At 70.1% G+C, this 57,462-nt stretch carries 50 protein-coding genes, 1 tRNA gene and 1 pseudogene (2 of these 52 running past the window's edge); 22 read left to right on the plus strand and 30 right to left on the minus strand.

The genetic code is table 11. From position 1 onward, the window contains the following. From topA to bldG, 7 genes are all read right to left on the minus strand, one after another. Positions 1–78 carry the 5' end (the start) of a type I DNA topoisomerase gene (gene topA, locus ACIQRL_RS07485; protein ID WP_401328395.1) on the minus strand. The gene continues 2,721 nt to the left of window position 1, outside the view, so only the first 78 of its 2,799 coding nucleotides appear in the window; the start codon lies at positions 76–78; its stop codon lies beyond the left edge, outside the window. A 248-nt stretch (positions 79–326) separates the two neighbouring features. Further along, a complete protein-coding gene (locus ACIQRL_RS07490) occupies positions 327–524 on the minus strand; it encodes a hypothetical protein (protein WP_401328398.1) in 198 nt (65 codons plus the stop codon). Between the two features lie 1,119 nt (positions 525–1,643). After that, entirely contained in the window at positions 1,644–3,173 is a 1,530-nt protein-coding gene (locus ACIQRL_RS07495) for a methyltransferase (RefSeq protein WP_401328400.1), read from the minus strand. A 222-nt stretch (positions 3,174–3,395) separates the two neighbouring features. Then, a complete protein-coding gene (locus ACIQRL_RS07500) occupies positions 3,396–3,989 on the minus strand; it encodes a small secreted protein (RefSeq protein WP_401328402.1) in 594 nt (197 codons plus the stop codon). Positions 3,990–4,219: 230 nt separating this feature from the next. Beyond that, positions 4,220–6,628, minus strand: coding sequence for a sodium-translocating pyrophosphatase (locus ACIQRL_RS07505; protein WP_401328405.1), 2,409 nt, complete (start codon positions 6,626–6,628; stop codon positions 4,220–4,222). A gap of 313 nt (positions 6,629–6,941) precedes the next feature. After that, positions 6,942–7,379: an ATP-binding protein gene (locus ACIQRL_RS07510; protein ID WP_401328408.1), complete on the minus strand. Its 438-nt coding sequence runs from the start codon at positions 7,377–7,379 to the stop codon at positions 6,942–6,944. Between the two features lie 117 nt (positions 7,380–7,496). Continuing rightward, positions 7,497–7,850 carry an anti-sigma factor antagonist BldG gene (gene bldG / locus ACIQRL_RS07515; protein ID WP_028799135.1) on the minus strand — a complete coding sequence of 118 codons (354 nt, stop codon included), beginning with the start codon at positions 7,848–7,850 and terminating at the stop codon, positions 7,497–7,499. Positions 7,851–7,930: 80 nt separating this feature from the next. Between bldG and ACIQRL_RS07520 the strand changes: the two genes are divergently transcribed. Further along, complete coding sequence (locus tag ACIQRL_RS07520; RefSeq protein ID WP_401328410.1) at positions 7,931–10,384, plus strand: DEAD/DEAH box helicase; 2,454 nt, start codon at positions 7,931–7,933, stop codon at positions 10,382–10,384. A 193-nt stretch (positions 10,385–10,577) separates the two neighbouring features. Here the strand turns inward: ACIQRL_RS07520 and ACIQRL_RS07525 are convergent, their stop codons facing one another. The 7 genes from ACIQRL_RS07525 to ssd form a co-directional block, all read right to left on the minus strand. After that, the gene (locus ACIQRL_RS07525) at positions 10,578–11,336 is read right to left on the minus strand and encodes an Rv3654c family TadE-like protein (RefSeq protein ID WP_401328413.1); all 759 of its coding nucleotides are present in this window, start codon (positions 11,334–11,336) and stop codon (positions 10,578–10,580) included. Next, the gene (locus ACIQRL_RS07530; protein ID WP_401328415.1) at positions 11,333–11,719 is read right to left on the minus strand and encodes a TadE family type IV pilus minor pilin; all 387 of its coding nucleotides are present in this window, start codon (positions 11,717–11,719) and stop codon (positions 11,333–11,335) included. The genes ACIQRL_RS07525 and ACIQRL_RS07530 overlap by 4 nt, the downstream gene beginning before the upstream one ends. Before the next feature lie 22 nt (positions 11,720–11,741). Continuing rightward, complete coding sequence (locus ACIQRL_RS07535; protein WP_401329522.1) at positions 11,742–11,915, minus strand: DUF4244 domain-containing protein; 174 nt, start codon at positions 11,913–11,915, stop codon at positions 11,742–11,744. A gap of 161 nt (positions 11,916–12,076) precedes the next feature. Further along, positions 12,077–12,874 carry a type II secretion system F family protein gene (locus ACIQRL_RS07540; RefSeq protein WP_401328418.1) on the minus strand — a complete coding sequence of 266 codons (798 nt, stop codon included), beginning with the start codon at positions 12,872–12,874 and terminating at the stop codon, positions 12,077–12,079. Next, a complete protein-coding gene (locus ACIQRL_RS07545) occupies positions 12,871–13,743 on the minus strand; it encodes a type II secretion system F family protein (protein ID WP_401328421.1) in 873 nt (290 codons plus the stop codon). The genes ACIQRL_RS07540 and ACIQRL_RS07545 overlap by 4 nt, the downstream gene beginning before the upstream one ends. After that, the gene (locus ACIQRL_RS07550; RefSeq protein ID WP_401329524.1) at positions 13,730–15,073 is read right to left on the minus strand and encodes a TadA family conjugal transfer-associated ATPase; all 1,344 of its coding nucleotides are present in this window, start codon (positions 15,071–15,073) and stop codon (positions 13,730–13,732) included. Before ACIQRL_RS07550 ends, ACIQRL_RS07545 begins: the two co-directional genes overlap by 14 nt. 251 nt (positions 15,074–15,324) lie before the next feature. Then, entirely contained in the window at positions 15,325–16,419 is a 1,095-nt protein-coding gene (ssd, locus tag ACIQRL_RS07555) for a septum site-determining protein Ssd (protein WP_401328423.1), read from the minus strand. Between the two features lie 573 nt (positions 16,420–16,992). Between ssd and ACIQRL_RS07560 the strand changes: the two genes are divergently transcribed. Then, a complete protein-coding gene (locus ACIQRL_RS07560; protein WP_401328425.1) occupies positions 16,993–17,826 on the plus strand; it encodes an HAD family hydrolase in 834 nt (277 codons plus the stop codon). Positions 17,827–18,194: 368 nt separating this feature from the next. Here ACIQRL_RS07560 and ACIQRL_RS07565 read toward each other — a convergent pair whose 3' ends face one another. Continuing rightward, on the minus strand, positions 18,195–19,019 hold the full coding sequence (locus ACIQRL_RS07565; RefSeq protein ID WP_401328428.1) for an oxidoreductase: 825 nt from the start codon (positions 19,017–19,019) through the stop codon (positions 18,195–18,197). 101 nt (positions 19,020–19,120) lie between these two features. On the opposite strand from ACIQRL_RS07565, the gene ACIQRL_RS07570 reads away from it, so the two are divergent. Further along, positions 19,121–20,101 (plus strand): ATP-binding protein, encoded by a 981-nt coding sequence (locus ACIQRL_RS07570; protein WP_401328430.1) that lies wholly within the window; start codon positions 19,121–19,123, stop codon positions 20,099–20,101. Between the two features lie 59 nt (positions 20,102–20,160). Here ACIQRL_RS07570 and ACIQRL_RS07575 read toward each other — a convergent pair whose 3' ends face one another. Next, positions 20,161–21,435, minus strand: a complete 1,275-nt coding sequence (locus ACIQRL_RS07575) for a hypothetical protein (protein ID WP_401328432.1) — start codon at positions 21,433–21,435, stop codon at positions 20,161–20,163. Positions 21,436–21,771: 336 nt separating this feature from the next. Here ACIQRL_RS07575 and ACIQRL_RS07580 point away from each other — a divergent pair, with 336 nt between their 5' ends. From ACIQRL_RS07580 to ACIQRL_RS07605, 6 genes are all read left to right on the plus strand, one after another. After that, complete coding sequence (locus ACIQRL_RS07580; RefSeq protein WP_401328434.1) at positions 21,772–24,159, plus strand: SulP family inorganic anion transporter; 2,388 nt, start codon at positions 21,772–21,774, stop codon at positions 24,157–24,159. A gap of 545 nt (positions 24,160–24,704) precedes the next feature. Continuing rightward, on the plus strand, positions 24,705–26,705 hold the full coding sequence (gene acs / locus ACIQRL_RS07585) for an acetate--CoA ligase (protein WP_401328437.1): 2,001 nt from the start codon (positions 24,705–24,707) through the stop codon (positions 26,703–26,705). Positions 26,706–27,005: 300 nt separating this feature from the next. Then, the gene (gene nhaA / locus ACIQRL_RS07590) at positions 27,006–28,403 is read left to right on the plus strand and encodes a Na+/H+ antiporter NhaA (RefSeq protein ID WP_401328439.1); all 1,398 of its coding nucleotides are present in this window, start codon (positions 27,006–27,008) and stop codon (positions 28,401–28,403) included. A gap of 43 nt (positions 28,404–28,446) precedes the next feature. Further along, complete coding sequence (locus tag ACIQRL_RS07595; protein ID WP_401328442.1) at positions 28,447–28,923, plus strand: phage holin family protein; 477 nt, start codon at positions 28,447–28,449, stop codon at positions 28,921–28,923. Next, a complete protein-coding gene (locus ACIQRL_RS07600) occupies positions 28,920–29,870 on the plus strand; it encodes an alpha/beta fold hydrolase (RefSeq protein WP_401328443.1) in 951 nt (316 codons plus the stop codon). Before ACIQRL_RS07595 ends, ACIQRL_RS07600 begins: the two co-directional genes overlap by 4 nt. Positions 29,871–30,054: 184 nt before the next feature. Further along, positions 30,055–30,234, plus strand: a complete 180-nt coding sequence (locus ACIQRL_RS07605; RefSeq protein WP_401328446.1) for a hypothetical protein — start codon at positions 30,055–30,057, stop codon at positions 30,232–30,234. 15 nt (positions 30,235–30,249) lie between these two features. Here the strand turns inward: ACIQRL_RS07605 and ACIQRL_RS07610 are convergent, their stop codons facing one another. The 3 genes from ACIQRL_RS07610 to nth are packed head-to-tail and all read right to left on the minus strand — an operon-like array spanning position 30,250 to position 33,326. Continuing rightward, the gene (locus ACIQRL_RS07610; RefSeq protein ID WP_401328449.1) at positions 30,250–31,449 is read right to left on the minus strand and encodes a MarP family serine protease; all 1,200 of its coding nucleotides are present in this window, start codon (positions 31,447–31,449) and stop codon (positions 30,250–30,252) included. A gap of 13 nt (positions 31,450–31,462) precedes the next feature. Further along, positions 31,463–32,176, minus strand: a complete 714-nt coding sequence (locus tag ACIQRL_RS07615) for an NUDIX hydrolase (protein ID WP_401328452.1) — start codon at positions 32,174–32,176, stop codon at positions 31,463–31,465. Positions 32,177–32,228: 52 nt separating this feature from the next. Beyond that, on the minus strand, positions 32,229–33,326 hold the full coding sequence (nth, locus tag ACIQRL_RS07620; protein ID WP_401329527.1) for an endonuclease III: 1,098 nt from the start codon (positions 33,324–33,326) through the stop codon (positions 32,229–32,231). A 342-nt stretch (positions 33,327–33,668) separates the two neighbouring features. Between nth and ACIQRL_RS07625 the strand changes: the two genes are divergently transcribed. Together ACIQRL_RS07625 and ACIQRL_RS07630 are read left to right on the plus strand one after the other, a co-directional pair. Continuing rightward, positions 33,669–34,343, plus strand: coding sequence for a Crp/Fnr family transcriptional regulator (locus tag ACIQRL_RS07625; RefSeq protein ID WP_006382668.1), 675 nt, complete (start codon positions 33,669–33,671; stop codon positions 34,341–34,343). 143 nt (positions 34,344–34,486) lie between these two features. Beyond that, entirely contained in the window at positions 34,487–35,305 is an 819-nt protein-coding gene (locus tag ACIQRL_RS07630; RefSeq protein WP_401328456.1) for a nucleotidyltransferase, read from the plus strand. 48 nt (positions 35,306–35,353) lie between these two features. On the opposite strand, the gene ACIQRL_RS07635 is transcribed toward ACIQRL_RS07630, so the two are convergent. The 4 genes from ACIQRL_RS07635 to ACIQRL_RS07650 all read right to left on the minus strand — a co-directional run bounded on the left by ACIQRL_RS07635 (position 35,354) and on the right by ACIQRL_RS07650 (position 37,911). Next, complete coding sequence (locus ACIQRL_RS07635; protein ID WP_401328459.1) at positions 35,354–36,184, minus strand: MBL fold metallo-hydrolase; 831 nt, start codon at positions 36,182–36,184, stop codon at positions 35,354–35,356. Continuing rightward, entirely contained in the window at positions 36,181–37,050 is an 870-nt protein-coding gene (locus ACIQRL_RS07640; protein ID WP_401328461.1) for an NUDIX hydrolase, read from the minus strand. The genes ACIQRL_RS07635 and ACIQRL_RS07640 overlap by 4 nt, the downstream gene beginning before the upstream one ends. 232 nt (positions 37,051–37,282) lie before the next feature. After that, entirely contained in the window at positions 37,283–37,753 is a 471-nt protein-coding gene (locus tag ACIQRL_RS07645; protein WP_401328464.1) for a RidA family protein, read from the minus strand. Continuing rightward, on the minus strand, positions 37,750–37,911 hold the full coding sequence (locus ACIQRL_RS07650; RefSeq protein ID WP_261704751.1) for a DUF4177 domain-containing protein: 162 nt from the start codon (positions 37,909–37,911) through the stop codon (positions 37,750–37,752). Before ACIQRL_RS07650 ends, ACIQRL_RS07645 begins: the two co-directional genes overlap by 4 nt. Before the next feature lie 126 nt (positions 37,912–38,037). Between ACIQRL_RS07650 and ACIQRL_RS07655 the strand changes: the two genes are divergently transcribed. Together ACIQRL_RS07655 and ACIQRL_RS07660 are read left to right on the plus strand one after the other, a co-directional pair. Then, positions 38,038–39,015, plus strand: a complete 978-nt coding sequence (locus tag ACIQRL_RS07655; protein ID WP_401328467.1) for an ArsA family ATPase — start codon at positions 38,038–38,040, stop codon at positions 39,013–39,015. Next, positions 39,012–40,400 carry an ArsA family ATPase gene (locus tag ACIQRL_RS07660; RefSeq protein WP_401328469.1) on the plus strand — a complete coding sequence of 463 codons (1,389 nt, stop codon included), beginning with the start codon at positions 39,012–39,014 and terminating at the stop codon, positions 40,398–40,400. Before ACIQRL_RS07655 ends, ACIQRL_RS07660 begins: the two co-directional genes overlap by 4 nt. Before the next feature lie 132 nt (positions 40,401–40,532). Here the strand turns inward: ACIQRL_RS07660 and wblA are convergent, their stop codons facing one another. Next, on the minus strand, positions 40,533–40,871 hold the full coding sequence (gene wblA / locus ACIQRL_RS07665; protein WP_028799159.1) for a transcriptional regulator WblA: 339 nt from the start codon (positions 40,869–40,871) through the stop codon (positions 40,533–40,535). A 405-nt stretch (positions 40,872–41,276) separates the two neighbouring features. Between wblA and ACIQRL_RS07670 the strand changes: the two genes are divergently transcribed. Then, positions 41,277–43,550: a transglycosylase domain-containing protein gene (locus ACIQRL_RS07670; RefSeq protein ID WP_401328471.1), complete on the plus strand. Its 2,274-nt coding sequence runs from the start codon at positions 41,277–41,279 to the stop codon at positions 43,548–43,550. 182 nt (positions 43,551–43,732) lie between these two features. Here ACIQRL_RS07670 and ACIQRL_RS07675 read toward each other — a convergent pair whose 3' ends face one another. Both ACIQRL_RS07675 and ACIQRL_RS07680 read right to left on the minus strand, forming a co-directional pair. Then, positions 43,733–43,876: a hypothetical protein gene (locus ACIQRL_RS07675; protein ID WP_401328473.1), complete on the minus strand. Its 144-nt coding sequence runs from the start codon at positions 43,874–43,876 to the stop codon at positions 43,733–43,735. A 62-nt stretch (positions 43,877–43,938) separates the two neighbouring features. Further along, positions 43,939–44,403 (minus strand): GatB/YqeY domain-containing protein, encoded by a 465-nt coding sequence (locus tag ACIQRL_RS07680; RefSeq protein WP_401328476.1) that lies wholly within the window; start codon positions 44,401–44,403, stop codon positions 43,939–43,941. A gap of 236 nt (positions 44,404–44,639) precedes the next feature. Between ACIQRL_RS07680 and ACIQRL_RS07685 the strand changes: the two genes are divergently transcribed. The 4 genes from ACIQRL_RS07685 (at position 44,640) to ACIQRL_RS07700 (ending at position 47,359) form a co-directional block, all read left to right on the plus strand. Continuing rightward, positions 44,640–45,566 carry a metallophosphoesterase gene (locus ACIQRL_RS07685; protein WP_401328478.1) on the plus strand — a complete coding sequence of 309 codons (927 nt, stop codon included), beginning with the start codon at positions 44,640–44,642 and terminating at the stop codon, positions 45,564–45,566. A 201-nt stretch (positions 45,567–45,767) separates the two neighbouring features. Then, entirely contained in the window at positions 45,768–46,568 is an 801-nt protein-coding gene (locus tag ACIQRL_RS07690) for a Pr6Pr family membrane protein (protein WP_401328481.1), read from the plus strand. 28 nt (positions 46,569–46,596) lie between these two features. Continuing rightward, positions 46,597–46,670, plus strand: a tRNA-Pro gene (locus ACIQRL_RS07695). Positions 46,671–47,044: 374 nt separating this feature from the next. After that, on the plus strand, positions 47,045–47,359 hold the full coding sequence (locus ACIQRL_RS07700; protein ID WP_401328483.1) for a DUF6980 family protein: 315 nt from the start codon (positions 47,045–47,047) through the stop codon (positions 47,357–47,359). Between the two features lie 829 nt (positions 47,360–48,188). Here ACIQRL_RS07700 and ACIQRL_RS07705 read toward each other — a convergent pair. Continuing rightward, positions 48,189–48,296: pseudogene (locus ACIQRL_RS07705) on the minus strand (IS5/IS1182 family transposase); the annotation flags it as partial. Between the two features lie 299 nt (positions 48,297–48,595). Here ACIQRL_RS07705 and ACIQRL_RS07710 point away from each other — a divergent pair. Then, complete coding sequence (locus ACIQRL_RS07710) at positions 48,596–48,922, plus strand: hypothetical protein (RefSeq protein WP_401328485.1); 327 nt, start codon at positions 48,596–48,598, stop codon at positions 48,920–48,922. Between the two features lie 115 nt (positions 48,923–49,037). On the opposite strand, the gene ACIQRL_RS07715 is transcribed toward ACIQRL_RS07710, so the two are convergent. Next, the gene (locus tag ACIQRL_RS07715) at positions 49,038–49,787 is read right to left on the minus strand and encodes a hypothetical protein (RefSeq protein ID WP_401328488.1); all 750 of its coding nucleotides are present in this window, start codon (positions 49,785–49,787) and stop codon (positions 49,038–49,040) included. Between the two features lie 369 nt (positions 49,788–50,156). Between ACIQRL_RS07715 and ACIQRL_RS07720 the strand changes: the two genes are divergently transcribed. Continuing rightward, a complete protein-coding gene (locus ACIQRL_RS07720; RefSeq protein ID WP_401328490.1) occupies positions 50,157–50,414 on the plus strand; it encodes a CPCC family cysteine-rich protein in 258 nt (85 codons plus the stop codon). A gap of 273 nt (positions 50,415–50,687) precedes the next feature. Here the strand turns inward: ACIQRL_RS07720 and ACIQRL_RS07725 are convergent, their stop codons facing one another. Then, positions 50,688–52,682 (minus strand): YncE family protein, encoded by a 1,995-nt coding sequence (locus ACIQRL_RS07725; protein WP_401328493.1) that lies wholly within the window; start codon positions 52,680–52,682, stop codon positions 50,688–50,690. A 493-nt stretch (positions 52,683–53,175) separates the two neighbouring features. Here ACIQRL_RS07725 and ACIQRL_RS07730 point away from each other — a divergent pair, with 493 nt between their 5' ends. Next, the gene (locus ACIQRL_RS07730) at positions 53,176–55,152 is read left to right on the plus strand and encodes an NAD-binding protein (RefSeq protein WP_401329530.1); all 1,977 of its coding nucleotides are present in this window, start codon (positions 53,176–53,178) and stop codon (positions 55,150–55,152) included. A gap of 101 nt (positions 55,153–55,253) precedes the next feature. Here ACIQRL_RS07730 and ACIQRL_RS07735 read toward each other — a convergent pair whose 3' ends face one another. After that, a complete protein-coding gene (locus ACIQRL_RS07735; RefSeq protein ID WP_401328496.1) occupies positions 55,254–57,083 on the minus strand; it encodes a prolyl oligopeptidase family serine peptidase in 1,830 nt (609 codons plus the stop codon). A 128-nt stretch (positions 57,084–57,211) separates the two neighbouring features. On the opposite strand from ACIQRL_RS07735, the gene ACIQRL_RS07740 reads away from it, so the two are divergent. Further along, positions 57,212–57,462 carry the 5' portion of a nuclear transport factor 2 family protein gene (locus ACIQRL_RS07740; protein WP_401328499.1) on the plus strand. Its footprint extends 124 nt past the window's final position, so 251 of the gene's 375 nt are visible here — the first part of the coding sequence; its start codon is at positions 57,212–57,214; the stop codon falls past the right edge of the window.

Here is a 57,462-nt window from a genome sequence, read left to right on the forward strand (position 1 = left end):
GATCGTCTTCGCCTTGGCAGGCGACTCGACGATGACGAGTCGGCGGCCGCCGTGTGCGGTGTCGCTGGTCGGGGACAACTTCGCTCTTCTCTCCGGTCGACGCGGAATCTCCCCGGGGCTTGATTCCCGAGGGGTCGGGTCATGCTGACGCTGCGGAGTGTGACGGTACATCCCGCCCCCGTGTCAAACGGGAAAAGCCCGCAACGGCCACTCGAACGGTAACCCGACTACCGCCATTCCTGCCGCCCGGAGTGTCGACCAGCTCTTTCGGGCCTATCCGGAGGGTAACTTCCCAGTTACCGAAGTCGTTGTGCTCACGCGCGGTGTCACACGCGCGTGAAGCACCACATTCCGAGCGCCAGCGCCCCGCTTCCGGCGACGCTCGCGAGGGTCGCCGATGCGACGCGGTTCACACCGTGGGCGACCGGTTCCCCCTGCCGCACCCGCACCACCGTCCAGGCCAGGATTCCGCCTCCGAACAGGGCGAACACCACCCCCGCGAAGATCGCCGGTCCGCTTTCCATGGCTCTTTCCTTCCGCCTGGGGTTCTCAGGCTCGGGAGGCTGACACGCCCCGGCAGCGGCTGCACGAACCCACGGTGAACGCCGGGCGACCGGCGTCCCATGGGGCGCCCACACCACATCTGACACCGTCCTCCACCCGGCCGTCCGCTTCTCATCGGCGTGGCGAGCGGCGCGCCGACTGTGGCGAATCCGTCGCTCCCGTCCCCTCGTGGCCCGGCCGGCCGGGCCACGACGTCGCCTCCGCTCCCGGTCCCCCGGTCCACTTCGAACCGCCCGGCGCGGCGATTTCCCCGCCACCGATCTGCTCCTTCTCGTCGCTTTCCGCAGCCGCTTTCCCACGGCCCGAGCCGATCTCCCTCTCCATATCCGTATCCGTCCGCCCGCGCCGCGGCGGCAATAGCGAAGGGGCCGGACCGGAAGGTTCACCGCGCGGCGAGCCTGGGACGGGAGGCGGAAGACGCCGGGGATCCCGACGGCGACGAAGTCGGTGCTATGGCGATTGGCGCTTGCGGAGGAGGGGCGATTGGGGTTGGGGTGGGGTTGCGGCTGAGGTTGCGGCGCGAAGGAGGCTGCGGCTGGGGAGAAAGCTCCGGCTGCTGCGGGGGCCGTTCGATGACTGGGGCGGTGCAGTGTCGGTGTCGGTGTCGGTGAGCCACGGTTAGCCAGGCTCCGGCTGACGCGCGGCGCCGGAGTCGGCGAGCTGAGTGGCCTGCGCGACCGGGATGGCCGGAAGCGTTCGCCGTCCATCGAATGTTGGCCGGATTCCCTTCCCGGTGATCATGCCTATCCGGTGTCCGGCGGAGGGCGGTGGCGGAGCGAGCCGATCTCCCCGGCGTGATCGAACGCTGGAACCTCGCCCGGCGGACGCCCGCACCCCGAACACGGCACAGCGACACCCGCCCGCCCCGCCTCGAACCGCTCCTGGCGAGTGACGCCTTCGGGAGGAGCTACCCGACGGAATCGGGCCTGCGGGCCCACGGGACCGCAGGACCGCAGGACCGCACAGCCGGAGGGTCAGTCAGAGACGGGGCTCCGCAGGGCCCGCGGAGCAGTCGGCCTCGCCCCACCCCGGCGCAAGCCACGCCAAGCCAGCCTCACCCCGCCCCCGGCACCACCCGGCTACTCGACCGGCTCCAGGAATCCCTGCTCGACCAGCAGGCGGATCTGGGCGGGCGTCCGGTCGCGCAACAAGACCTGGTCCTCGCCGACCAGTTGGGCGATGGCGTCGAGAATCCGCCCCGCGCTCAGCGTGCCGTCGCACACGCCGGCGAAGCCCGCGCCGACCGTGTCCACCTTGGTGGCCCGGCGCATTCCGCGGTGCTGACGCAGCACCACATGCTCCGGGTCCTCGGCGCCGGGCAGTCCGACCTGCTCCTGCACGACCTCGGCCACGAGTCTGAAATGACCGGCGAGCAGACCCGCGTCGTCGTGCCGCCGCAGATAGTCGACCCGGTCGAAGTGCTCGCGCACGGCCTCGCCGAGCGGCTGCTCGACGGAGTGCGGCCACTCCTCGACCGTGATCGAGGGCTCGGCCGCCGCCGACCTGCGCAGCGTGATCCATCCGAAGCCGATGGCCTTCACCTTGCGTGCCTCGAACTCGTCGAGCCACGCGTCGTACCGCGCCTGGTAGTCCGCCGGGTCGGCACGGTGGTCACCCGCGTCGCGCAGCCACAACTCCGCGTACTGCGTGACGTCCTGAACCTCCCGCTGCACGATCCACGCGTCGCAGCCGCGCGGCACCCAGGAACGCAGCCGGTCCTGCCAGTCCTCGCCTTCCACGTGCTGCCAGTTGGCCAGGAACTGGGCGTACCCCCCTTCGTTCAGCCGTTCCCCCGACTCCTGAACGAGCGTGCGGCACAGATCGTCCCCGCCCATTCCGCCGTCGCGGTACGTCAGCCGGGCGCCCGGCGAGATCACGAAGGGCGGGTTCGAGACGATCAGGTCGTACGTCTCGTCGGCGTGGACCGGCTCGAAGAGGGAGCCCTGGCGCAGGTCGGCGGCCGGAGCTCCGGAGAGCGCGAGAGTGAGCGCGGCGATGTGCAGCGCACGGGGGTTGAGGTCGGTCGCCGTCACGCGCGTGGCGTGCTGCGCGACGTGCAGGGCCTGGATTCCGGAGCCCGTACCGAGGTCGAGCGCGGAGTCGACGGGGGTACGCACGGTGATGCCGGCCAACGTCGTGGACGCTCCTCCCACACCGAGGACGACACCTTCCTCCCGGCTGCCGATGCCGCCCGCGCCGCCGACGGCGCATCCGAGGTCGGACACGATGAACCAGTCCTCACCCCCGGGCCCGCCATAGGGCCGGATGTCGACGCTCGCCGCGACCTCGTCCCCGCCGGTCCGGGTCAGCCAGCCGCATTCCAGGGCGTCCTCGACGGGCAGCACGTCCGCCACGCGCGCGTGCGGCACGGGCTGCTGCAGCAGGAACAGCCGTACGAGCGTCTCCAGCGGTGTGTCCCCACGGGTCGCCCGCAGGGCGGGCACGGTCTCGCTGCGTGCCAGCGCCGCGTACGCGGGGGCGCCGAGCAGGTCGAGGAGTCCGTCCGCGGTGAAGGAGGCGTCGAGCAGGGCGCTCCGCAGCCGGGCGGCGATGTCGGCACGATCGGACGAGGGCAACGGTGACAGGCTGGTGTGACTCACGCCTCCCATTGTGTCCGCTATCGCCCACCGGCACGCACACCTGTGGACAACCATCACCTGTGACCGTCGCCTGGGGACAGCGCATCACCGACGGCCGTCACCCGCGCACAGGACATGCCGAGAGCCCGGCGCACACGAGCGCCGGGCTCTCCTTCGGTCGAACGGGCGATCGATGCCCTGAGAGGTCCTGTGAAGACTCGGCTCCGGGCCGTCGCCGAGGGCCTCGGAGACTCAGCCCGTGGTCGCCGCGGACGAGGACGCCGACTTGCAGCTCTCCTGCTGCGCCATCGCCTTGCCCACGTCGCCCTCCTCCAACTGCCTCAAGGCGTCGTTCCCGCTCTGGCTCAGTTTGGCGAGTTGGGTCGCGATGCCCTTCAGGCCGTCGGCGAACTTGGCCTGGTCCTTGGTGTCGAGCTTGTCGACCTGGTTCTTCAGGGCGGCGTACGACGTGGAGATGCCGTTGAGCTCCTTGACCGCGTTGGTCTGCTTGGTCTGGCCGCCGTCGACGTCCGGCGGTCCCGCGTTGTCGACGGCGGTGCCGATCGCCTTGTAGGCGTCGGACATGTCCTGGAAGGCCTGTGCGTCGGTCGACTGAACGGCATCCGGCGTGCTGTTGTCCGAGGTCTGCTTCTGGATCGCGGCGTTCGCGTCCTCGATCTTCTGCGCCTGCGGCTTCACCGCGTCACAGACCTGCTTGGCCCAGGAGTTCAACTTGTCGTTGCCGTTGCTGCCGCTGCTGCCACATCCCGACAGCGCGAGCACCAGTACCGCACCGCCGGACAGTACGGCCGCGAGCTTCTTGTTCACCGGTTTGGTCCCTTCCATGGCTCTCGGCCCCGGAACATACACGCCATGTGGGCGACACCCATATGCCGGATGTCCACTAAGACACTCATTGAAGCCATTTGCACCAAGCGAGAGAAGGCTCACGGCGGCGGTGTGAACGCACACAGGGCGGGCGCACAGCACGTCAACACGCGCTGTCCACCCGCCCGTTGGCCCATCCCCTGACCAGGCACGAAAGTCCGTACCCCATCAGGCGCAGAACCTGTGAGCTAGGAAACCACCGCCGGATCGGCCGACTTGGCGACCCCTTCGTCGTTGTCTTCCTCGTCACCCATGACGATCCCGCGCCGCTTGGAGATGTACACGGCACTCACGATCACCAGGAGCGCGAGAATGGCGATGAACACCCGTACGCCGACACTCTTGTCGTTGCCGTACGAGAATTTGACGATCGCCGGAGCGACCAGCAGCGACACCAGGTTCATGACCTTCAGCAGCGGGTTGATCGCGGGGCCCGCCGTGTCCTTGAAGGGGTCACCGACCGTGTCACCGATCACCGTCGCGGCGTGGGCCTCACTGCCCTTGCCGCCGTGGTGGCCGTCCTCGACCAGTTTCTTGGCGTTGTCCCACGCGCCACCGGAGTTGGCGAGGAAGACCGCCATCAGCGTGCCGGTGCCGATCGCGCCCGCGAGGAACGAGCCGAGCGCGCCGACGCCGAGCGTGAAACCGATCGCGATCGGCGTGAGCACCGCGAGCAGCCCTGGTGTGGCCAGTTCGCGCAGCGCGTCCTTGGTGCAGATGTCGACGACGCGCCCGTACTCGGGCTTCTCGGTGTAGTCCATGATCCCGGGGTGTTCGCGGAACTGCCGCCGCACCTCGTAGACCACCGCCCCGGCGGACCGCGACACCGCGTTGATCGCCAGCCCCGAGAAGAGGAAGACGACCGCGGCGCCCGCGATGAGACCCACCAGGTTGTTGGGCTGCGAGATGTCCATCATCAGGTTCAGCGGCGCGCCGGGACCCGAGACCTTCTCGCCCACGTCGCTCGCGGCCGTGGTGATCGCGTCACGGTACGAGCCGAAGAGGGCCGAGGCCGCGAGGACCGCGGTGGCGATGGCGATGCCCTTGGTGATGGCCTTGGTGGTGTTGCCGACGGCGTCCAGGTCGGTGAGCACCTGCGCGCCCGCGCCCTCGACGTCGCCGGACATCTCGGCGATGCCCTGCGCGTTGTCGGAGACGGGGCCGAAGGTGTCCATCGCGACGATGACACCGACCGTGGTGAGCAGGCCCGTTCCGGCGAGCGCCACCGCGAACAGCGCCAGCAGGATCGACGTACCGCCCAGCAGGAACGCCCCGTACACGCCGAGGCCGATCAACAGGGCGGTGTAGACGGCCGATTCGAGACCGATGGAGATACCGGCGAGGATGACGGTGGCCGCGCCGGTCAGCGAACTCTTGCCGATGTCCCGGACGGGACGGCGGCTGGTCTCGGTGAAGTAGCCGGTCAACTGCTGGATGAGCGCGGCCAGCACGATGCCGATCGCGACGGCGACGACCGCGAGAATTCTCGGATCACCGCCCTTGGCCTTGATCGCCGCGTCCGTGACACCGTCCAGCTCTCCGTAGGTTCCCGGAAGGTAGATGTAGACGGCCAGGGCGACCAGCACGAGCGAGATCACCGCGGAGATGAAGAACCCGCGGTTGATCGCGGACATGCCGCTGCGGTCGGTGCGCCGGGGCGCCACCGCGAAGATGCCGATCATCGCGGTGAGGACGCCGATCGCGGGCACGATCAGCGGGAACGCGAGTCCGGCGTCGCCGAACGCCACCTTGCCGAGGATCAGCGCGGCGACGAGCGTGACGGCGTACGACTCGAAGAGGTCGGCGGCCATGCCGGCGCAGTCGCCGACGTTGTCGCCCACGTTGTCGGCGATGGTCGCGGCATTGCGCGGATCGTCCTCCGGAATGCCCTGCTCGACCTTGCCGACCAGGTCGGCTCCGACATCGGCGGCCTTGGTGAAGATGCCGCCGCCGACACGCATGAACATGGCGATCAGTGCCGCGCCGAGACCGAAGCCCTCCAGAACCTTCGGCGCGTTGGCGGCGTACACGAGCACCACACAGGAGGCGCCCAGCAGACCGAGCCCCACCGTGAACATGCCGACGACGCCACCGGTGCGGAAAGCGATCTTCATGGCTTTGTGCGAGACGGCGGTGAGATCCCTTTCGGGCTCACCCTCCGCCGGGGTCGCTTCCCGTGCCGCGGCGGCCACGCGGACATTGCTCCGTACGGCGAGCCACATACCGACGTAGCCGGTGGTCGCCGAGAACGCCGCGCCGATCAAGAAGAAGATCGACCGTCCGGCGCGCTGATTCCAGTCGTCCGCGGGCAGCAGCATGAGCAGGAAGAACACCACGACGGCGAATACGCCGAGCGTGCGCATCTGACGTCCCAGGTAGGCATTCGCGCCCTCCTGGATCGCCGTCGCGATCTTCTTCATGCTGTCGGTGCCCTCGCCGGCCGCGAGAACCTGGCGCACCAGGATCCCGGCGACCACGAGCGCCGCCAAGGCGACGACCGCGATGACCATCACGATGAGACGGTTGCCGTCCGTCAGAACTGCGGCTGCGAAGGTTGTGGGGTGGTCAAACTGATGAGGGGTAGAAAGCCCCGCCATTCGTCCTCCTTGACGCTTGGGCTGAGCTCAAGATGTGGACGGATTCTAGGTACCGGAACCTGATCAAAACAGTGCGCGGTAAGCGGAATTAGCCGTCACTTGCTCTTCAGCGAATGATCGACAGGCGTCCATGGACCCAAATGCAGTAATGCCCCAGAAGCGTTGACGCGTGATCCAATGATCGCGCAATTGATCGTGAATCAATTCACGAAACGCCGTGCACGATCACCATATGGACGAGTGCAAGATCCCGGACATGCCGAAGGGCCCCACCGAGTAGGGCCCTTCGGGGCAGAAAAAAGAGGGGCGGTTGTCAGGGAAGAGCCACGGCCGGCGGCGTAGTGGGCCAGCTCATCCTGATCAGTCCGCCGTGCTCTCCGGCGATGACTTCCACGTCGTCGACGAGGCCGCTGATGACCGCGAGGCCCATCTCGTCCTCCTCGGTCTCCGCGTCCGAGCCACGCGAGGCGGCGCCGGACGCCGCCCCTCCGGGCACCGAACCCGGCACCTCGTCACCGACCTCGATGGAGAACTGCTTCTCCTCCTCGATCAGCGTCACCTGCACCGGCGCCGTGATGCCGCTGCTCTGGTGCAGCCCGACGGCACGAGTACAGGCCTCGCCTACGGCGAGTCTGACCTCGTCGAGGACGGCCTCGTCCACTCCGGCCCTGCGCGCCACCGCTGCCGCCACCAGTCGGGCGGTCCTGACGTGCTCGGGCAGCGCGCTGAAGCGGAGTTCAACGGTGGCCATGCATCCCCCTCCGAACTACGGGCGTGCTGTACTACGGGCGTGCTACCAGGGGACCGGGCCGTGGGCCCGGACCCCCACTGCTGCGAAGCCCGGGCCCACGACCCGGGAGACCGGTGGTCAGTCGGTCGCGTTGACCGCCTCCTCCACCGAGGTGTGGATCGGGAACACCTTGGTGAGACCAGTAATACGGAAGATCTTCAGAATGCGCTCCTGGTTGCAGACCAGACGCAGCGAGCCCTCATGGGCCCGGACGCGCTTCAGGCCGCCCACCAGCACGCCGAGACCGGTGGAGTCGAGGAAGTCCACGCCCTCCATGTCGACGACGAGGTGGAAGCTGCCGTCGTTCACCAGCTCGACCAGCTGCTCCCGCAGCTTGGGCGCGGTATATACATCGATTTCGCCGCCGACCTCGACGACCGTACGGTCGCCATTAGGGCCGGACACATTGCGAGTCGACAGGGACAGGTCCACGGATCCTCCAGCACCTTGCTATCGAGCGGTCGCCCCATGGGACACCTCGGCAGAGCCCCCGGGACGGTTCGCCAGCCGCGATGGCATTCAATCACTTACCGGCAGGCGTGCACGACGCCTTGGGCCCATTGTCCGTCACGCCAGTGACACACTCGATGCCGATGGCCAAGAATCACCGATCCGATCGATCCTCGGCGGACACCGCTTCCCGCCCTTCGCCGAGCACCGTCCTGGACCGGCTCGCCTCGGGGCCGAGCCGGGCTTCGCGCATCACTCATACGGAGCACTTGCCCCCGCGAGCGGGTCGCCATGCCGTCTGGCCCGACCGGATCCGTTCGGAGGTCATCGCCGCGGTGCAGGCGGCGGGCATCGAACACCCCTGGGCCCACCAGGTACGCGTCGCCGAGCACGCCCTGGACGGCGAGTCGGTGATCGTGGCTACCGGCACCGCCTCCGGCAAGTCCCTGGCGTACCTCGCCCCGGTCCTGACGGCCCTCCTGGAGGGCTCCGAGGCCCCGAACGGCCGGGGTGCCACCGCCCTCTACCTGGCCCCCACCAAGGCCCTTGCAGCCGACCAGCGCCGGGCGGTGAAGGAACTTTCACAACCACTGGGCAATGCCGTACGCCCAGCCGTGTACGACGGTGACACGCCCTTCGAGGAACGCGAATGGGTGCGCCAGTACGCCAACTACGTCCTGACCAACCCCGACATGCTGCACCGCGGGATATTGCCCTCCCACCCCCGCTGGTCCTCCTTCCTGCGCTCCCTGCGCTATGTCGTGATCGACGAGTGCCACACCTACCGCGGCGTCTTCGGCTCCCACGTCGCCCAGGTGCTGCGCCGTCTGCGCCGCCTCTGTGCCCGCTACGGCGCCTCTCCCGTCTTCCTGCTGGCCTCCGCGACCGCCGCCGAGCCCTCGCTCGCGGCACGCCGCCTGACGGGCCTCCCGGTCGTCGAGGTAACCGACGACGCCTCCCCACGAGGGGAACTTGTGTTCGCCCTGTGGGAGCCCCCGCTCACCGAACTTCACGGCGAGAAAGGTGCACCCGTTCGGCGTACCGCCACCGCCGAGACGGCCGACCTGCTGACCGACCTCACCGTCCAGGGCATGCGCTCGATCGCCTTCGTACGGTCCCGGCGTGGCGCCGAACTGATCGCGGTGATCGCCCAGGAACGCCTGGCCGAGATCGACCGCTCACTGGCCCGGCGCGTCGCCGCCTATCGCGGCGGCTACCTCCCCGAGGAACGCCGTGCCCTGGAGAGCGCGCTGCACTCCGGCGAGCTCCTCGGCCTCGCCGCCACCACCGCCCTCGAACTCGGCGTCGACATCTCCGGCCTCGACGCCGTCGTCATCTCCGGCTACCCGGGCACCCGCGCCTCCCTATGGCAGCAGGCGGGCCGCGCGGGCCGCTCCGGGGAGGGCGCGCTGGCGATCCTGGTCGCCCGCGACGACCCACTGGACACCTTCCTCGTCCATCACCCCGAGGCCCTGTTCGACCAACCGGTGGAATCCACGGTCCTCGACCCCGACAACCCCTACGTCCTGGCCCCGCACCTGTGCGCCGCCGCCTCCGAGATCCCGCTCACGGACGACGACCTGGAGCTCTTCGGACCCGCCACCGCCGGTCTGCTGCCGCAGCTGGAGGCCGCGAAGCTGCTGCGCCGCCGGGCAACGGCCTGGCACTGGACGCGCCGGGAGCGCGCTGTCGACCTGACCGACATTCGCGGGGGTGGCGGGAGTCCGGTGCAGGTCGTCGAGGCCGGGACCGGGCGCCTGCTCGGCACGGTGGACGAGGGCGCCGCGCACACCGCCGTCCACGAGGGCGCGGTCCATCTGCACCAGGGCCGTACGTACCTGGTGCGCAAGCTGGACCTGGAGGACTCCGTCGCCCTGGTCGAGGAGGCAAGCCCGCCGTATTCGACGGTCGCCCGCGACACCACGTCCATCGCCGTCCTCGAGACCGACGTCGAAGTCCCCTGGGGCGCCGGCCGGTTGTGCTACGGCTCCGTCGAAGTGACCAACCAGGTCGTCTCCTTTCTGCGTCGACGTGTCATCACCGGCGAGGTGCTCGGCGAGACGAAACTCGACCTCCCTCCTCGTACGCTCCGTACACGTGCCGTCTGGTGGACGGTCACCGAGGACCAGCTGGACGCGGCCCGGATCAACCCGGAGATCCTCGGCGGCGCGCTGCACGCCGCCGAACACGCGTCGATCGGCATGCTGCCGCTCTTCGCCACCTGCGACCGCTGGGACATCGGCGGCGTCTCGGTCCCCCTCCACCCGGACACGCTCCTGCCCACGGTCTTCGTGTACGACGGCCACCCGGGCGGCGCGGGATTCGCCGAGCGCGCCTTCCACACGGCCCGCGCCTGGCTCACGGCCACCCGCCAGGCCATCGCCTCCTGCGAGTGCGACGCCGGCTGCCCCTCCTGCATCCAGTCCCCCAAATGCGGCAACGGGAACGACCCACTGCACAAGCGAGGCGCCGTACGCCTGCTCACCGAACTGCTGCGGGCGGCACCCGAGCAGTGAGGGCCGGACGAGTGAAAGCCAGGCGCGTGAGGGGCAAACGAGTGAGACACGAGCACGCAGGGGCCGAACGGGTGAACGTCGGGTGCGTGACGGCGGCGGGAGCCGTTGGCCGGGATCGTCTGGCGAACGTCCTGGCCGTCCGCGTCGGGTGAGAGCCGGCGGCAAAAGGCCGACGGGCGAGAGCTGAGGAGCCTCAGGGCCTGTCGATCCCGCAGGCCCTGGAGGCCCGTAGCGCCTGCGGGCCTATGGACCTGCCGCACCTGTCGGACCTACCGGACTGCGGGCCTCGGAGGGCCCGTGGGCGGCCCCACGGGCCCTGTACGACCCGTCTGCCCTGTACGCCCCACCGCCCTATAGGACCCGCCTGCCCCGTAGGGCCCGCCTGCCCCGTAGGGCCCGCCTGCCTTGTAGGACCCGTAGTACCTGCAGGCTCAGGATCTGGGGGTCCTGCTGGCAACGTAGACCCCGTGGGACCTGTAGGACCCGTAGGGCCTAGAGGTCCTGCAGGACCTGGAGGACCAGTGAGCCCTGCCTGCCCCTGAGAGCCCGGAGGTCCCGCCCTCGATCTGACCTCCGCGATGAGCGGTCCGGATCCGGACGCCGCCGTCACGTCCGAGATCTGGCCCTCGACCGCGCACCGCACGAGCCGCGCGCTCTGCGCTCGGGCCACGCGGTCCGCGCGGGCACAGGCCGCCGCGCCGCCGTCGCTCCAGTGATCCGCCGCGGCGAGGGCCGCCAAGTCCGCCGCCCCTGCCGCGCGGTGCCGCACCACGACCGCCTGTCCCATCGCCAGCACCGCGCCGAAGACGGCACACAGCACAGCGATCGCGCCCACCGTCCAGACGGTGGCCGATCCTCTGTCGGCGGGCACGCGCCACCGTGCCCGTCGGCGACTCACAACGAACGACCACTCCCGTCGCCGGCTCCGTCGGCGGCTCCAATTCCTGCTCATGTTCCATCCACCCCCACCGCCGTCTCCCCCACCGTCTCCTCCGCCAGCGCCACCGCCTCGTCGGTCAGTTCAAGGGAAAGGGCGGCGGGACCCGGCGTCCTCGCTCCGACCGTCACCCTGACCAGGTCGGCCTCGCGGCTCACGGTGACCCTCGCGCCGGGCGGGGCCGCCAGGCGGGTCGTCGCCAGGACCGTTTCCGGCGAGTCCTGGCGCGCCGCCGACCGGGCGCCCGCCCTCGCCGCGTCCACGCACTGGATCTGCGCGGACGCGGCGAGCAGGGCCCAGACCAGCGCCATACCGACGAGGACCAGCGAGGGCAGCACTACGGCGGCCTCAGCGGTGACGAATCCGCCGTCCCGACGCCGGACCGGACCGGCCTTCAACAAGGCTGCCCTCGGGCCCCGTTCACATCTGGACATTGAGCGCCCGTCCCACGATGCCCTGCAGTTCCTCACCGACCTGCCCGCTCGTCACCACCTTGTAGAGCGCGGCCGCGAACGCCACCGCGGCGATGACACCCACCGCGTACTCGGACGTGACCATTCCCGCGTCCCTCCGCGCCGCGACCGACGCGAGCATCCAGGCCCGCGTCCGCACACGCCGCTGCCTCCGCCCCTCCCATTGCCCTCGTCCTCGTCCGAGACCTCGTAGCGTCCTGCGCATTTCGACCTCCGTGAAGTTCAGCCCTGTCGGCCATTTCGTCGTACTTGTCGTTCACAGCTCGTCGTTGCCGCCGTCTGTCACCCACCACCTCCCCGCAGCAACCCGCCGGCCAGCCCGATCACCACGGGCAGCACGCCGATCGCGAGGAAGGCGGGCAGAAAACACAGCCCCACGGGGGCGGTGACCATGACGGCCGCCCGGCGTGCCCGTGCCGTCGCGGTGCGCCCCCACTCGGCGCGGGCCTCCGCCGCGAGCCGACCGACCGGCACAGCCGCCGGTACGCCCGACTCGCCCGACCGCTGCAGCAGTCGCGCCAACCCCTGGGCGCCCGGTATCGACGCCAACTTCCGCCACGCGACGCCCGGTTCACCCCCGAGCCGCACCTCCGCCGCCCCCCGGGCCAGCCGCTCGCCCACCGGTCCGCCCAGCGCCTCGCCGACGGCCTGGGCAGCGGCCACAGGGCTCGCCCCCGCCGCGATGCAGGCCGCCACCAAGTCGGCTGCGAGCGGTAGTTGACGGGCTGCCAGCGGCACGTCGTAGTCCTCCGGAGGCGTCTGGTTCCGTCGCTGCCGCCAGCGCAAGACCCCGAACCCGGCCGCCAGCCCCGCCAGGACCCCGGCGAGACCGCCGACCAGGACCCAGCCGGCGCACACCACGCCCAGCAAGGGCAGCCACCGTCGGCCGTGGCTCCGCACCTCGTCGCTCCGTACCGCATACCGCCGCGGCGCTGACACCGGCTCCAGGAGCAGCAACTCGGCCAGTCGCCCGCGCACTCTCCTCGCGCGCCGCACCGCCCCGAACCAGCGGGCCGGCGAGCCGACCAGGAGCACTCCGCACACAAGTACCCCCAGCCTGTGGACAACTTCCGCGCTCATGCCGCCTCCGCCCCTCGTACGATCCGCAGCGCCCACCACAGCCCCACGCCCTCCAGCACCCCGCCGACGAGCAGACAGCCCAGCCCCGGGCCGGTGTGCAACAGCACGTGCAGCGGGTCCGCGCCGAGCGCGGTGCCGAGCAGAAGACCGAGGACCGGCAGGCCCGCGAGCATCGAGGCCGTCGACCGCGACCCGGCCAACTGGGCACGCATGTCCGCTCTTTGATCGCGCTCGGCTCGCAGCGCGGCCTCCAGCCGGTCCAGGCCCGCCGCGAGTCCCGCACCCCGGTCCACGGCCACGCGCCAGCACGCGGCGAGTCCCACCAGTCCATCGGCGCCCGGCTGCCGTGCCGCCTCGGTGAGCGCGCCCGGCACATCCCCGCCGAACCTCGCCGCGGCCAGCACCACCGGCTGTGCGTCACCGAGTCCGTCCGAGTCGCGTGCCGCTCCGAGCAGCGCCTCGCCGGGCTGACGTCCGGCCCGCACCTCACCGGCGAGGGCGCCGCACAGGGCGATCACCGCGTCGCCGCGTCGTTCCCGCTCGCGCCGAGCCTCTCCCGCCCGTCGCACCCGCCCCAGGAGAGGCATTCCGACAGCACCGAGGAGAAGCGGCAGCACCGAGGTGCCCAGCACCGCGATCACCGATCCCGCCACCAGCGACCAGGCTTCGGGCCGCAGCCGCCCACGCAGCCGTCGGCAGTCGACCAGGATCCGCTCCCACAGGGGCGGCCCGGTCGCCGCCCCACCACCCGCGAGCAGCACCCTCGCTCTGCGTACCCCCGAGCCGCCCCGGCCGATCAGCCAGGCCGCGATCCCGGCACACGCCACGGCCGCTGCCGCGGGCGCGTCCGCCGTCTCACCGATCCCCATCCCGCTCTCCGTTCGCGTCCCGATGTCCGGCCCCTGCCGCGGTTCCGGCGTCCGATCCGTCTGACGGACTCATCGCACTCCGCCTGCCCGGAGCAACTCCCGTTGCGCCGAGCCCGATCGGCCCGTGACGCCCCTGGCTCCCGTCCCTGAGCAGCTCCCGCAGCCGCTCCCACCCCCGCTCGTACGCGAAGGCCTCCTCGCCCCACCGCAGCGCCGGCACCGTCACCACCAGCCCCGACGGGTCGCGTTCCAGCACATGCACCTCCGCGATCCGGCGCCGCCCCGCCCGGTCCCGTACGAGATGCAGGACCACGGACAGTGCCGCCGCCAGTTGGCTGTGCAGGGCGGCCCGGTCGAGGCCGGCCGCGGTGCCCAGCGCCTCCAGCCGGGCCGGGACCTGCGCCGCCGCGTTGGCATGGAGAGTTCCCGAGCCGCCCTCATGTCCTGTGTTGAGGGCGGCCAGCAGCGAGACGACCTCCGGCCCGCGCACCTCGCCGACCACCAATCGGTCCGGTCTCATCCGCAGGGCCTGCCGGACGAGATCCTGGAGCGAGACGAGGCCGACGCCCTCCTGGTTGGCGGGCCGCCCCTCCAGTCGCACCACGTGCGGATGGTCGGGCCGCAGCTCCGCCGAGTCCTCGGCGAGCACGATCCGCTCCCCGGGGCCGACCAGCCCCAGCAACGCGCTCAGCAAGGTCGTCTTGCCGGAACCCGTGCCTCCGCTGATGAGGAAGGACAACCGGGCGTCCAGCAGCGCTCGGAGCACCCGGTCCCCGCCGGGCGGCACCGTCCCCGCCGCCACCAGTTCGTCGAGGGTGAACGCGCGCGGCCGTACGACGCGCAGAGAGAGGCAGGTGGAGCCGACGGCGACCGGTGGCAGCACGGCGTGCAGCCGGGTTCCGTCCGGCAGTCTGGCGTCCACCCAGGGCCGGGCGTCGTCGAGCCTTCTGCCGGCCACCGCCGCGAGGCGCTGCGCGAGACGCCGTACGGCCGCCACGTCCGGAAAAGACACGGAGGTCAGCTCCAGGCCACCGCCGCGGTCCACCCAGACCCGGTCGGGCGCCGACACCAGCACGTCGGTGACCGACGGGTCGGCGAGCAGCGGTTCCAGCGGTCCGCTGCCGACCAGCTCGGAGCGCAACCTCTCGGCCGCGCCGAGGACTTCGGCGTCCCCGAGCACCCGGCCCTGTTCACGCAGCGCCTGGGCCACGCGCGCGGGAGTCGGCTCGGATCCGCTCTCGGCCAGCCATTGCCGTACACCGTCCAGCAGCCCCGCGCGTCCGTCCGGACCGCCGCCGGTCCCGTCCCACGCCTCCGTACCCCCGGGCAGGAAGCCGGGTCCGCCCCTCGTTTCCGTCCGCCCGGAGGGGTAGTGCCGGGGCCCGCCCCGCGCGTCCGCACGGCCGGACGGGTCCAGCCCGGGTCCGTCCCGCGCACCCGTCCGTGCGGACGAATGGCGTCCGGCGCCGTCCCATGTGTCCTTTCGTGCGGGCGGGCGGCCCTCGCGGGTGTCCTGGGGCGTCGGTCCCGTTCGGTTGTCGAATCCCGCGGCGCGGTCCATGTCGGTGGTCATGTCCCAGCTCATACGCCCCCTCCTTCGACCGGAACCCGCTCCCAGAAGGCCGAGCAGAACCGGGCCAGCGGCCCCTTCGCCGCACTCCCCGGTGGCGGCCCGCCGTCCAACGGGAAGGGTTCGGCAGGCAGTTCGCCCACCAAGGGCAGGTCCAGCAGACGGGCGACCTCGCGGTCGTCGAGACCCGGCGCGTGGGGTCCGCGGACCACCAGCCGCAGATCGCGCAGGACCATGCCGACCGCGCACGCCACCCGTCCGGCCGCCGCGACCGAGCGCAGGTCGGCCGGGACCACCAGCAACCCCACGTCGAGCTGGGCGAGGATCTCGGCGACCCCCTCGTCGATACGGCGGGGCAGGTCGACGACCACCGCGCCACCGCGCCGTCTGGCGGCGGCCAGGACCGCTCGTACCGCTAGCGGGGGAATGGTGACCGCGTCGCTCCGGTCCCAGCTCAGGACCCGCAGCGCGTGCAGTTCGGGTAGCGACTCCTCCAGGGCGCTGCCGCCGACCCTGCCGCGGGATGCGGCGAACGCCGGCCAGCGCAGTCCCTCGGCCGCCTCTCCGCCCAGGAGTACGTCGAGTCCGCCGCCGAGCGGGTCCGCGTCCACGAGCAGGGTGCGCTTCCCCTCACGCGCCGAGGTGAGGGCGAGCGCGCAGGCCAGCGTGGACGCCCCGGCCCCGCCGCGGCCGCCGAGCACGCCGACGGTGAGAGCAGGGCGGCCGACTCCTTCGGCCACGTCGGCGATGCGGTCGACGAGCCATTGCTCGCCGTCCGGCAGCACCAGGACGTGGTCGGCGCCGATCTCGACGGCCCGCCGCCAGACTCCGGAATCGTCCTGGTCCCGGCCGACCAGCACCACGCCCCTTCTCCGCGCGGCTCCCCTCACACGCCGTACGGCGTCGTCGCCGACAAGGACGAGAGGTGCCGCCTCCCAGCTGCCCCTGCGTTCCGGAATCCCGTGATGGACCTCGGGCCGCGCGCCCGCCGCCGCGCACAGGCGCAGCAGGTCGTCGAGGAGGTCGACGTCCTCGGTGACGATCAATGGTCCGCCCTGCCGCCCCTCGGCGGTGGGCGGCCGGTCATGGGTGATGGCTCCCGCCACGATCTCCAGCCCCCTTCGCTGCTTCTTGCGCGGGGCCCTCCAGGACCCCGCGATTCCCGCTCGTGTGAAGAAACCGGCAAGCGGCCTCCATATGAACGGCCGATACGAACCGGCCAAACGCGTCCGACAAACGGAACGCGGCCATGAACTGGCCGCGAACGGAGCGCGTGGGAATCACGGTGCGACGATCCCGGAAATCATGTGGATCTTGGTCGAAAACTGTGGACAACTCAGCGGCTGTGAATATCGCCTTCACGCCTACCGGTGAACGCTCAACGGCTTCCGCAGAGCATCGCCATGGCTACACACAGTGACGAATCATGGGCGCGCGAACAGTGCGGAATCAGCGATGACGAGAGGGTTCCGGGGCCGCGCAGAAGGAGGGAAAACCCATCCGGACATGCGACGACCCCCGCCGGGGGGGAGAGCGGGGGTCGTCCCCACGGCCGACTCGGGGGGGGAGGAGTCGGACCGGGTTAGCACGGTCGCGAACGATCCGTGACTTCCATGGTGTACCCGAGAGCCCTCTCAGGCAAACCCACGCGCCTCACCTTACGCCGAATGGTGGGCCCTATGCTCGACCTCGTGGAAAACCACTCCTTGCCTCGCACAGCGGCCTTCTTCGACCTGGACAAGACGGTCATTGCGAAGTCGAGCACGCTCACCTTCAGCAAGTCGTTCTACCAAGGCGGACTGATCAACCGTAGGGCGGCGTTGCGCACCGCATACATCCAGTTCGTGTTCCTGGCGGGCGGCGCCGACCACGACCAGATGGAGCGGATGCGCAAGTACCTGTCCTCGATGTGCCGCGGCTGGAACGTCCAGCAGGTCAAGGAAATCGTCGCCGAGACACTGCACGACCTCATCGACCCGATCATCTACGACGAGGCCGCGTCGCTCATCGAGCAGCACCACAAGGCCGGTCGCGATGTCGTGATCGTGTCCACCTCCGGTGCCGAGGTCGTCGAGCCGATCGGCGAATTGCTCGGCGCGGACCGCGTGGTGGCGACCCGCTTGGTCGTCGGCGAGGACGGCTGCTTCACCGGCGAGGTGGAGTACTACGCCTACGGGCCGACGAAGGCCGAGGCGATCAAGGAGCTGGCCGCGTCGGAGGGGTACGACCTGCCCCGCTGCTACGCCTACAGCGACTCGGCGACCGATCTGCCGATGCTGGAGTCCGTCGGGCATCCGCACGCGGTGAATCCGGACCGGACGCTGCGCCGCGAGGCGGTCGCGCGCGCATGGCCGATTCTGGACTTCCACCGTCCGGTCCGGCTGAAGCAGCGGCTGCCCGGCCTGTCCGTGCCTCCCCGGCCGGCACTCGTCGCAGCGGCTGCCATAGGAGCCGCGGCGGCCACTGCGGGGCTTGTCTGGTACGCCAGTCGGCGTCGCGCGACAGTGGCGTAAACCGTCACGGGTGCGCGGGCGGCAAATTGAAGTCCATTTATCACCCTTTTGAACCTAAAAGTAAAGAAGTGTGGTCAGGGGTTCCGCTTCCTCCGGACCTGGAGTACAAAGGGTTTAACGGCCCGCGAGACCAAGGACATCCGAGAGGATCACCTTCAAACGCAACCAGGCCCCACGGACCGAGCATGAACATCGAGCACCCACGCGACGTCGACCCGTCGATTACGGGCCAGCCGCACCAGGTGACGGGCAGAAGTTCCCGACCTGATGGGCAATATCTCGAGGACGCTTGGTAACCCGGTGAACATGCCAGCGGCGGTACGAGACCTCGTACCGCCGCAACCCTGTCCGGGGGAGCCTGGTTTCCCTTACGCGGCGCCGCGCTGAAGCGCCTCGCAGACCGCGGCGGACTCCCTGGCACCCAACTCGACAGCCCTGCCGCAGTGCGCGATCCAGGCGGCCATGCCGTCCGGGGTGCCGGAGACGTAACCGTCCAGTGCCGCGAGATAGGCGGCGCGACCGAGTTCCGCGTGGCCGACCTCCGCAGGGCAGATGGGTTTCGGGTCGAGACCGCTGCCGATCAGGACAATGCGTTCCGCCGCGCGCGCGACCAGTCCGTTGTGGGAGGCGAAGGGGCGCAGGGCGATCAGTTCACCGTGGACGACGGCCGCCGTGACCAGGGCAGGGGCCGAGCCGCCCGCGATGATCAGCTGGGACAGGCCCTCGAGACGACCGGCGACTTCGTCCGCGTCCGGCAGCGGCACCTCCACCAGGGGCTCGTCCACCTTCTCCCCACTCTGCCGAGGCCGGCCCACCGCGTCGCCCCGATCGGCCGCCGCCACCAGGTGCAGCCGCGCCAGCACACGCAGGGGTGACTGCCGCCAGATGGACAGGAGCTGGCCCGCCTCGGCGGTCAGCCGCAGGGCGGCGCCGACCGTACGCGCCTCGTCCTCCGCGCTGAAGTCGGTACGCCGACGCACCTCTTCGAGGGCCCAGTCGGCACCGGACAGCGCCGCGGAACCCCGGGCCCCGCGCAGCGCCGCCTCGGACGTGATCTCGTTGCTGCGGCGCCGCATGATCCGGTGTCCGTACACCCGGTCAACGGCCTTGCGGACGGACTCCACGGAATCGGCCACCCCGGGAAGCGAACCCAGGGCCGCGAGCGGATCAGCGGCCGCACCTGTCGTACTCATGAGTACGACATTACGCACCCAGGGCCCGCGCCCCACGAAGGAGTGGTCTTCTTCACGCGGCGCGAGCACCGAGAGCGACAGTCCCACTACCTTTGGTGAACATGAAAATTGCTTTCGTCGGGAAGGGCGGCAGCGGCAAGACCACCCTGTCGTCGCTCTTCATCCGCCACCTCGCCGCCTCGGGCGCGCCTGTCGTCGCCGTGGACGCCGACATCAACCAGCACCTGGGCGCCGCGCTCGGGCTCGAAGAGACCGAGGCCGCCGCGCTCCCCGCCATGGGGGAGCGGCTGCCGCTCATCAAGGACTACCTGCGCGGCTCCAATCCGCGCATCGCGTCCGCCGAGACGATGATCAAGACGACTCCGCCCGGCGAGGGCTCCCGGCTGCTGCGGGTCGGCGAGACCAATCCCGTGTACGACGCGTGCGCCCGGCCGGTGGAACTCGACGGCGGCACCATCCGTTTGATGGTCACCGGCCCGTTCACCGAGGCCGATGTGGGGGTGGCTTGCTACCACTCCAAGACCGGTGCCGTGGAGCTCTGCCTGAACCATCTCGTCGACGGCCGGAGCGAGTACGTCGTCGTCGACATGACGGCGGGCTCCGATTCCTTCGCGTCCGGCTTGTTCACCCGCTTCGACATCACGTTCCTCGTCGCCGAGCCGACCCGGAAGGGAGTCTCCGTCTATCGCCAGTACAAGGAGTACGCCCGCGACTTCGGCGTCGCCCTGAAGGTCGTCGGCAACAAGGTGCAGGGCCAGGACGACCTCGACTTCCTTCGGGCGGAAGTCGGGGACGACCTCCTGGTCACCGTCGGGCACTCGGACTGGGTGCGCGCCATGGAGAAGGGCCGCCCGCCCCGGTTCGAGTTCCTGGAGGAGGCCAACCGGTGCTCCCTGCACGCCTTGCAGACCGCCGCCGACGCCACGTACGAACTGCGCGACTGGGAGCGGTACACGCGCCAGATGGTGCAGTTCCATCTGAAGAACGCCGTCAACTGGGGCAACGCCAAGACCGGTGCGGACCTCACCGAACAGGTCGATCCCGGTTTCGTGCTCGGCGAGAGTCCGATGGCCACCGCGTGAGCGGTCGGCCGGCCCGAGGCACCACCGCGGCCTGAGCGACAGGGCGGCCCGGGGTATCGCTACGGCTTGACCGCCGGAGCCCCGGGGACGCCCCTCGGGGCCGGGGCGGGGCGGCCGGACAGGAAGGACGCCCAGCCCTGCTTCGGCGCCTCGCCGACCTCAAGGCCACGGAGCTTGTCGAGGGTGGCCGGGTCCTGGGCGTCGAGCCAGTCGGCGAGCTGCCGGAAGGAGACACAGCGCACCTCGGCCTTGGTGCAGACGCGCTCGACAACCTCGTCGACGGCACGCATGTAGTTGCCGCCGTTCCAGGACTCGAAGTGATTGCCGATGATCAGCGGCGCACGGTTGCCGTCGTAGGCGCGGTCGAAGCCCTTGAGCAGGCCGTCACGCATCTGGTCGCCCCAGAGCTTCTGCTTGGCGGGGTCGCCCTGCGTCCGGGTGCCCGACTGGCTGACCATGAAGTTGTAGTCCATGGTGAGCTGCTCGTAGGAGTGTCCGGGGAAGGGCACGAGCTGCATCGACAGGTCCCACAGCCCCTCTTTCCTCTTCGGCCAGATCTGGTCGCCAACGCCGCTGGTGTCGTAGCGGAAGCCCAGCCCGCGGGCCGCCTTCATGAAATTCTGCCGACCCTCCAGACAAGGGGTGCGGGCGCCGATGAGCTCCTTGTCGTAGTCGAAGGGCAGCGACGCCGTGTCCTTCAGGCCCGTATTGGTCTTCCAGGACTTCACGAACGACTTCGCCTGGGCGATCTCGTTCTTCCAGTCCGCGACCGACCACTGGCCGACCCCGCCCTCCGTACCGCAGAAGTGGCCGTTGAAGTGCGTGCCGATCTCGTTGCCCTCCAGCCACGCGCCGCGCAGCTGCTTCACGGTGTCCTCGATGCCCTGCTGGTCGTTGAAGCCGATCTCCGAGCTCCCGGGCGAGTGCTGCGGAGGCCGGTACAGATCACGCTTGTCCTCCGGCAGCATGTACACGCCGCTCAGGAAGTAGGTCATCGTCGCCCTGTTGGCCTTGGACAGCTTCCGGAAGTGGGAGAAGAGCTTCTGGCTGTCCTCGCCGGCACCGTCCCAGGAGAAGACCACGAACTGCGGGGGCTTCTGACCCGGCTTCAACCGTTCGGGCCGCGGGAGATGCGGCTGCGCCCCGGTGTACGAGGTGGAACCGTCGCCGATCAGACGGACCGCGGCCTTCGGTGCCGGGGCCCCCGGCGCCGCCTTCTCCGCGCCGTGCACACCCTCCGGGGAGGCGGAGACGCCGCCCGCGCAACCGGCGAGCGCCGTGGTGCAGGCCGCGGCGAGTGCTACACCCGCGGCGATCCTCTGGGTGGCGGCCATGTTCCGCCCTCCTTTTCCTCGGTCGGGCAACGCGGTCAGGGCGCCATCGCCGTTATGTGCAGCTGTGCACCGGAAGCGTCGCCAAGGTTTCACGGGACCGAGAAGGAATAAATACGACAAGCCGATCAAAAGCTCACTTCACGCCAAGGAGTGAATTAGTGCCCCATTTGCTCCCATTTTCGACATCAACCCTTTACTCTGCATTACGATCCGTTTACCGAGCGTTGAAAGTCCCGCCGCTGCACGCCGTGACCCACGGCCGCGACCCGCCCCCCGCCGCTTCGGACGGGGGATCACCTGTTCCGCGACCGCGCTGCCCCGGAGGAGACGGGAACCATGTCTGCCTGCGTCCCCACCCGCGCCGCCGACCCGACTCGGCCCGCGCACGTCCACCAGCCCCACAGCCCCCCGCCGACCCCGCCCCGACGTTTCCGTGTCGCGGGCGCCGACGTGTCGGCCTCGATCGCGGTCTTCCTGATCGCCCTCCCCCTGTCCCTCGGCATCGCCCTCGCCACGGGCGCGCCACTGCAGGCCGGCCTTGTCGCCGCCGCCGCCGGCGGCCTCGTCGCGGGACGCCTGGGCGGCTCACCGCTCCAGGTGAGCGGACCCGCGGCCGGGCTCACGGTCGTCACCGCCGACCTCATCCACCACTACGGCTGGCGCGCGACCTGCGCCATCAGTGTGCTCGCCGGAATCGTGCAACTCGTTCTCGGCTGCCTGCGCGTGGCCCGCACCGCTCTGGCCGTCAGCCCCGCGATCGTGCACGGCATGCTCGCCGGGATCGGCGTCACCATCGCCGTCGCCCAACTGCACATCGTGCTCGGAGGCGTCCCCCAGAGCTCCGTGCTGGACAACCTCGTCGCGCTGCCGGACCAGGTGGCACGCACGCACCCCGCGGCGGTGTCGATGAGCGTGCTGACGCTGGCGCTGCTGTTCGCCTGGCCGCGCATTCCCGGGCGGGCCGGGCGGGTGCTGCGCAAGGTCCCCGCCGCGCTGGTCGCCGTGGCCGGCGCCACCGTGACCGCCTCGCTCGCCGGACTGACGTTGCCCAGGGTCGGCCTGCCGTCCTGGAGCAGTCACGCGCTGGCCGGGCTGCCCGAGGGGCCGGTGCTCGGCATCGCCGCCGCCGTCCTCACCGTGACACTGGTGTGCAGCGTGCAGTCGCTGCTCGGCGCCGTCGCGGTGGACAAGCTGGTGAGCGGCCGGCCGGAACTCCAGGCGCACGTGGGCCGTTCCCGCCTCGACCGGGAACTCCTCGGGCAGGGCGCCGCCAATGTCGTCTCCGGCGCGCTCGGCGGACTGCCCGTGGCCGGGGTCGCCGTGCGCAGTTCCGCGAATGTGCAAGCGGGTGCCGTCAGCCGGAACTCCACGATGCTGCACGGCGTTTTCGTAGTAATTGCCGCGCTGTTGATGGTCCCGATCCTGGAGCTGATCCCCCTCGCATCGCTCGCCGCCCTGGTGATGGCCGTCGGCATCCAGATGGTGTCCCTGCACCACATCCGCACGGTCACCCGCCACCGCGAGGTGCTGGTGTACGCCGTCACCACGCTCGGCGTCGTGTTCCTCGGAGTTCTCGAGGGCGTGGCACTGGGGGTCTCCGTGGCCGTCGGTGTCACCCTGCACCGTCTCGGGCGGACCCGCATCACCCACGATGAGAGGGAAGGAGTCCATTACGTACATGTACGAGGTCAGTTGACGTTCCTGGCGGTGCCACGGCTCAGCCGCGCCCTGCATCTCGTGCCCCGAGGGGCGGAGACCGTCGTGGAGTTGGACGGTTCGTTCATGGACCACGCGGCGTACGAGTCGCTACAGGACTGGCAGAGTGCGCACATCGCCCAGGGCGGCACGGTCGATCTCGGCGGGCGGACCGGAACACGGATCGCCGAGCCCGTGAACGCCCGACACTGCCGCTGCCGGCCTTGGACGCCCTGGCGGAACCACCAGTGCGACGCCTCCACCGAACCGGGGTCCTCGTCCTCGGGCGCGAGGTCGGCCGGGCAGCACGAAGAGCCCGGCGCGGCCAGACCGAGCGGGAACCAACTGGCGCGCGGCATCAGCGCGTTCCAGCGCAACACCGCACCCCTGGTGCGGGATGAACTGGCCCGGCTCGCACGGGAAGGGCAACGGCCGTCCCAGCTGTTCCTGACCTGTGCCGACTCCCGGCTCGTCACCTCGATGATCACATCCAGTGGTCCGGGCGACCTCTTCGTCGTACGGAATGTGGGCAACCTCGTGCCGTTGCCCGGAAAGGAGAGCGGGGACGACTCGGTGGCCGCGGCCATCGAGTACGCGGTGGACGTGCTGAAGGTGCGGTCCATCACGGTGTGCGGACACTCCGGGTGCGGAGCCATGCAGGCCCTGTTGGCGTCGGAGTCCGGAGGGGCGCTCACACCGCTCAAGCGGTGGCTGCGGCACGGGCAGCCGAGCCTGGACCGGATGGCCGACGGCGACAGACCCTGGGCGCGGCTCGCCGGACGGGCGCCCGCCGACACGGTGGAGCAGCTCTGTCTGACCAATGTGGTGCAGCAGTTGGAGCACCTGCGGGCACACGAGTCCGTGGCACGGGCCCTGCGGGAGGGCGCGCTCGAACTCCACGGGATGTACTTCCACGTCGGGGAGGCCCAGGCATATCTGCTGGCCGACGCGGACGGGGCCGAACTGTTCGATCATGTGGGCGCGTTCGATCATGTGGACGCGGCGGAGGAGCTGCGGCATCCGGCGTGATCGGGCGGTGGTGCGCGGCCCTGGTCGGCGGGGCCGGACACCGCGTACAACTCCGTTGTGGCCGCCGGCCCCCGTCGCGAGGTGAGCATCCGTCGCCACGCCGGGCCGCCGGACCACCACGCCAACGGGCCACTAGGCCAACCCGCCGCCGCATCACTGCGCCACCGGGCGGCCGGGCGGCATGCTGTCGGACCGCAGGCTGCCAGTCACCGGGCTGTCCCGGGTGCCCCGGGTGCCCCGGGTGCCCCGGGTGCCCCGGGCAGTCTTCGGTGGGTTGCGGGGTGGGGCGCCCGCGATGGGGGAAGTGGTCTCGGTCTGATTCCTCAGGCGTCCCGGTCGGCGTAGTCGATGTGAACTCGGCGGCGGGAACGTACGTGTCCAAGGGCAGACTCGTGCGGGCTCGTGTGGTCCCGTGAGTGGCGACAGGGGCGTAGCGCGGGGTAAGGACGTGGCCGCGCGGACCGAGTGCGGGACCAGCGACACAGGATAGGTCTAAACCAATTTTGGATCGGGCCTTGTCACCGAGCCCCCCGGTCTGATGAGCTGTGGCCTGGGACACAACGGACACCCTGGGAAAGGGAGATGTCGTGAGCAACGAAAGCCTGGCCAACCTGCTGAAGGAAGAGCGCAGGTTCGCGCCGCCCGCCGACCTGGCGGCGAACGCCAATGTCACCGCGGAGGCGTATGAGCAGGCCAAGGCTGACAGGCTCGGCTTCTGGGCCGAGCAGGCCCGCCGGCTGACCTGGGCCACCGAGCCGACCGAGACACTGGACTGGTCCAATCCACCGTTCGCGAAGTGGTTCGCCGACGGAAAACTGAACGTCGCGTACAACTGTGTGGACCGGCACGTCGAGGCCGGGAACGGCGACCGTGTCGCCATCCACTTCGAGGGTGAGCCGGGCGACAGCCGGGCCATCACCTACGCCGAGCTCAAGGACGAGGTGTCGCGGGCCGCGAACGCCCTCACCGAGCTGGGTATCGGCAAGGGCGACCGGGTCGCCGTCTATCTGCCGATGATCCCCGAGGCCGTCGTCGCGATGCTGGCCTGTGCCCGTATCGGCGCCGCGCACTCGGTGGTCTTCGGCGGCTTCTCCGCCGACGCGATCGCCACCCGCATCCAGGACGCCGACGCCAAGCTGGTCATCACCTCCGACGGCGGCTACCGGCGCGGGAAGCCGTCCGCGCTCAAGCCCGCCGTCGACGACGCGGTGAGCCGGGTCGACGGGGTCGACAAGGTGCTGGTGGTGCGCCGTACCGGCGAGGACGTCGCCTGGACCGAGGGCCGCGACGTGTGGTGGCACGACATCGTCGGACGGCAGTCGGCCGAGCACACGCCGGAAGCGTTCGACGCCGAGCACCCGCTCTTCATCCTCTACACGTCCGGGACCACCGGGAAGCCGAAGGGCATCCTGCACACCTCGGGCGGCTACCTCACGCAGGCCTCGTACACCCACAACGCCGTCTTCGACCTCAAGCCGGAGACCGACGTCTACTGGTGCACGGCCGACATCGGCTGGGTCACCGGGCACTCGTACATCACGTACGGACCGCTTTCCAACGGCGCGACGCAGGTGATGTACGAGGGCACCCCGGACACGCCGCACCAGGGCCGGTTCTGGGAGATCGTCCAGAAGTACGGGGTGACGATCCTGTACACGGCGCCCACGGCCATCCGTACGTTCATGAAGTGGGGCGACGACATCCCCGCGAAGTTCGATCTGTCGTCCCTGCGGGTGCTCGGGTCGGTCGGCGAGCCGATCAACCCCGAGGCGTGGATCTGGTACCGCAAGCACATCGGCGGGGACCGTACGCCGATCGTCGACACCTGGTGGCAGACCGAGACCGGCGCGATGATGATCTCGCCGCTGCCCGGGGTCACCGAGACGAAGCCGGGTTCGGCGCAGCGGGCGCTGCCCGGCATCGCGGCGACGGTGGTCGACGACGAGGCGAACGAGGTGCCCGACGGCGGTGGCGGCTACCTCGTGCTGACCGAGCCGTGGCCATCCATGCTGCGCACCATCTGGGGCGACGACCAGCGCTTCCTCGACACGTACTGGTCGCGCTTCGAGGGGAAGTACTTCGCCGGGGACGGGGCGAAGAAGGACGACGACGGCGACATCTGGCTTCTGGGGCGCGTCGACGACGTGATGCTCGTGTCCGGGCACAACATCTCGACGACCGAGGTCGAGTCGGCCCTCGTCTCCCACCCGTCGGTCGCCGAGGCGGCGGTCGTGGGTGCGGCTGACGAGACGACCGGGCAGGCGATCGTCGCCTTCGTCATCCTGCGCGGGACGGCTTCCGCCGAGGACCCCGGGCTGATGGCGGACCTGCGCAACCACGTGGGCACCACCCTCGGCCCGATCGCCAAGCCGAAGCGGGTCCTGCCGGTGGCCGAGCTGCCGAAGACCCGGTCCGGGAAGATCATGCGCCGTCTACTGCGCGACGTGGCCGAGAACCGCGAGCTCGGTGACGTCACGACGCTCACCGACTCCACGGTGATGGACCTGATCCAGGCGAAGCTGCCGGCCGCGCCCAGCGAGGACTGAGGCGGGCCCGTCCCGTCGGCCCGGCCCTGAGGGGTGCGGGGAGCACCCCGTGCTCCCCGCACCCCTCAACCGTTCCCGCACCCCTCAGCCGTTCCCGCACCCCTCAGCCGCTCCGGCGCCCCGCACCCACTCCGCACGCCCCGCGCCCGGTTTGGTCGTAATGTGAAGATCCCGCACCGACCCGGCCGCATCTTAAGTAAAGTAAGCAAAGCGTCAGAGGCGCGACAAGATCGTTCATGGTGTGCCGGGAAGTCTGGTCGGCGAGTACTCAGTCCTGCCTGCTCGACCGGAGGTCTCCCCGTGCCCGCGCCCCCCAGCTCCACCACCCGTAAGTTCTTCGGCCGGTTGTCCCTGCCCGAGCGGAACTTCGTGGCGGACGCGCTGCGCACCGAGACCGTGGGCGGAGTGCTGCTGTTGATCGCCGCGGTCGCGGCACTGATCTGGGCGAACACCCTGCCGGACAGCTACGAGACCGTCTCGCACTACCACTTCGGGCCGGCCGCCCTCGGGCTCGACCTGTCCGTGGAGCACTGGGCGGCCGACGGCCTGCTCGCCGTGTTCTTCTTCGTCGCCGGGATCGAGCTGAAGCGCGAGCTGGTGGCCGGGGACCTGCGCGACCCGAAGGCCGCGGTACTGCCGGTGGTCGCCGCCGTCTGCGGCATGGCCGTTCCCGCGGTCGTCTACGTCCTGACCAATGTGGTGGGCGGTGGCTCGCTCCAGGGCTGGGCCGTCCCCACCGCCACCGACATCGCCTTCGCGCTCGCCGTGCTCGCCGTCATCGGGACGTCGTTGCCGTCCGCGCTGCGCGCCTTCCTGCTCACCCTCGCCGTCGTCGACGACCTGTTCGCGATCCTGATCATCGCGGTCTTCTTCACCGACTCCATCAACCTCGCCGCGCTCGCCGGGGCCGTCGTGGGCCTCGGCGTCTTCTGGCTGCTGCTGCGCAAGGGCGTACGCGGCTGGTACGTGTACGTCCCGCTCGCGCTGGTCATCTGGGGCCTGATGTACAACAGCGGCGTCCACGCCACCATCGCCGGTGTCGCGATGGGCCTGATGCTGCGCTGCCATCCGCTCGAAGGCGAGGAACACACCCCCGGCGAGCACATCGAACATCTGGTGCGCCCGGTGTCGGCGGGACTCGCGGTACCGCTGTTCGCCCTGTTCAGCGCCGGCGTCTCGATCTCGGGCGGAGCGGTCCACGACGTGTTCACCCGGCCCGAGACACTCGGCGTGGTGCTCGGACTCGTCGTCGGCAAGGCGGTCGGCATCTTCGGGGGTACGTGGCTGACGGCCCGGTTCACCAGGGCCTCGCTCAGCGACGACCTGGAATGGGCCGACGTGGCCGCCGTCGCCACCCTCGCCGGTATCGGCTTCACCGTCTCGCTGCTCATCGGCGAACTCGCCTTCGAGGGCAATACGAGCCTCACCGACGAGACCAAGGCCGCCGTCCTGATCGGCTCGTTCATCGCGGCCGTACTCGCCACAGCGCTGCTGAAGATACGCAACGCCCGGTACCGCGCGCTGTGCGAGGACGAGGGACGCGACGAGGACCACGACGGCATCCCCGACATCTACGTGCAGGACAAGCCGGAGTACCACCTGCGCATGGCCGCGATCTACGAACGGAAGGCCGCGGAACACCGCAGGCTTGCCGAAGTGGCGGGTGGGGCAAGCGAGGGGAACGACGGTCCGGCATGATCTGACAGGACCGTACAAACGCATGCAGAAGAGGGAGACAGCGATGACCGCACCCGACGGCAGCCCGGTCGGCGCCGAACGCAGTATCGGCGAGCTGGTCGCCTCGGCGACGACCGAGATGTCCGCACTGGTGCACGACGAAATCGCACTGGCGAAGGCGCAGCTCAAGCAGGACGTCAAGCGCGGCGCGGTCAGCGGCGGCGCGTTCGGGGCGGCCGGCGCTGTGCTGATCTTCTCCCTGCCGATGCTCAGTTTCGCCCTCGCGTACGGCATCCGGACCTGGAGCGACTGGAATCTCGCGATCTGTTTCCTGCTGTCGTTCGCAGCGAACGTGCTGGTCGCGGCCGTACTCGCACTGATCGGCGTGGTCTTCGCGAAGAAGGTCAAGAAGAGCCAGGGCCCCCAGATGGTGGCCGCCTCCGTGAAGGAGACGGCGGGTGTTCTGCCGAACGCCAAGCCGCACCCCCGGCCCGAACCGGTCGAGGACGTCGTCAAGGCTGTGGCACGCTCATCCTCATGACGGACCCCGCCACACCTTCGGCGCAACCCACCTCGGTCGTACGGATCGACCTTCCCGGCGGACGAAAAGTGACGCACCGGGACGTGGCCGCCAACGGCGCGCGCTTCCACATCGCCGAGCTCGGCGACGGGCCGCTCGTCCTGCTGCTGCACGGCTTCCCGCAGTTCTGGTGGACCTGGCGGCACCAGCTCGTCGCGCTCGCCGACGCCGGGTTCCGGGCGGTGGCCATGGACCTGCGGGGCGTCGGGGGCAGCGACCGCACCCCGCGCGGCTATGACCCCGCCAACCTCGCGCTCGACATCACCGGGGTCGTACGGTCCCTCGGTGAGCCCGACGCCGCGCTGGTCGGGCACGACATCGGCGGCTATCTGGCGTGGACGGCGGCCGCCATGCGGCCCAAGCTCGTCCGCCGGCTCGCGGTGTCGTCCATGCCGCATCCGCGGCGCTGGCGTTCCGCCATGCTCTCCGACGTCAAGCAGACGGCGGCCGGCTCGTACATCTGGGGATTCCAGCGGCCCTGGATTCCCGAGCGCCAACTCCTCGCCGACGACGGCGCCCTGGTGGGCCGTCTGGTACGCGACTGGTCGGGCCCCCGGCAGCCGGACGAGGACACCCTGGAGACCTACCGCCGGGCCATGCGCATCCCGTCGACCGCGCACTGTTCCATCGAGCCGTACCGGTGGATGGTGCGGTCCATGGCCCGCCCGGACGGCATCCAGTTCAACCGGCGCATGAAGCGGCCGGTGCGGGTGCCCACGCTGCATCTGCACGGTTCGCTCGATCCGGTGATGCGGACGCGGAGCGCTGCGGGCTCCGGGGAGTACGTCGAAGCGCCGTACCGCTGGCGGCTGTTCGACGGGCTCGGCCACTTCCCGCACGAAGAGGATCCGGTCGCCTTCTCCACCGAACTGATCAACTGGCTGAAGGATCCGGAACCCGACCGCTGACGGTCCGGAACCCGATCCGGACTCCGGTGGTCACCCTTGTGTGACCGCCCGGACGCACCCGGTGCCGCGCCCGGAATGCGGACTGTGAACACCTGTCCTACGAACAGCCAATTGCCTCGCGCATAGGCCAATTGAAGGGCCGGGGCGAGGTTATCGACCTTGGGCCAGGGGCAGACGTCGGGGTATGGGCTGGACGCACGACTACAGTGACGCAGCACGCAATCGCCGCTCGGCCTCGGGTCTGAGCTCCCATCAGAGGGGCACCCCGCAGCTGACGGGCACGGATCCCCGCGTGGGGATTCCGCACATTCTGCGCCGCCGGGCCCGCTGGGTATCCGTGCGGCTGCGCCATCCACGCGGCTGAGCCCCCGCCCTACGGTCAGAGCGCGCAGTTGTCGCTGTCCACCTGCTGGTTGGCCGTACGCCCCTTGGCGATGTCCGGCTGGACCTCGTCCGCGGTGAGCGCGTACCCGGTCTCGGCGTCGTCGAGCGACTTCGCGAAGACCACGCCGTAGACCTTGCCGTCGGGGGTCAGCAGCGGGCCGCCGGAGTTGCCCTGACGGACCGTCGCGTACAGCGAGTAGACGTCACGGCGCACCGTCTTGCGGTGGTAGATGTCCGGGCCGTTGGCCGTGATGCGGCCCCGCACGCGCGCGGGCTGCACGTTGTACGAGCCGTTCTGCGGGAAGCCCGCGACGATCGCGCTGTCGCCGCTGCTCGCGTCCTTGGTACTGAACCGCAGCGCGGGCGCCTTCAGGTTCGGTACGTCGAGGACGGCGATGTCGCGCTCCCAGTCGTACAGAACGACCGTGGCGTCGTACTTCTTTCCCTCGCCGCCTATCTGGACGGTGGGTTCGTCGACTCCGCCGACCACGTGCGCGTTGGTCATCACACGGCGGTCGCCGAAGACGAAACCGGTGCCTTCGAGGACCTTGCCGCAACTCTGGGCGGTCCCCATGACCTTGACGATGGAGTTCTGGGAACGGGTGGCGACGGGGCTGCCGGCGAGCTGTGGGTCGGGCGGCTGGACCTCTGTGATGGGCTCGTTGGCGAACGGGCTGAACACCTGCGGGAAGCCGTTCTGCGCGAGGACCGAGGAGAAGTCGGCGAACCAGGTGTTGGCCTGGGAGGGCAGCGCTCGCGAAACACCGAGCAGCACCTTGGAGTTGCGGACCTCCTTGCCGAGCGTCGGCAGGGTCGTACCCGCGAGGGCCGAGCCGATCAGCCAGGCGACGAGCAGCATCGCCACGACGTTCACGAGGGCGCCGCCGGTCGCGTCCAGGGCTCTGGCCGGGGACCAAGTGATGTACCGGCGCAGCTTGTTGCCGAGGTGCGTGGTGAGGGCCTGGCCGACGGAGGCGCAGACGATCACGACGACCACGGCGACGACGGCGGCGGTCGTACTCACCTTGCTGTCGTCGGTCGTCCAGCTCCAGATGACCGGGAGCAGATAGACGGCGACGAGACCACCGCCCAGGAAGCCGATCACCGACAGGATGCCGACGACGAAGCCCTGGCGATAGCCCACGATCGCGAACCACACGGCGGCGACCAGCAACAGGATGTCCAGCACATTCACGAAGGTCACCTTGTCACGCGCGCCAGTCGAGCGGGACCTGCTTCTCGCGGTCCCACGGGCGCTCCCAGCCCGCGAAATGCAGGATCTTGTCGATCACTCCGGCCGTGAAGCCCCAGACCAGGGCCGATTCGACCAGAAATGCCGGACCTCGGTGACCGCTGGGGTGCACGGTGGTCGCGCGGTTGGCCGGATCCGTGAGATCCACCACGGGGACCGTGAAGACCCGGGCCGTCTCGCCCGGGTCGACGACGCCGACGGGCGTCGGGCGGCGCCACCACCCGAGGACCGGGGTGACCACGAAACCGCTGACCGGGATGTACAGCTTGGGCAGCACGCCGAAGAGCTGGACGCCCTCCGGGTCGAGGCCGGTCTCCTCCTCGGCCTCACGCAGGGCGGCCCGCAGCGGCCCGTCCGCCTTGGGGTCGCCGTCCTCGGGATCGAGCGCGCCGCCGGGGAAGGACGGCTGCCCGGCGTGCGATCGGAGGGTGCCGGCCCGCTCCATGAGGAGCAGCTCGGGGCCGCGCCGGCCCTCGCCGAAGAGGATGAGCACCGCGGACTGACGGCCCGTGCCGTTCGCCGGCGGCAGGAAACGGCTCAGCTGGAGCGGTTCCACCGTCTCCGCCGCGTGCGCGACCGGGCCCAGCCAGTCGGGCAGGCCCTCCTTGCTGATCACCGCCGGCCCGCCCTGCGTGTTGCTCGCGTCCTGTGTGTTGCCTGCGCTCTTCATCGCCGCCCCCGTTCTGCTGTTCCCAACGCCCGCCGGGGCCGTGTTCGTTCCGTCATCCGGCGCCCAGTGGGGGTGCGGGGATGCCGCCCGCGTCCAGATAGGCCTGCGGGGGGTTGAGCCGCTGGCCCGGGAAGCCGCCCTTCTCGTACTTCAGGAGCTTCTTCGCCTTCTCGGGGTCGGTCTCGCCCTCCCCGTACGCCGGGCAGAGCGGGGCGATGGGGCAGGCGCCGCAGGCGGGCTTGCGGGCATGGCAGATCCGGCGGCCGTGGAAGATCACGTGGTGCGACAGCATGGTCCACTCGCTCTTCGGGAAGAGCCCGCCGACAGCCGCCTCGATCTTGTCCGGCTCGGTCTCCGCCGTCCACCGCCAGCGCCGTACGAGCCGCTGGAAATGGGTGTCCACGGTGATCCCGGGCCGCCCGAAGGCGTTGCCGAGCACGACGAAGGCGGTCTTGCGGCCCACTCCGGGCAGTTTGACGAGGTCTTCGAGCCGGCCGGGCACCTCGCCCCCGAAGTCGTCCCGCAGGGCCTTGGAGAGCCCTATGACGGACTTGGTCTTGGCCCGGAAGAACCCGGTCGGGCGCAGGATCTCCTCGACCTCCTCCGGGTTGGCCTCGGCGAGGTCCTCGGGGGTCGGATATCTGGCGAAGAGCGCCGGCGTCGTCTGGTTCACCCGCAGGTCGGTGGTCTGGGCGGACAGGACCGTGGCGACGACCAGCTGGAAGGGGTTCTCGAAGTCCAGCTCCGGATGGGCGTACGGGTACACCTCGGCGAGCTCGCGGTTGATACGGCGGGCCCGGCGGACGAGGGCGGTGTGCGACTCGTTCCGCGGCGGCTCGGGGGCGACGGGCTGCACGGGTGCCGCTTTCCCGGCCTTCCCGGCCTTCTCGGTGGCCGCTTTCGCGGGCGCCGTCTTCTTGGAGGCCGCCTTCACCGAGACGGCCTTCTTCGGGACGCCCTCCCTGGAGACCGCCTTCTTCGCGACCGCCTTCTTCGCGACCGTGCCCTTGGAGACAGCCTTCGTGGGCGTCACCTTCTTGGCGGCCGCTTGCGCGGGCGTCGCCTTTTTGGCGGTCTGACGGGCGGTCTTCTTCGCGCTCTCCCCTTCGGCTGCCTTCGATGCCGCCTTGGATGCCGCCTTCGACACCACCTTCACCGGTGTCGGTTTTGTCGTTTTTGTCGATCCTTTGGTTCCGTCGGGGGCCTGTTCGCCCACAGCGGAATCGGGACGTACAGTCACCCGCCCAGCCCCCTTGGCCTGTGCTCTCACCGGCGATTTGGACACCCGGCCAGCCTAAAGCCCGGCACCGACATCCGCCCCGGACCCTGAAGATCGGACCCCAATTGGCCCCCTGCCGCACTCGTTGGGACGCCAGTGCGGCAGACTTGTGACTGATCACACTGTTTGGAACGTCCGGCAAGATGGGGAACACGGTCCCCTGGTACCAAGGGGGAGCAAGATCCCCTGAGCAGGTCGACAAGGAGAGAACTCGTGGACGACGTTCTGCGGCGCGCCCCGCTCTTCGCGGCGCTCGATGACGAGCAGGCCGCGGAGCTCCGCGCCTCCATGAGTGAGGTGACCCTCGCGCGAGGCGACGCTCTCTTCCATGAGGGCGACCCCGGCGACCGCCTCTATGTGGTCACCGAGGGCAAGGTGAAGCTCCACCGCACCTCCCCCGACGGGCGGGAGAACATGCTGGCCGTCCTCGGCCCCGGTGAGCTGATCGGCGAGCTGTCGCTGTTCGACCCGGGCCCGCGCACGGCGACCGCCACGGCACTCACCGAGGTCAAGCTGCTCGGCCTCGGCCACGGCGACCTCCAGCCGTGGCTGAACGCGCGGCCCGAGGTGGCGGCAGCCCTGCTGCGCGCCGTCGCACGGCGCCTGCGCAAGACCAACGACCAGATGTCCGACCTGGTCTTCTCCGACGTGCCCGGCCGTGTCGCGCGCGCCCTTCTGGACCTGTCGCGCCGCTTCGGCGTGCAGTCCGAAGAGGGCATCCACGTCGTGCACGACCTCACGCAGGAGGAGTTGGCCCAGCTGGTCGGCGCCTCCCGCGAGACCGTCAACAAGGCGCTCGCCGACTTCGCGGGCCGCGGCTGGCTCCGCCTGGAGGCCCGCGCGGTGATCCTCCTGGACGTGGAGCGGCTCGCCAAGCGCTCGCGCTGACACCTTTGGCCGTACGACGACGGGGTCCCGCCTTCTTCCGAGGCGGGACCCCGTCGTCATGACCCTTGCGGGGGCGTGTCGGCCGTAGACGATCCGCCGTAAATGATCTGCGCCGCGAGGGAGCCTCGGGGCACAGTGGGCGCATGGCCGCTCAGGGACACCGCAGGGGGCTCGACGCCCAGGGGTACATCGAGCGCGAGGGATCGTCCGCGCGCGTCCCGTGCGCCTTCAGGCCGGTCGTCGCGGCCGCCCGTGACCGCTTCCTGCACCTCTTCGGGGCCCGGCTGAACGGCGCGTACCTCTACGGCTCGATCCCGCGCGGAACCGCGCGCGCGGGACGCTCCGACCTCGACCTTCTGCTGTGCCTGCGCGACGAGCCGACCGAGGCTGACCACGCCGACGCCCGCGCGCTCGAAGCGGCGCTCGACAAGGAGTTCGCCGAGATCGACGGGGTGGGAACGCTGTTGTTCAGCCGTACGCGGCTGCTGAGCGACCTGGAGACCTACGACCTCGGCTGGTTCGTCGCCTGCCTCTGTACGCCGCTCCTGGGCGAGGATCTGGCCGAACACCTGCCGCGCTACCGTCCCGACACGCTGCTCGCCCGCGAGACCAACGGGGACCTCGCGCTGATGCTGCCGCGCTGGCGCGAGCGGATCGCCGCCGCCGCGGACACCGACGGGGCCAGGCGCCCGCTGGTCCGCTCGATGTCCCGGCACCTCGTACGGACCGGCTTCACGCTCGTCATGCCGCGCTGGAACGGCTGGACCAGCGACCTCGGGGAGATGGCCGAGGCCTTCGGCGCGTACTACCCGGAGCGGTCCGCCGACATGCGGAACGCGGCCGTCCGGGGATACGAGACGACCGGCGAACCGGCCGTGCTCCGCTCGTACGTGGAGGACCTGGGGCCATGGCTCGCCGGGGAGTACGCGCGCGTGCACGGCATCAAGGAACCCCGCCCGTGAAGGCCCCCTACAGGACCCCGGAAACGCCGCGCCGGTCCAGGGCCTGTCCTAGATGAGCCCGTGCTCCCGCAGATACTCCATCTGCGCCCGCACCGACAGCTCGGCCGCGGGCCACAACGACCGGTCCACGTCCGCGTAGACGCGCGCGACGACCTCGTCCGGCGACCGGTGGCCGTGCTCGACGGCGGTCTCGACCTGGGCGAGCCGGTGGGCGCGATGGGCGAGATAGAACTCGACCGCGCCCTGCGCGTCCTCGAGGACGGGCCCGTGACCGGGCAGGACGGTGTGGACGCCGTCGTCGACCGTCAGGGAGCGGAGCCGGCGCAGGGAGTCGAGATAGTCGCCCAGACGCCCGTCGGGATGGGCCACCACGGTCGTCCCGCGACCCAGGACGGTGTCCCCGGTCAGGACGGCCCGGTCGGCCGGGAGATGGAAGCACAGCGAGTCGGCGGTGTGCCCCGGGGTCGACACGACGCGCAGTTCGAGCCCGCCGAGGCTGATCACGTCCCCCGCGGCCAGTCCCTCGTCCCCCAGCCGCAGCGCGGGGTCCAGGGCACGGACGCCGGTCCCCGACAGCTCGGCGAACCGTGACGCGCCCTCCGCGTGATCGGGATGCCCGTGCGTGAGCAGGGTCAGCGCGACCCGCTTTCCGGCCTTCTCGGCCGTGTCCAGGACGGTGCGCAGATGTACGTCGTCCAGGGGTCCGGGGTCGATGACGACCGCGAGCTCGGAGTCCGGCTCGGACACGATCCACGTGTTCGTGCCGTCCAGGGTCATCGCGGAGGCGTTGGGGGCCAGGACGTTCACCGCGCGCGCGGTGGCGGGGCCGGAGAGGACCGCGCCTCGCGGCCGGCCGGGGAGGGCCGCTGCGTCGGTCATGCGGACGCTCCGCCGGTCGGGATGTGCTTGGTGAACTCGTCGTGTCCGGGCCAGGAGAGGACGACCTCACCCTCCTCCAGGCGTGCCTCGGCCAGGACGGGGGTCAGATCGCGGGCGGGCGCGGCGGCGAGGGCGTCGGCGGCCCTGTCGTACTCCATGATCCCGCGCAGGGTCGCGATGGTGGGCGGCATCATCAGCAGCTCGCCCTTGTCGTAGCCGGCCGCCGCGTCGGCCGGACGGATCCACACCGTGCGGTCGGCCTCGGTGGAGGCGTTCCGGGTGCGCTGGCCCTCCGGGAGGACGGCCACGAAGAACCAGGTGTCGTAGCGTCGGGACTCGAATTCCGGGGTGATCCAGCGGGCCCAGGCCCCGAGCAGGTCCGAGCGGAGCACGAGTCCTCTGCGGTCGAGGAACTCCGCGAAGGACAGGTCCCTGGCGACCAGGGCCGCCCGGTCCGCCTCCCAGTCGTCCCCCGTCGTGTCACCGACCACGGTGTCCTGGCTGGGGCCGGCGAGCAGGACGCCGGCCTCCTCGTACGTCTCCCGTACGGCCGCGCAGACGACGGCCTGGGCGGACGTCTCGTCCACGCCGAGCCGCTCGGCCCACCACGCGCGCGTGGGCCCCGCCCAGCGGATCTGGTGCTCGTCGTCGCGCGGGTCCACGCCGCCGCCCGGATACGCGTAGGCGCCTCCGGCGAAGGCCATGGAGGCGCGTCGGCGCAGCATGTGGACCACGGGACCGGCCTCGCTGTCCTTGACCAGCATCACCGTGGCGGCACGCCGGGGCGTGACCGGCGTCAGCGTGCCCTCGGCGAGCGCCCGAATCCGCTCCGGCCACTCCGCCGGAAACCATTGCCCATTCCCCATGGCCGGAGGCTATCCCGAGCCGGGCGGATGTTCGAGGCCCCACCGCCCCGACAGGCGTTCCCCGCCCCTTCCGCCCCTGCCCTTCCCACCCCTGGGGCTCCGCCCGGGACTCCGCTCCTCAGACACCGGAGGCGCCGGGACGGGCATACGGAAGGGGCCGTGCCGGTACATCCCTGATGTACCGGCACGGCCCCGACCCACGACGAACCAGGCACCCGAAGACGCCGGAGGACTACGCGTGCGTCAGCTCCACCTGGATCTCGACCTCGACCGGCGCGTCCAGCGGCAGCACGGCCACACCGACCGCGCTCCGCGCGTGCACACCCTTGTCGCCGAGCACCGCGCCCAGCAGCTCACTCGCGCCGTTCAGCACACCAGGCTGCCCGGTGAAGTCCGACGCCGAGGCCACGAAGCCCACGACCTTCACGACACGCGCGATGCGGTCGAGGTCGCCCACGACCGACTTCACCGCCGCCAGGGCGTTCAGCGCGCACGTACGGGCCAGCTTCTTGGCCTCCTCGGCGGTGACCTCGGCGCCCACCTTCCCGGTGACCGGAAGCTTCCCGTCCACCATCGGAAGCTGCCCGGAGGTGTACACGTACAGGCCCGACTGCACGGCGGGCTGGTACGCGGCCAGCGGCGGAACGACACCCGGAAGGGTCAGCCCGAGCTCGGCGAGCTTCGCCTCGACCGCCCCGCTCACGCGGACTTCTCGCGCTTCAGGTAGGCCACCAGCTGCTCGGGGTTGTTCGGTCCGGGCACGACCTGGACGAGCTCCCAGCCGTCCTCGCCCCAGGTGTCCAGAATCTGCTTCGTGGCATGGACGAGCAGCGGCACAGTGGAGTATTCCCATTTGGTCATGTGGCCGACTGTAGCCGCTGAGGACCACCGTCTCCCGCCCGAGCCACCCGCCCCGCCCCGCCCGAAAGCGCAGCTTGTCCACAGCCTCCTGCTTACTCCGGCGGCGGACTGGTTAGGCTCGAATACGTGAGCAGGCTCCAGGTCGTCAGCGGCAAGGGCGGTACCGGCAAGACCACGGTAGCCGCGGCCCTCGCGCTCGCCCTCGCGACCGAGGGCAAGCGCGCCCTCCTCGTCGAGGTCGAGGGCAGGCAGGGCATCGCGCAGCTCTTCGAGACAGAAGCGCTGCCCTACGAGGAGCGGAAGATCGCCGTCGCTCCAGGGGGCGGGGAGGTGTACGCCCTCGCCATCGACCCCGAACTGGCGCTGTTGGACTACCTCCAGATGTTCTACAAACTGGGCGGCGCCGGCCGCGCCCTGAAAAAGCTCGGCGCGATCGACTTCGCGACCACCATCGCGCCCGGACTGCGGGACGTTCTCCTCACCGGCAAAGCCTGCGAAGCGGTGCGGCGCAAGGAGAAGAACGGCCGCTTCACGTACGACTACGTGGTGATGGACGCACCCCCCACCGGCCGCATCACCCGCTTCCTGAACGTCAACGACGAGGTCGCCGGCCTCGCGAAGATCGGCCCGATACACAATCAGGCCCAGGCCGTCATGCGCGTCCTCAAGTCCCCGGAGACGGAGGTCCACTTGGTGACGCTGCTGGAGGAGATGCCCGTACAGGAGACCGCGGACGGGATCGCGGAGCTGCGTGCCGCGAAGCTTCCCGTGGGCCGGATCATCGTGAACATGGTGCGCCCGGCACTCCTCGACGAGGCGGACCTGGCCCTCGTCGAGACCGCTCCCCGTACGGCGATCGCCAAGTCGCTCTCCGCGGCCGGCCTCGGCGGCGCGCGGCGCGGCGGACTGGCCGAACGGCTGGTGGGACCGCTCCTCCAGCAGGCCGAGGAGTACGCCGAGCGGTACGCCCTGGAGACCGAGCAGCGGAGCGTACTGGCCGAACTGGGCCTGCCGCTGCACGAACTCCCGCTGCTCGCCGAGGGCCTGGATCTGGCGGGTCTGTACGAACTGGCCGCACAGCTGCGTAAGCAAGGGATGTCATGAGTCTGGACCCCGCCCGTGTCCTCGATCTCGACCCGCTGCTCGACGACCCGAAGACCCGCATCGTGGTGTGCTGCGGCTCGGGCGGCGTCGGCAAGACGACCACGGCGGCGGCCCTCGGGCTGCGTGCCGCGGAGCGCGGCCGCAAGGTGGTCGTGCTCACCATCGACCCCGCGCGCAGGCTGGCGCAGTCCATGGGCATCGACTCCCTCGACAACACTCCGCGCCGGGTGAAGGGCGTCGAGGGGAGTGGCGAACTGCACGCCATGATGCTCGACATGAAGCGCACGTTCGACGAGATCGTCGAGGCGCACGCGGACGGCGACCGGGCCGCCGCCATCCTCAACAACCCCTTCTACCAGTCGCTTTCGGCGGGCTTCGCGGGCACGCAGGAGTACATGGCGATGGAGAAGCTGGGCCAGTTGCGGGCCCGCGACGAGTGGGACCTGATCGTGGTCGACACGCCGCCGTCCCGCTCGGCGCTCGACTTCCTGGACGCCCCGAAGCGGCTCGGGTCCTTCCTCGACGGGCGGCTGATCCGGCTGTTGACGGCCCCGGCGAAGCTGGGCGGCCGGGCGGGCATGAAGTTCCTGAGCGTCGGGATGTCGATGATGACCGGCACCCTGGGCAAGCTGCTCGGGGGCCAGCTCCTCAAGGACGTCCAGACGTTCGTGGCAGCCATGGACACCACCTTCGGCGGCTTCCGCACACGGGCGGACGCCACGTACAAGCTGCTCCAGGCGCCCGGCACCGCCTTCCTCGTGGTGGCGGCGCCCGAGCGGGACGCGCTGCGCGAGGCCGCGTACTTCGTGCAGCGGCTGGCCGCTGAGGACATGCCGTTCGCCGGACTGGTACTCAACCGGGTGCACGGCAGCGGGGCCACCCGGCTGTCCGCGGAGCGGGCGCTCGCCGCCGCGGAGGATCTTGACTCCGTCGACGGGGAGAATCCTGAATCCGCCGTTGCAGAAAATCTTGACGACGCCCGCATTGTGGATCAGGGGGGCGGGAAAGCTGGACTTCGTAACTCTCCCGACACGTACGGCAGTTCAGAATCACCGGCTTCCGAGACATCAGCTCCTGCCGAAGGCTCCCCCGCCGCCACGGACAGGACAGCCACCACGGACAGCACCACCGCTACGGACCGGACCGCCGCCACGGACCCCGAGCGATCCATCGACCAACTCACCGCAGGTTTGTTGAGGCTCCACGCCGAGCGCATGCAGTTGCTCTCCCGCGAGCAGCGCACGCGTGACCGCTTCGCCGCGCGCCACCCGGAGGTGCCGGTGGCCGAAGTGGCCGCGCTGCCCGGTGACGTACACGATCTCGCCGGGCTGCGGGACATCGGGAACCGGCTCGCGGCCCACCGGCCGGAGCTGCCCGAAAGCTGAGCATGACGGGAGAGGCCCGAGGGGACGCCCGCAGCCCTGCCGGGCCTCCGCGGCACCGGACGGGCCCTGGAAGGGTCCGGACGGCCCTGAGAGGCCCGAGGGTGGCGTCCTGCCCCGAAGGGCGAAGTTCCCTCAGCCCACCGCCGCGTAGCGCTCGTACACCTCTTCCTCGTCGAGGGGCAGCAGGCCCGCGCCGCGCTCGTACTCCGTACGCGCGGTCTCGAGCAGGCGCCGCCACGAGGTGACGGTCGGCCGCCGGCGCAACAACGCGCGGCGCTCACGCTCGGTCATGCCACCCCACACGCCGAATTCGACGCGGTTGTCGAGCGCGTCGGCGAGGCATTCCGTGCGAACCGGACATCCGGTGCACACTGCCTTGGCCCTGTTCTGCGCTGCTCCTTGAACGAACAGTTCATCTGGATCGGTAGTGCGGCAGGCCGCCTGCGCACTCCAGTCGGTTACCCAGCCCATACCGGCGCCGTCCTCTCCCGAATCGAGGCTCCCCCACGGCGGCAGCGGCATATTCACCGCCGCCAGTTGAGGACGTTACGGAAGGTGGGCACAGCGCAACACCCCCTTCGGGCCCAATCTTGAATGGCCCGAACGGACTATGCGTAAGCGGCAGATCACCCGGGGGAGTGAGCCGAGGACATGCGTGACCATCCCGGCAAACCCGGACGTTTCAGTTGAGTCACAACGGACGCCATGTGACACACAAGGCTGATTCGGACACGTGCTCCACAGGAACGCGGAACCTCCGGAACGATTCGGGTTCGCCGGACGTATTGATACGTGGCCGCACTGCTGTGACAGTTGAGAGCAGCTTAGGCCAAGGCATATACGCGTGTCCGGCGAATGAGAACGTAGGCTGCCCTCATGCCAAAGAAGCGCTCGGGCGGTGGTCTGTCCCCTACGCAGCAGGCCGCCAAGTTCCTCGGTGTCAGCGTGCTCGCGGGCGCCGTCATGGCCGGAATCGCGCTGCCCGCCGCGGGCGCGCTCGGTCTGGCGGCCAAGGGCTCGGTCCAGGGGTTCGACGACATTCCGAACAATCTGAAGAGTCCGTCGCTGAGTCAGCGGACCACGATCCTGGACAGTAAGGGCGGTCAGATCGCGACGGTCTACTCACGCGACCGCACCGTGGTCGACCTCAAGAACATCTCGCCCTACATGCAGAAGGCGATCGTCGCGATCGAGGACTCGCGCTACTACGAGCACGGCGCGATCGACCTCAAGGGCGTCCTGCGCGCGGTCAACCAGAACGCGCAGAACGGCGGGGTGGCGCAGGGCGCCTCCACCCTGACCCAGCAGCTCGTGAAGAACTACTTCGTGGAGGAGGCCGGCGACGACCCGACCAAGGTCGCCCAGGCCACCCAGCAGACCATCGGCCGCAAGATCCGCGAGCTCAAGTACGCGATCCAGCTGGAACAGAAGCTGGGCAAGCAGAAGATCCTCGAGAACTACCTGAACATCACGTTCTTCGGGGAGCAGGCGTACGGCATCGAGGCCGCCTCCCAGCGCTACTTCTCCAAGCCCGCCAAGGATCTGAACCTCCAGGAGTCGGCGTTGCTCGCGGGCATCGTCCAGTCGCCGAGCCGGTACGACCCGGTCAACGACGAGGAGGAGGCCACCAAGCGCCGCAACACGGTGCTGGAGCGCATGGCCGAGGTGCACGACATCTCCCAGGAACAGGCCGACGCCGCCAAGGCGACGAAGCTCGGACTGCACGTCAGCCGGCCGAAGAACGGCTGCATCACGGCGATCAAGGGTGCCGGCTTCTTCTGCAAGTACGTGGAGAACGTCTTCCTGAGCGACCCGGTCTTCGGCAAGACCAAGGAAGACCGCGCGCAGATCTGGAACCAGGGCGGCCTGACGATCCGTACGACGCTCGACCCGCAGTCCCAGGCGTCGATCCGGGCGTCGCTGAAGGATCACGTCTACAAGTCCGACAAGGTCGCCGCGGCGGCCACTCTGGTCGAGCCCGGCACCGGGAAGATCCTCGGGATGGGCCAGTCGAAGCCGTACGGCACCGGCACGAACGAGACCGAGTACAACTACTCGGTCAACTACGACATGGGCGGCTCGAACTACGGCTTCCCGACCGGTTCGACGTTCAAGCCGTTCGTGGCCGCGGCCGCGCTGGAGCAGGGCCGGCCGGCGACGCAGGAGTACTCCTCGCCGAACTCGATGCCGTACCCCAGCCCCGTACAGACCTGCGGCAGCAAGCCGTGGACGAACCAAGCGAACGAGCAGGTCCCGAACGAGAGCGCGTCGGAGAAGGGTCCGTACCAGCTGAAGGAGGCGATGGCCAAGTCGGTCAACACCTACTTCGTGCAGATGATCTCCGACATCGGCCTCTGCCCCGTGATGAACCAGATCGACAAGCTCGGTGTGGTCCAGGGCAACGGCGACAAGCTCCCCCAGGTGCCCTCCATCGCGCTGGGCGCCAAGGGCATCTCGCCGCTCACCATGGCCACGGCCTACGCCGCCTTCGCCTCCCGCGGCATGTACTGCACCCCGATCGCCATCGAGTCGATCAGCCAGAAGATCGGCGGGCACGAGAAGTCCCTGGACGTGCCCAAGTCGACCTGCTCGCGGGCCATGTCCGAGCAGACCGCGGACACCGTCAACAGCCTTCTCAGCGGTGTGATCGACTCCGGTACGGGCCAGCAGGCCGGTCTCACCGACCGCGCGAACGCCGGTAAGACGGGTACCACCGACGAGCGCAAGAACGCCTGGTTCGTCGGCTACACGCCGAACCTCGCCGGCGCGGTCTGGGTCGGCAGCGCCTCCCAGCAGGTCCAGATGACCGGCATCCGTATCGGCGGCGTCTGGCACGACAAGGTGTACGGCGGTCAGGTCCCCGGACCGATCTGGCGGGACCTGATGACGGGCGCTCTCGTCGGCAAGGACGCCCCGTCCTTCAACCTGATCAACATTCCCGACCCCGACAAGAACAAGGGCAAGGGCCAGGACGACGGGAACAACGGCCGCAACGGCGGGAACGGGAACGGTGGTAACGGGAACACCGACACCGGCCAGACCGACGGTGGAGTGGTCTTCCCGACGCCTTCCTTCTCCTTCCCCCAGGGATGGGTCCAGGGCAACACGAACAGCGGAAACGGCAACGGGAACGGCGGCCAAGGCAACTGACCCGTACGCCGGACGCGGATGACGCGTGAGCGCTTGAACGCCCTGTGGGCCAGGAGTGATCCTGGCCCACAGGGCGTTCGACGTGCGGGGTGCTGCGGGGCGGGCGGGCTACGGCGGGGCGGTTGTCCGCGGGGGCGTTGCGTGTGGATGCGTTGCCTGGGGGCGCATTGCCTGCGGGCGCACTACCGGTGGGCAGGTTGCCTGCTGGGCAGGTGGCCTGCGGACAGGCCGTCCGCGGGCAGGCCGCCTATGGACAGGTCGTCCGCGGACAGGTCGTCCGCGGGCAGGTCGTCCGCGGACACGTTGTCCGCGGGGCTCGCGGACACCCGACGACCCGGCCGGCCCACAACCGGGGACGGAACCAACCGGCGCCGGACGGGCGGTGGAATCAGCCCGCGAGCAACTGCTTCACGACGGCGGCGACGCGTCCGCCCTCGGCCAGGCCGGACACCTTCGGGTTCACGATCTTCATGACCTGGCCCATGGCGCGCGGTCCCTCGGCACCAGCCGCCTTCGCCTCCTCGACGGCCTGCGCGACGATCTGCCGAAGCTCCTCGTCGGACAGTTGCTTGGGCAGATAGGTGGCGAGCACCTCGCCCTCCGCCCGCTCCCGCTCGGCCGACTCCGGGCGCCCGCCCTGCGTGAAGGCCTCGGCGGCCTCACGACGCTTCTTGGCCTCGCGGGCGATCACCTTCTGCACCTCGTCGTCGGAGAGTTCGCGTTTGGTCTTGCCGGCGACCTCCTCGTTGGTGATCGCGGAGAGGGTCAGCCGGATCGTCGAGGAGCGGAGCTCGTCGCGCCCCTTGATCGCGGCGTTGAGGTCTTCCTGCAACTTCGACTTGAGCGTGGTCATGCCGTCCAGTGTCGCAGGTGCGGTGCTGCGGACGCCTGTTGATTTCGCAGCGCGCCTGACGGGCACCCAGAGGCTTCCGGTGGCCCGCCCCGGTCGCGCGCGAAGGCCGCTCGGGGCTCTCCCCCTTCCCGCCCCCTCCCGGCCCCGCCCAGGCCCCTCTCCGTGGTTTCGCTGCGGGTTTCCGGGTTGTCCACAGGCGGGTACGGGCGCTTGTCGGGGTCTGACACGATGGACGTATGCGCGCGCGATACGGAGTACCCCTGGGAATCACGGCGGTGGGCGCCGCCGGTCTGCTGTACTCGGCGGGGTTCGAGGCTCGTTCCTTCCGCCTGCGGCGGGTGACGGTCCCGGTCCTGCCTCCGGGGATGCGACCGCTGCGCGTCCTGCAGGTCTCGGACATCCACATGGTGAGCGGACAGCGCAAGAAGCAGCGCTGGCTGCGCTCCCTGGCCGGCCTGCGCCCCGACTTCGTGATCAACACCGGGGACAACCTCTCGGACCCGGAGGGCGTGCCCGAGGTACTGGACGCGCTCGGCCCCCTGATGGAGTTCCCGGGCGCCTATGTCTTCGGTTCGAACGACTACTACGGGCCCAAACCCCGCAACCCGGCCCGCTACTTGTTCGAGAAGGCACACGGCCGTCACGGGCTGAATGGCAACAAGCCGGTCGTCGGCGCCATCCACAACCCGTGGGGGGACCTGCGGGACGGCTTCGACACCGCGGGCTGGGTGAACCTGACGAACGCCCGGGGGACGCTGAAGATCGAGGGCGCCGAGATCGAGCTGACCGGCCTCGACGACCCGCACATCAAGCGCGACCGCTACGCGCGCGTGGCCGGCGGCCCGTCCGAGTCCGCGGACTTCTCGATGGGTGTGGTGCACGCCCCGTACCTGCGTGCCCTGGACGCCTTCACGGCCGACGGATACCCCCTGATCCTGGCGGGCCACACGCACGGCGGCCAGATCTGCCTCCCCTTCTACGGCGCCTTCGTCACCAACTGCGACCTGGACACGGACCGCGTCAAGGGCCTCTCCCGGCACAAGGCGGAGGGCCGGACGTCGTACATGCACGTCTCAGCGGGCTGTGGCACGAACCGCTACACACCCGTTCGCTTCGCCTGCCCGCCGGAGGCGTCGCTGCTGACACTGGTGGAGCGGAAGTAGGAGTCTCCGGGAGGGCCCCGGGGCGATTCCCTGGATTCCCCGGCGCGACCGCTCGGACGCAGGCGGGACCACTCAAGGAAACTCCCACCGCGGGCGGGGACCGCCCAAGGGAACTCCCGCCGCGGGCTGTCACCGCGGTGGGAGTAACTCACCCAGTCCACCCATATCGCCCGAAACGCCCGATCCGCTTAACGTGGGGCCATGATCACCCCCATGCCCAGGGACATACCCGATCTCCCCGCGATACCGGGCATCCTCCCGTCGACCCGCTCCTTCGTCCCCGCGACGGCGGTGGTGGCTCCCGCGCGGCGACCGGCCACAGCGGCCTACCGCGTCCTGGTGGCTCTCGCGGCGGCGGCAGGCGTGGCCATCGAGATGAAGCTGGGCGACCCGGCCCGGGTACTGAGCTACTTCACGATCCAGACCAATCTGCTCGTCGCCGTGGTCTTCGCGGCGTCGGCCCGCCGGGCATGGTCGGCCCGCCGGCCCCTGCCGGGGGTTCTGACGGGCGGCACGCTGATCTACATCTCGATCACGGGCCTCGTCTATCACCTGATCCTGGCGAACGAGTCGACCCCGTTCTCCATGACCGGCGGCAACGACACGCTCTCCGGCTGGCATGCGGCCGCCAACCAGCTCCTCCACACGGTCACGCCGATCGCCGTGGTCCTCGACTGGCTGCTGCTGACCCGCCCGACCCCGCTGGCGCTCCGCAACGCGGCCAGCTGGCTCCTCTACCCCCTCGCCTACCTGGCCTTCTGCCTCGCCCGTGGCGCGATGCTGTCGCCCGGGACCCCGGCGCGCTACCTCTACCCCTTCGTCGACGTGGACCGGCACGGCTACGGGGGTGTCCTCGGCAACACCGCCATTCTCGGCGTCGCTTTCTACGCCCTGGCACTCCTGATCGTCGTCCTCGACCACGTGCGTCCCGACCCGGTCCGACGCCGCGTCCGACGCCCCGAAAACCGGATTTCGTCTCCGGGCACCAGTGGGCTAAAGTAAACGACGTCGCCGCGAGAGCAGCGACGATCGGGGTGTAGCGCAGCTTGGCAGCGCGCTTCGTTCGGGACGAAGAGGTCGTGGGTTCAAATCCCGCCACCCCGACAGCTAAATAGCAGTTCAGAGGGCCTTTACCGGATCGGTAAAGGCCCTCTGGCGTTGCTGCGGTCTATCTGAGTGACTAACGCTCCGGATCGCGCTTCAAGATGCCGTCCATGACCACGGCACCGGTCTGGATCACGGGCCGGATCTGTGGGTGGAATGCCAACCTGGTCAGGTGGTCCCATGAAGTGGACGATGACCTCATCGGCGTAGCCATGATCCTCTTCGTGAGCGGCGTTGTGCTTCAGATCCTTGGGAGGCCACGCCAAAGCAGCCCGGCTATTGGGCATCTGTCAGATCTCCACGTGGCACCTGGCGATCATCACAGACCGTGATCCACTTCCGATCACAGGGCCGATCAACGAGAAGCCGAGGGCATGACTCATCACTGCTGCGAGACGATGACCAGCCGCGTGAACATGAGCTGCGACCAGCACGCCGACCCCTTCGCCTGCCCGGACGCACTAGTCGACTTCAGCGCCAAGTTTCAGGAGTACGGGCTGATCATCCATGACGGCGGCACGTCAAGCATCACGATCGACTTCTGCCCCTGGTGCGGACGACGCCTCCCCGAGTCGCAGCGGGACCGATGGTTTGACGAGTTGGAGCGTCGCGGGGTCGACCCGTGGCAGGACGAGGTGCCTACCGAGTTCCAGGACGACCGCTGGCTCGCCTCTCTCCACCGGGAGTAACGAACGAGCAGCTTCAGGCCACTCCTGAGACCGGCGTCGCGGTACAGCAGTGATGTACAGCAACCATCGCGACCGGAGCAAAGAGTCAGCGGTCCTGACTGACCGTCTGACCAGGCGAGCAGACCTCAGTGACCGTCGCCCGCCCGTAGTTCGCATCGAGGGGCAGGGAGCCGTAAGGACTTTGAGCGGTGGCGGCCGGAGACGGACGGGTCGCGGTTCGCGAGTGCCAGTCAGAGAGCGTGGGTGACTGGCCGCCAGGGCGTGTCTGATAATGATCAGATTGCGGCGGCTTTCCCTGCGGAGGCGGCTGGCTGCCTGTGGGAAGGTCTTGCATGTGATGGGTCAGGATGGCGTCCGGGTCCGCGAGCTCGTACTCGTAGCGGGAGTTCGCCCGGCGGACGTTGTGCGTGTTCATCGCGCAGCGCTCCATGTGCTGCGTGCGGGCATCGACGCAGCCCACATCGACGCCTACAGCGGTGACGCCTGGCCGCCCGAGGTCCTGCACTCGTACGAGCGCGCCCTCCTGCTTGCTCGTGAGGAGGTCGCACGCGGTCATCGCCGCAGGCGCTCCGATCCCGGGATGGGGATCAACATTGATGTCCGGGACGACGGGCAGTTCGACGTGCTGTCGGACTTGGCTCCTTACACGATCCACGCCGAAGGCTGGCGCGACGGCCGGCAGGTCTTCAGCGCCGGCGACACGGGAACCGCCCTGTGGATCGAGGTCACGCAGGAACAGGAAGCGGCACTTCTGTCCCGACTGGGTCTGCTGGGGATCCCACCGGGTGTGCTCACCGTCCTTGCACCCGGGCGCTAATGCCATTGCCGACGCGGGCTCGCGGAGCCACAGGGACAGCGAGGCAAGGCGCAGTACGGCCTGGTAGCGGTCCGCGAGCTTGTCGAACCGGGTCGCTACCGCGCGGAACCGCGTGAGCCGTTGGAGTGTGGACGCCAGCGTCACGACCGGCGAATCCCCGGACCGTTCTTGAGGCGGGGAGTCAAGCCCGATGATCCTCCTGACATCAGCGACTGACACCAACAAGGGCGAACGGCCGTGGTCGACGCTGAACGTCAGCGGACAGCAAGTCGAGGCGCCGGGTGGGTGGATCAACACCGGCAGCACCCCGTCATCGACCTGCCAAAGATGAGGCCACATCTCAAAGCTCGCCTCTATCGCGAGACACCATCGCACTGGATGCATGTTCCGGGGCAAACCGGGATCAGAGAGCAGGCGGAATGACCTCGTTACGGTGTGAAGCCACTCGCTGGGCACTCGATGATGACGACGACTTCCACCCCGGGTGGGTCGAGGTGCGGCTAACCGACGCCCATGGTCGGCAATGGGTCTTCTTCGACAAGCCGCCGATCTTCGGTGGTGGTGATGCGCTGAGCCCCAGCGCCGCACACCCCATCGCCGTGACGATCGGCTGCGTCATCCTGAGGCGCACCTCGGATCCGGACGGCAACGAGGTCGTCACGGTCTCTACAGGCGGGCGGCCGCAAGCCACTGAAGGTGACCGGAGCGAGTTCGACGTTCGACCCGATCAGCTAGTGGAGCCCTGACCCCGAGGAGGAGGAGCGGCTCAGCGTCGAGTGGTCGGGACTGGGCACAGGCTCGGGTCAGATCGGCGAGCAGGGTGGCGGGCCGCTTCGAGTCTGGCCGGCACAGCCCGGCCGCTCAGCCGGGACTGCCGGAGGGTGCCTGATCCTGCGGGTCGCCGGGCGGTACGGCGTCGTGCGGCGGAAGTGGGGTCGTTGAATCCGCTAGCGGGGTCGTGATCCGTGCCCGCGCCCGCAGTCTGCGCCGGTGGCCGGCGCGGTCGGCACGGCCCTTGTAGCCCTTGGGCTGCCATTTGTTGCCGTGCCAGAGGTCGGGCGGAACCCAGCGGGAGCAAGCCTGTTCGACGTCCGCGGTCACGTTGACGATGGTGGTGAGCTCGACGCGGTAGCGCAATCTCGGGAGACCATCGGCGGGCGGGTCGGCGTCCCGGACATGGCGCCACAGCACGGGGTGATCGCGGTCGAAGTCCCCGCTGGGGAAGAGCTCGAGTGTCGCGGTACCGTAGTCGACGGCCGCGTCACCGGTGGAGTAGATGCATACCCCGGCCAGCGATTCCCAGGTCAGCAGCGTGTCCCCGTCCAGGCTGAACCACCACCACCCCGTGGCGTCGAAGACGAATCTGTCATGGGACGCGGCGGCCGTCCCTATCAGTGCGAACAGGCCGCAAAGCGCGCACAGGCCGCCGACCGAGGCGAGAAGCCACCGAGCCACGTCATTGTCGACCAGCGCGGCCCCCGCCAGGCCGACAGCGGCCACCGACAGAACGACCGCGGTGCCGATCAGACCGGCCTGGACCTCCCGCTGCCCGTACCGTACGGCGGTCGCATCGCTGGATGGCCGCGCTGGCAAGCTCCCCCCGGCGCTCATGGCCACGAGTGTACGGAGAGCCGCTGCGGAATTCCCGGAACCCGCACCCCAGGGGACAGCGAAACCCGGCCGCATTCCGTCACCGGTCGGCCGCAACTCTTGCGTGGCGCTGTCCAGCGCCCGTGGAGCCGCCTGTCCACCCGTGCCCCTCCGGAGAGCTCACCTCATCCCCGGAGCACGCGCCCTCGGACCGACCCCGGGCCGTGCCAGGGCGCTCAACGCCGACCAACAATGACAACCGTCGACAACCAAGTCGCAGGTCGCAGCGTTGGTCGATTACACGGCCGCAGGTCAGAGATCCGGTCCTTCACTTCTTCGGCTACTGCTACCCGTAGAAACAAACGAGTGCCGACGGGGCATCATGAGGACATGACCGTGCCATTCGTCAACAACCACGGGGTGCCGGAGACTGGCACGGAGCCGTGCCCGTGCTGTCGTCACATGACGCTTACCTGTCGCGACGGGTATGAAATGTGCGAAGTGTGCGGATGGGAGGACGACGGACAGGACGATCACGATGCGGACGTCATCCGTGGTGGCCCCAACGGCTCGCTGAGCCTCACCGAAGCCCGCCAAAGGTTCCAGAGCCGCGAAGCCTGCGATGCTCGGTGTTCACCTTGCCGATGAGCCGCCCAGGGTCGTACAGCAGCGAAGTGCAACAACCACACCGGCTGGCAGTGGCTAGTTGTGACCTCGTTAGACCGTAGCGCGGCCGGTCTGACCCTCATCGGCCGATCCGCATAGAACTACGGATCAGAAGCGCGAGCCGGAAGCGCGCCGGCCAGTGCCCGGGCCCGGCGCTCCCGTCCTGGCCGCGGCGGGGCAACGTCCAGGGTGCGGGCCTGCTTCGGTGGCAGACCCGCGCCCCTCTCGTCGGTCTTCGGGGAGTAGTGCCGGACGTCAGCTGGTGAAGATGAAGTACTTCCAGGTCCCGTACGTCGTCGAGTTCACGTTGTCGCCCGATGTCGTGTCGACGTAGGACGACCGGATCCGGAAACGGACGCCCGTCGGCGGGGTGCCCGTGAGTTCGAGCGTGTCCTTGCCGGCCGAGCCGAGTACGACGTACTGGGAGTGCGTGGTGTGCCAGGCACCCTGGTAGTAGCCCTGCAGCTCCACCTTGTACTTGCGGCCCGGGTACGGCGTCATCGTCGTGCTGTAGACGGGGTCCTTGGACTTGTGGAAGTAGCGGTACGTCTGGCTCCACGCCGTCTTGCTCGTGTAGTAGCCGCTGAGCGCGGTCGACACCTTGGCCTGGGCGCCGACGGTGCTGGTGGCCGTCGCGGGCGCGTACCGGGTGTCGCCGGTGAACCTGGCGGTGACCTTGGTGTCGCGGGTCAGGGAGAGAGTGACGGACAGGTTGCCGGAGGAGTCGACCGTGCCGGACCTGACCAGCTTCTCGGGCTTGTCCGCGCCGTAGGGGTCGGCGTAGATCGCGACAGTGCGGTTCTTGTACGTCGTCCCCAGGTGCGCCGTGAACTTCACCGCGCTGTCGTAGGCGTACGCCTTGCCGTTGTTGTCGAGCGTCACCGTGGTCGCCGTGCGGGTGACGTTCACGGTGGTCGTGGCGGTGGCGCCCGCGTGGGAATCGTCGCCCGCGTACGTGACCATGTACGCGACGTGGCCGCCGGCCGGCGGGGTGTCGGCGTAGGAGTACGAGCCGTCGGCGCCGACCGTCGCCGTGCCGAGCAGCTTGCCGGACGGGGACTCGGCGTCGGTGCGGCGGACGGAGACCTCGGTGCCGGACGGGAACGCGGCGGTCGACGTCAACTTGCCCGTGACCTTGAGGGACTTGGCGCGGGTGGCGGTGGCAGGCGCCGTCGCCGTGAGGCCGGTGTCCGCCTTGGTGGGGTTGTCGAGGACGCGCAGCGAGTACACGTTCGCGTCGTTGTACGACACCGCGAACAGCTTGCCGGCGTCCGGCGCCCAGGCGAGACCCGAGGCCGCGAGGGTGTCGGCACCGCTGCTTCCGCCGGTGTTCGGGAAGTCGTACTGGCGTACCGGCGTGGAGACGCCCGGCTGGAAGACGTGGACGTCCGGGTCGTACCAGGAGAAGGTGCCCGCGGCGACGGTGCCGTTCGGGGCGATGTCGACCGCGTTCGGGTAGGGGTTGGTGGTGTAACTGCCGTCCTCCGACAGGTCGGAGAGCTTGAACACCTCCTGCTTGTAGGGGGCGCCGCTGGCCGTGACGACGTCCTTGCCGTCGGGAGTGACGGCGAGGTCGCTGAGGTTGCTGCTGTCGCCCGGATCGAAGGCGTACGCGGTGCGGTTCGCCGAACCCGACGACACGTCGAACACGGCGAGTTCGACCGGGCTCTGCCCAGGGGCGCCCGCGACGACGGTACCCGGTGCGCCGGCCGAGGAGCCGAGGATCGGGGCGTCGTTCCAGGTACGGGTGGTGTCCTGGTGCAGGGCCACGACCGGGTCACCGGCGCTCAGGTCGAGCGAGCCGATGTTGCCGCTGCCGGAGCCTCGGTAGCCGAACCAGACCTTGCCGCCCGCGAGGGCCGGATACTCGGGCTGGGTGCCGTCACCCGTCGGGTAGCGACGGGCCTCGGTGGCGGTCGCCGTGTCGATGGCGACGATCGCGTCGGCGCCCTCGACGGCCGCGTACAGGGTGCCGGAGTCGGCGGACAGTTCCAGGCCGCGGACGCCGGGCAAGGAGTCGACGGTGCCGACGACCGTGCCGCTGTAGTCCGTCGCGACGACCTTTCCGCCGGCCGGGTCGCTGATGAAGACCCGCTTGTGGACGCCGTCCACGACGATGTCGCCGGTCGAGCCGATCGGCAGGACGGCACTGGAGTCGGCCAGCGCGGGCGCGGCCGTGGTGACCGCGAGCGCGGCCGAGCTGAAGAGGACCGCGAGCGCCGTCGCGGCCGGAAGGGTGCGTATGCGCACGGTGGTTTCGAACCCCCCGGAACGAAATGAGCCCCTGGTGTGGAACTGGGGAAGTAAACGGAGCCTAGGTCACGCCTCTGACAGCGGCGGTGATCGGAGGTCACGGATGATCAAAGGGGAGCGGCCGTGACTCCCGTCGGCCATCCCTCGACGAGGGTGCCCTCCGCGGGTGCGCCGCCGCCGTACGGCCACAGCGTGCGGTTGCCGTCGGCGTCCCGGGCCCGGGTCAGCACATGGGTAAATACCCGAAGGCCTCAACTGCCCTTCGTGCAAGGCGACATGAGAGCAACAGTGGCTCCAGGAGAGTGCCGGGGGCACCGGAGATCGCTTGCGAGCCGAGGGAGGGGTCGGTGGCGCGGTCTCGCTGAAGTGGCATGAACACAGGCCCGGTTCCCCGGGCGTCCCCACTGGAACCACCCGTACCCGTGCGGCAGTCTTCTCCTTCGTGGGGAATCTTCCGTCTCAGAGTGTGTCGAGTGACGCCGCCGAGCACATGGTGGTGGCCGGGGACGACGCCCTGGCCCATCGGCTGGCCGCTGAGCTGCGCGGGGTGTACGGCGAGCGGGTGACCCTCGTGGTGCCGCCCGCGCAGCACGGTGTACGGCCGCCGGTCGTCGGGCGGACACGGGCCACGGCCCTGTTCGACCGTGTGTCCGCCGCGGTGAACCGGGCCTCCGGGAACGGGGCCGGCGCGGGGGACTCCGGGAGCGGCCGGACCGAGGAGCCTCCCGGTTCCGAGCGGCTGGTGGAGGCCACCGAGCTCACCGAGGGCGCGCTCGCCTACGCGGGTGTCGAGCGGGCCGCCGCGCTCGCGCTCGTGTACGACGACGACGAGACCAACATCCGTGCCGCGCTCACCGCCCGGCGGCTCAACCCTCGGATCCGGCTGGTCCTGCGGCTCTACAACCGGCGTCTCGGGCAGCACATCGAGGCCCTTCTCGACCAGGCCTCGGCACTGGCCACCGCCGCCGCCGACGGCGCGCTCGGCGCCTCGGACACCACCGGAGGCGTCCCCGGGGCGGATGCCCCACGGGCCGGCCGGAACGTCGAGGCCTACGACGCCTCCACCACCGTGCTGTCCGACGCCGACACGGCCGCGCCCGCGCTGGCCGCGACCGCCGTGGCCGGCACCAGCAAGGTCGTCCAGACCGACGGGCTGATGCTGCGCGCGGTGGAGCGGCCGCCGCCCGGTCCTGGCGAGGTCGCCGATCCGGGGCTCTGCACGCTGGCGTTGCTGTCCGCCACGACCAACGACCCGGCGGGCGCCGACGGTTCGGAGAGCAGCGGCGCGCAGGGGCCTCAACTCCTGCCCGACGAACGGGCGGTGGCCGCCGCGACCGGACGCGGCACGGTCGTCCTGGAGAACGTGTCGTACTCCGGTCCCGAACTGAACGCGGGGCGGGGCGTCGTCCCGTGGTTCGGCTCCCTGCTGTCCCGGCGGCTGCGCTGGTCGTTCGCGGGGCTCGTCGGGTGTGTCGTGGGGCTCGCCGTGGCGTCGGTGCTGGTCACCGGGGAGCCCGCGCTCCGGGCGACGTATCTGACGCTCCTCGATCTCTTCGCCATCAACAATCCGGCCATCGGCGAGCCGCTGGGCCGCCAGATCCTCCAGCTCTGTTCCGGGATGGTGGGGTTGCTGCTGCTGCCGGTGCTGCTGGCCGCGGTGCTGGAGGCGCTCGGCACCTTCCGCAGCGGGACGGCCCTGCGCAAGCCGCCGCGCGGGCTGTCCGGGCACGTGGTGCTGCTCGGGGTCGGCAAGATCGGCACACGGGTACTGGCGCGGCTGCGGGAGCTGCGCATCCCTGTGGTGTGTATCGAGGCCGATCCCGAGGCGCGGGGGCTCGCGCTGGCACGGAGACTGCGGGTGCCCGTGGTGCTGGGGGACGTGACGCAGGAAGGTGTGCTGGAGGCCGCCAAGATTCATCGGGCGCACGCGCTGCTGGCGTTGACCAGCGCGGACACGATGAACCTGGAGGCCGTGCTCTACGCCCGGACCCTGCGGCCCGATCTGCGGGTCGTCCTGAGGCTGTACGACGACGACTTCGCGACCGCCGTGTACCGCACCCTGCGGGCCGCGCATCCGGGCGCGCTCACCCGGAGCCGCAGCGTGTCCCATCTGGCGGCGCCCGCGTTCGCGGGGGCGATGATGGGGCGGCAGATCCTCGGGGCGATTCCCGTCGAGCGGCGGGTCCTGCTGTTCGCCGCGGTGGACGTGGGCGGGCATCCCCAGTTGGAGGGGCGCACCGTGGGGGAGGCGTTCCGTGCGGGGGCGTGGCGGGTGCTCGCGCTGGACACGGCGACGCCCGAAGAACGCCGGGCGGCCACGGCGTCCGCCTCGCGCGGTCCCCGGCTGGTGTGGGACCTGCCCTCCACCTACGTCCTGCGGCCCGAGGACCGCGTGGTGCTCGCCGCGACCCGGCGGGGGCTCGCGGAACTGCTCGGCCGACGACCCCGGCAGCGCGCCGGGACATAGCCGGCCCGGCGGAGGAGGCCGTGCTCAGGGGGCGTTGCCGAGGAAGACCGGCGGAGGGGATCCGGCCCCTCCGCCGGGCCCCCTTCCGCGGCGTTCCGGGGCTACTTCCCCAGGTGTCGTTCGGCGAAGTCCAGTTCCAGGCGGACCTGCTTGATGCGTTCGTCGACGACCAGGGAGCCGTGGCCCGCGTCGTAGCGGTAGACCTCGTGGACGGCTTCGCGGGCGGCGAGGCGGGTGACGTAGTTGTCGATCTGGCGGATGGGGCAGCGGGGGTCGTTGACACCGGCCGAGATGTAGACCGGGACCTTGACCGCGTCGACGTAGGTCAGCGGGGAGGACGCCTCGAAGCGCTCGGGGACCTCCTCCGGGGTGCCTCCGAGGAGCGTGCGGTCCATGGCCTTCAGCGCCTCCATCTCGTCTTCGTACGCCGTGACGTAGTCGGCGACCGGGACGGCGGCGATGCCGAGGGCCCAGGCGTCGGGCTGGGTGCCGACGCCGAGGAGGGTGAGGTAGCCGCCCCAGGAACCGCCGGTGAGGATCAGCCGGTCGGGGTCGGCAAGCCCGGACGTCACCGCCCACTCGCGGACCGCGGCGATGTCCTCCAGTTCGATGAGCCCGACGCGGTGCTTGAGCGCGTCGGTCCACGCGCGGCCATAGCCCGTGGAACCGCGGTAGTTGACCCGGACCACCGCGTAGCCGTGGTCGACCCAGGCCGCCGGGCCCGCCGCGAACGAGTCGCTGTCGTGCCAGGTCGGACCGCCGTGGATCTCGAACACGGTGGGCAGCGGGCCGGTGGTGCCCGCCGGCTTCTGGACCAGGGCGTGGACACGGCCGCCGGGCCCCTCGACCCAGACGTCCTCCACGGGGACCGATCCCGGGGACTTCCGGCCGGGCGGGTCCAGGACGATCTCGCCGGTCGTCGAACGGACGGCGGACGGCTCGGCCGCCGAGGACCACAGGTACTCCACCGTCCCGTCCGGGCGGGCCGTCGCCCCGGAGACCGTGCCGGGCGGGGTCGCGACCGCGGTCAGCTCGCCGGAGGCGAGGTCGTAGCGCCACAGGTCGCTGCGCGCTTCGAAGCTGTGGGCGATGAGGAGGGCCGAGCCGTCCGGATACCACTCGGCGGCCACGTCACCGGGGAGATCGAGGCCCAGGTCGGTCTGCTCGCCGGTCGTCACCTCCCACACCAGGGGCTCCCAGCGACCGCGCCGCTGGTGCCCGATGAGCAGCCGGCTGTCCCCGTCGACGGGGGCGAAGCCCAGCACCTCCAGGCCCAGCTCGACCGTGCCGCCCTCGGTGTCGTCGAGCTCGGCGACCGTCGAACCGTCCGGGCGCAGCACTCTGAGCGCCGAGTGCATCGCGTCGCCGTGCTCGGTGTGCTCGACGGCGATCAGGGAGCCGTCGTGCGCGAGGTCGCCGACCCCGGCCGACTCGCGGTGCCGGTAGATCTGCACCGGTGCCTCACCGGCGCGGGCCAGGTGGATCGTCGATCCGTCGTCGTCCGTCGAGCGGCCCACCACGGCCGTACGCCCGTCGCGGCCGATGGCCAGGCCCGCCGGGTAGGAGGGTTCGAGGCCGGGGACGGCCGGCTCGTCGACCGCTCCCTCGGCCAGCGGGGCGTCGAACGGCCGGCGCCGCCAGATGCCGAACTCGTCGCCGTCCTTGTCGTCGAACCACCAGATCCACTCGCCGTCGGGCGCGAGGACCCCGTCCGTCGTGCCGTTCGCCCGGTGGGTGACCTGGCGCTGCTCCCCTGTCGCGCGGTCCCACGCGTACAGCTCGTACGTCCCCGTCGCGTTCGAGACGAACAGGGAGCGGTGCGGGGCGTCCTCCGCCCAGTCCGGCAGCGACACCCGTGGTGCGCGGAAGCGCTTCTCCCAGTCGGGCATGTCTGCCTGCTGCGGCTCGGTGGACCTGGTGCTCTCAGTCATGGCCCCATAGTGCCTGGCTCGCCCCTCCTCGCGCCGACGAGGTCCCCAGCCTGTGGACAACCTCGCGTCCCACAGGGCGTATGAGCAGGTCAGGGCCGTTGTCAGTGCCGGGGTGCAGACTTTTTCGCATGACCGATCTGCGCAAGACCGTCGAGAGTTACTGGGCCGCCGCGGACGCCCGGGAGTGGGACGCCTTCGCGGGCCTGCTCGCCGAGGACGTCGTCTACACCCTGCCGCAGACGCGTGAGCGCATCGGCGGCAGAGAGCGGTACGTCGAGTTCAACCGCGAGTACCCGGGCGACTGGCACGTCCGGATCGAGCGCGTCCTGGTCGAACCCGGTCAGGCCGTCACCTGGACCCACTTCACGGTGGGCCTGGA

Source organism: Streptomyces sp. NPDC091209 (assembly GCF_044757755.1).
GTDB lineage: Bacteria > Actinomycetota > Actinomycetes > Streptomycetales > Streptomycetaceae > Streptomyces.

Coding starts and splice junctions, on each gene's coding strand:
- ACIQRL_RS07615 (WP_401328452.1), bottom strand. CDS start 32,176: ATGAAGAGCGCAGGCAACACACAGGACGCGAGCAACACGCAGGGCGGG.
- ACIQRL_RS07535 (WP_401329522.1), bottom strand. CDS start 11,915: ATGCTCGCGTCGGTCGCGGCGCGGAGGGACGCGGGAATGGTCACGTCC.
- ACIQRL_RS07715 (WP_401328488.1), bottom strand. CDS start 49,787: ATGAGCGCCGGGGGGAGCTTGCCAGCGCGGCCATCCAGCGATGCGACC.
- ACIQRL_RS07510 (WP_401328408.1), bottom strand. CDS start 7,379: ATGGCCACCGTTGAACTCCGCTTCAGCGCGCTGCCCGAGCACGTCAGG.
- ACIQRL_RS07685 (WP_401328478.1), top strand. CDS start 44,640: ATGCGCGCGCGATACGGAGTACCCCTGGGAATCACGGCGGTGGGCGCC.
- ACIQRL_RS07605 (WP_401328446.1), top strand. CDS start 30,055: ATGGGCTGGACGCACGACTACAGTGACGCAGCACGCAATCGCCGCTCG.
- ACIQRL_RS07545 (WP_401328421.1), bottom strand. CDS start 13,743: ATGGGGATCGGTGAGACGGCGGACGCGCCCGCGGCAGCGGCCGTGGCG.
- ACIQRL_RS07560 (WP_401328425.1), top strand. CDS start 16,993: ATGCTCGACCTCGTGGAAAACCACTCCTTGCCTCGCACAGCGGCCTTC.
- ACIQRL_RS07710 (WP_401328485.1), top strand. CDS start 48,596: ATGACCTCGTTACGGTGTGAAGCCACTCGCTGGGCACTCGATGATGAC.
- ACIQRL_RS07580 (WP_401328434.1), top strand. CDS start 21,772: ATGTCTGCCTGCGTCCCCACCCGCGCCGCCGACCCGACTCGGCCCGCG.
- ACIQRL_RS07520 (WP_401328410.1), top strand. CDS start 7,931: ATGGCATTCAATCACTTACCGGCAGGCGTGCACGACGCCTTGGGCCCA.
- ACIQRL_RS07660 (WP_401328469.1), top strand. CDS start 39,012: ATGAGTCTGGACCCCGCCCGTGTCCTCGATCTCGACCCGCTGCTCGAC.
- ACIQRL_RS07565 (WP_401328428.1), bottom strand. CDS start 19,019: ATGAGTACGACAGGTGCGGCCGCTGATCCGCTCGCGGCCCTGGGTTCG.
- ACIQRL_RS07505 (WP_401328405.1), bottom strand. CDS start 6,628: ATGGCGGGGCTTTCTACCCCTCATCAGTTTGACCACCCCACAACCTTC.
- ACIQRL_RS07570 (WP_401328430.1), top strand. CDS start 19,121: ATGAAAATTGCTTTCGTCGGGAAGGGCGGCAGCGGCAAGACCACCCTG.
- wblA (WP_028799159.1), bottom strand. CDS start 40,871: ATGGGCTGGGTAACCGACTGGAGTGCGCAGGCGGCCTGCCGCACTACC.
- ACIQRL_RS07670 (WP_401328471.1), top strand. CDS start 41,277: ATGCCAAAGAAGCGCTCGGGCGGTGGTCTGTCCCCTACGCAGCAGGCC.
- ACIQRL_RS07640 (WP_401328461.1), bottom strand. CDS start 37,050: ATGGGGAATGGGCAATGGTTTCCGGCGGAGTGGCCGGAGCGGATTCGG.
- ACIQRL_RS07680 (WP_401328476.1), bottom strand. CDS start 44,403: ATGACCACGCTCAAGTCGAAGTTGCAGGAAGACCTCAACGCCGCGATC.
- ACIQRL_RS07490 (WP_401328398.1), bottom strand. CDS start 524: ATGGAAAGCGGACCGGCGATCTTCGCGGGGGTGGTGTTCGCCCTGTTC.
- ACIQRL_RS07635 (WP_401328459.1), bottom strand. CDS start 36,184: ATGACCGACGCAGCGGCCCTCCCCGGCCGGCCGCGAGGCGCGGTCCTC.
- ACIQRL_RS07575 (WP_401328432.1), bottom strand. CDS start 21,435: ATGGCCGCCACCCAGAGGATCGCCGCGGGTGTAGCACTCGCCGCGGCC.
- ACIQRL_RS07720 (WP_401328490.1), top strand. CDS start 50,157: ATGACCGTGCCATTCGTCAACAACCACGGGGTGCCGGAGACTGGCACG.
- ACIQRL_RS07525 (WP_401328413.1), bottom strand. CDS start 11,336: ATGAGCAGGAATTGGAGCCGCCGACGGAGCCGGCGACGGGAGTGGTCG.
- ACIQRL_RS07600 (WP_401328443.1), top strand. CDS start 28,920: ATGACGGACCCCGCCACACCTTCGGCGCAACCCACCTCGGTCGTACGG.
- ACIQRL_RS07730 (WP_401329530.1), top strand. CDS start 53,176: ATGGTGGTGGCCGGGGACGACGCCCTGGCCCATCGGCTGGCCGCTGAG.
- ACIQRL_RS07650 (WP_261704751.1), bottom strand. CDS start 37,911: ATGACCAAATGGGAATACTCCACTGTGCCGCTGCTCGTCCATGCCACG.
- ACIQRL_RS07500 (WP_401328402.1), bottom strand. CDS start 3,989: ATGGAAGGGACCAAACCGGTGAACAAGAAGCTCGCGGCCGTACTGTCC.
- ACIQRL_RS07690 (WP_401328481.1), top strand. CDS start 45,768: ATGATCACCCCCATGCCCAGGGACATACCCGATCTCCCCGCGATACCG.
- ACIQRL_RS07495 (WP_401328400.1), bottom strand. CDS start 3,173: ATGGGAGGCGTGAGTCACACCAGCCTGTCACCGTTGCCCTCGTCCGAT.
- ACIQRL_RS07595 (WP_401328442.1), top strand. CDS start 28,447: ATGACCGCACCCGACGGCAGCCCGGTCGGCGCCGAACGCAGTATCGGC.
- ACIQRL_RS07630 (WP_401328456.1), top strand. CDS start 34,487: ATGGCCGCTCAGGGACACCGCAGGGGGCTCGACGCCCAGGGGTACATC.
- ACIQRL_RS07700 (WP_401328483.1), top strand. CDS start 47,045: ATGACTCATCACTGCTGCGAGACGATGACCAGCCGCGTGAACATGAGC.
- ACIQRL_RS07735 (WP_401328496.1), bottom strand. CDS start 57,083: ATGACTGAGAGCACCAGGTCCACCGAGCCGCAGCAGGCAGACATGCCC.
- ACIQRL_RS07540 (WP_401328418.1), bottom strand. CDS start 12,874: ATGAGCGCGGAAGTTGTCCACAGGCTGGGGGTACTTGTGTGCGGAGTG.